This window comes from Halosubterraneus shenae, assembly GCF_050510935.1.
Classification (GTDB): Archaea; Halobacteriota; Halobacteria; order Halobacteriales; family Haloferacaceae; genus JBDGPU01.
In genome coordinates this window covers 114,870-169,274 of the sequence record NZ_JBNLVO010000006.1, presented here as the reverse complement: position 1 = coordinate 169,274, position 54,405 = coordinate 114,870, and the positions used below count along the sequence as shown (strand labels likewise).

The 54,405-nt window shown below is 60.1% G+C and carries 59 protein-coding genes and 2 pseudogenes; 14 read left to right on the top strand and 47 right to left on the bottom strand.

Translation table 11 applies throughout. The annotated features are described in order from the left end of the window. Window positions 1-1,949, bottom strand: a 1,949-nt coding sequence (locus ACQE3M_RS14275) for a heavy metal translocating P-type ATPase (protein ID WP_430506200.1), incomplete at its 3' end; no start/stop codon positions are given. Window positions 1,950-2,080: 131 nt separating this feature from the next. Here ACQE3M_RS14275 and ACQE3M_RS14270 point away from each other — a divergent pair. Further along, a complete protein-coding gene (locus ACQE3M_RS14270; protein ID WP_103993006.1) occupies window positions 2,081-2,680 on the top strand; it encodes an ArsR/SmtB family transcription factor in 600 nt (199 codons plus the stop codon). On the opposite strand, the gene ACQE3M_RS14265 is transcribed toward ACQE3M_RS14270, so the two are convergent. Beyond that, complete coding sequence (locus tag ACQE3M_RS14265) at window positions 2,627-3,448, bottom strand: sulfite exporter TauE/SafE family protein (protein ID WP_103992928.1); 822 nt, start codon at window positions 3,446-3,448, stop codon at window positions 2,627-2,629. The genes ACQE3M_RS14270 and ACQE3M_RS14265 overlap by 54 nt on opposite strands. A gap of 103 nt (window positions 3,449-3,551) precedes the next feature. Between ACQE3M_RS14265 and ACQE3M_RS14260 the strand changes: the two genes are divergently transcribed. Beyond that, window positions 3,552-3,959, top strand: a complete 408-nt coding sequence (locus ACQE3M_RS14260; protein ID WP_011222470.1) for a CopG family ribbon-helix-helix protein — start codon at window positions 3,552-3,554, stop codon at window positions 3,957-3,959. Window positions 3,960-3,962: 3 nt separating this feature from the next. On the opposite strand, the gene merA is transcribed toward ACQE3M_RS14260, so the two are convergent. Beyond that, window positions 3,963-5,417 carry a mercury(II) reductase gene (gene merA / locus ACQE3M_RS14255; RefSeq protein WP_103992927.1) on the bottom strand — a complete coding sequence of 485 codons (1,455 nt, stop codon included), beginning with the start codon at window positions 5,415-5,417 and terminating at the stop codon, window positions 3,963-3,965. A 78-nt stretch (window positions 5,418-5,495) separates the two neighbouring features. Between merA and ACQE3M_RS14250 the strand changes: the two genes are divergently transcribed. Both ACQE3M_RS14250 and ACQE3M_RS14245 read left to right on the top strand, forming a co-directional pair. Next, complete coding sequence (locus ACQE3M_RS14250) at window positions 5,496-5,840, top strand: winged helix-turn-helix transcriptional regulator (RefSeq protein WP_089649946.1); 345 nt, start codon at window positions 5,496-5,498, stop codon at window positions 5,838-5,840. Between the two features lie 101 nt (window positions 5,841-5,941). Next, complete coding sequence (locus ACQE3M_RS14245; protein WP_089649945.1) at window positions 5,942-6,496, top strand: peroxiredoxin; 555 nt, start codon at window positions 5,942-5,944, stop codon at window positions 6,494-6,496. Between the two features lie 42 nt (window positions 6,497-6,538). On the opposite strand, the gene ACQE3M_RS14240 is transcribed toward ACQE3M_RS14245, so the two are convergent. The 7 genes from ACQE3M_RS14240 to ACQE3M_RS14210 form a co-directional block, all read right to left on the bottom strand. Next, window positions 6,539-7,699: a hypothetical protein gene (locus tag ACQE3M_RS14240; protein ID WP_240728576.1), complete on the bottom strand. Its 1,161-nt coding sequence runs from the start codon at window positions 7,697-7,699 to the stop codon at window positions 6,539-6,541. Window positions 7,700-7,865: 166 nt separating this feature from the next. Continuing rightward, window positions 7,866-8,408: a hypothetical protein gene (locus ACQE3M_RS14235; protein WP_430506199.1), complete on the bottom strand. Its 543-nt coding sequence runs from the start codon at window positions 8,406-8,408 to the stop codon at window positions 7,866-7,868. Next, window positions 8,405-9,070, bottom strand: a complete 666-nt coding sequence (locus tag ACQE3M_RS14230) for a hypothetical protein (protein WP_103992925.1) — start codon at window positions 9,068-9,070, stop codon at window positions 8,405-8,407. Before ACQE3M_RS14230 ends, ACQE3M_RS14235 begins: the two co-directional genes overlap by 4 nt. Beyond that, window positions 9,067-9,198, bottom strand: a complete 132-nt coding sequence (locus ACQE3M_RS14225; protein ID WP_268806888.1) for a hypothetical protein — start codon at window positions 9,196-9,198, stop codon at window positions 9,067-9,069. The genes ACQE3M_RS14230 and ACQE3M_RS14225 overlap by 4 nt, the downstream gene beginning before the upstream one ends. Then, window positions 9,198-9,884: a DUF6166 domain-containing protein gene (locus ACQE3M_RS14220; RefSeq protein WP_103992924.1), complete on the bottom strand. Its 687-nt coding sequence runs from the start codon at window positions 9,882-9,884 to the stop codon at window positions 9,198-9,200. The genes ACQE3M_RS14225 and ACQE3M_RS14220 overlap by 1 nt, the downstream gene beginning before the upstream one ends. A 78-nt stretch (window positions 9,885-9,962) precedes the next feature. Then, entirely contained in the window at window positions 9,963-10,481 is a 519-nt protein-coding gene (locus tag ACQE3M_RS14215) for a DUF6166 domain-containing protein (protein WP_430506198.1), read from the bottom strand. A 32-nt stretch (window positions 10,482-10,513) separates the two neighbouring features. After that, a complete protein-coding gene (locus ACQE3M_RS14210; protein ID WP_011222459.1) occupies window positions 10,514-10,960 on the bottom strand; it encodes a hypothetical protein in 447 nt (148 codons plus the stop codon). A 137-nt stretch (window positions 10,961-11,097) separates the two neighbouring features. Between ACQE3M_RS14210 and ACQE3M_RS14205 the strand changes: the two genes are divergently transcribed. Further along, window positions 11,098-12,462 carry a restriction endonuclease gene (locus tag ACQE3M_RS14205; RefSeq protein ID WP_011222458.1) on the top strand — a complete coding sequence of 455 codons (1,365 nt, stop codon included), beginning with the start codon at window positions 11,098-11,100 and terminating at the stop codon, window positions 12,460-12,462. Window positions 12,463-12,498: 36 nt separating this feature from the next. Here the strand turns inward: ACQE3M_RS14205 and ACQE3M_RS14200 are convergent, their stop codons facing one another. From ACQE3M_RS14200 to ACQE3M_RS16360, 13 genes and pseudogenes are all read right to left on the bottom strand, one after another. Beyond that, complete coding sequence (locus tag ACQE3M_RS14200; protein WP_011222457.1) at window positions 12,499-13,449, bottom strand: hypothetical protein; 951 nt, start codon at window positions 13,447-13,449, stop codon at window positions 12,499-12,501. Between the two features lie 44 nt (window positions 13,450-13,493). Further along, window positions 13,494-14,078: a hypothetical protein gene (locus ACQE3M_RS14195; RefSeq protein WP_011222456.1), complete on the bottom strand. Its 585-nt coding sequence runs from the start codon at window positions 14,076-14,078 to the stop codon at window positions 13,494-13,496. Between the two features lie 82 nt (window positions 14,079-14,160). After that, entirely contained in the window at window positions 14,161-14,556 is a 396-nt protein-coding gene (locus ACQE3M_RS14190) for a DUF7567 family protein (RefSeq protein WP_011222455.1), read from the bottom strand. A gap of 72 nt (window positions 14,557-14,628) precedes the next feature. Next, window positions 14,629-14,994 (bottom strand): DUF7568 family protein, encoded by a 366-nt coding sequence (locus ACQE3M_RS14185; RefSeq protein WP_011222454.1) that lies wholly within the window; start codon window positions 14,992-14,994, stop codon window positions 14,629-14,631. Between the two features lie 6 nt (window positions 14,995-15,000). Further along, the gene (locus ACQE3M_RS14180) at window positions 15,001-15,501 is read right to left on the bottom strand and encodes a PX domain-containing protein (RefSeq protein ID WP_011222453.1); all 501 of its coding nucleotides are present in this window, start codon (window positions 15,499-15,501) and stop codon (window positions 15,001-15,003) included. Between the two features lie 108 nt (window positions 15,502-15,609). Beyond that, on the bottom strand, window positions 15,610-16,032 hold the full coding sequence (locus ACQE3M_RS14175; RefSeq protein WP_011222452.1) for a hypothetical protein: 423 nt from the start codon (window positions 16,030-16,032) through the stop codon (window positions 15,610-15,612). A gap of 120 nt (window positions 16,033-16,152) precedes the next feature. After that, a complete protein-coding gene (locus tag ACQE3M_RS14170) occupies window positions 16,153-18,516 on the bottom strand; it encodes a heavy metal translocating P-type ATPase (protein WP_011222451.1) in 2,364 nt (787 codons plus the stop codon). 59 nt (window positions 18,517-18,575) lie between these two features. Beyond that, the gene (locus ACQE3M_RS14165) at window positions 18,576-19,325 is read right to left on the bottom strand and encodes a helix-turn-helix domain-containing protein (RefSeq protein ID WP_004594502.1); all 750 of its coding nucleotides are present in this window, start codon (window positions 19,323-19,325) and stop codon (window positions 18,576-18,578) included. A gap of 61 nt (window positions 19,326-19,386) precedes the next feature. Further along, complete coding sequence (locus tag ACQE3M_RS14160; protein ID WP_004594503.1) at window positions 19,387-19,671, bottom strand: DUF7967 family protein; 285 nt, start codon at window positions 19,669-19,671, stop codon at window positions 19,387-19,389. 37 nt (window positions 19,672-19,708) lie between these two features. Beyond that, on the bottom strand, window positions 19,709-20,371 hold the full coding sequence (locus tag ACQE3M_RS14155) for a DUF6735 family protein (RefSeq protein ID WP_134671651.1): 663 nt from the start codon (window positions 20,369-20,371) through the stop codon (window positions 19,709-19,711). A gap of 67 nt (window positions 20,372-20,438) precedes the next feature. Further along, the gene (locus ACQE3M_RS14150) at window positions 20,439-20,819 is read right to left on the bottom strand and encodes a hypothetical protein (protein ID WP_004594505.1); all 381 of its coding nucleotides are present in this window, start codon (window positions 20,817-20,819) and stop codon (window positions 20,439-20,441) included. An 86-nt stretch (window positions 20,820-20,905) separates the two neighbouring features. After that, window positions 20,906-21,094, bottom strand: a complete 189-nt coding sequence (locus tag ACQE3M_RS14145; RefSeq protein WP_004594506.1) for a hypothetical protein — start codon at window positions 21,092-21,094, stop codon at window positions 20,906-20,908. Window positions 21,095-21,161: 67 nt separating this feature from the next. Then, window positions 21,162-21,294: pseudogene (locus tag ACQE3M_RS16360) on the bottom strand (biosurfactant protein 1); the annotation flags it as partial. Between the two features lie 135 nt (window positions 21,295-21,429). Here ACQE3M_RS16360 and ACQE3M_RS14140 point away from each other — a divergent pair. Further along, window positions 21,430-21,981: a DUF7342 family protein gene (locus ACQE3M_RS14140; RefSeq protein ID WP_049938513.1), complete on the top strand. Its 552-nt coding sequence runs from the start codon at window positions 21,430-21,432 to the stop codon at window positions 21,979-21,981. A 17-nt stretch (window positions 21,982-21,998) separates the two neighbouring features. Next, window positions 21,999-22,487 (top strand): hypothetical protein, encoded by a 489-nt coding sequence (locus ACQE3M_RS14135; protein ID WP_011222449.1) that lies wholly within the window; start codon window positions 21,999-22,001, stop codon window positions 22,485-22,487. Here the strand turns inward: ACQE3M_RS14135 and ACQE3M_RS14130 are convergent. From ACQE3M_RS14130 to ACQE3M_RS14120, 3 genes and pseudogenes are all read right to left on the bottom strand, one after another. After that, window positions 22,484-22,644 (bottom strand): annotated as a pseudogene (locus tag ACQE3M_RS14130) (transcription initiation factor IIB family protein); the annotation flags it as partial. The gene ACQE3M_RS14135 and the pseudogene ACQE3M_RS14130 overlap by 4 nt on opposite strands. 93 nt (window positions 22,645-22,737) lie before the next feature. Next, on the bottom strand, window positions 22,738-23,607 hold the full coding sequence (locus tag ACQE3M_RS14125; RefSeq protein WP_011222448.1) for a biosurfactant protein 1: 870 nt from the start codon (window positions 23,605-23,607) through the stop codon (window positions 22,738-22,740). A gap of 263 nt (window positions 23,608-23,870) precedes the next feature. Next, a complete protein-coding gene (locus ACQE3M_RS14120; RefSeq protein ID WP_049938512.1) occupies window positions 23,871-24,791 on the bottom strand; it encodes a transcription initiation factor IIB in 921 nt (306 codons plus the stop codon). A gap of 221 nt (window positions 24,792-25,012) precedes the next feature. Between ACQE3M_RS14120 and ACQE3M_RS14115 the strand changes: the two genes are divergently transcribed. After that, window positions 25,013-25,762 (top strand): hypothetical protein, encoded by a 750-nt coding sequence (locus ACQE3M_RS14115; RefSeq protein ID WP_011222446.1) that lies wholly within the window; start codon window positions 25,013-25,015, stop codon window positions 25,760-25,762. A gap of 5 nt (window positions 25,763-25,767) precedes the next feature. On the opposite strand, the gene ACQE3M_RS14110 is transcribed toward ACQE3M_RS14115, so the two are convergent. The 7 genes from ACQE3M_RS14110 to ACQE3M_RS14080 form a co-directional block, all read right to left on the bottom strand. Then, window positions 25,768-27,105, bottom strand: coding sequence for an AlbA family DNA-binding domain-containing protein (locus tag ACQE3M_RS14110; RefSeq protein WP_011222445.1), 1,338 nt, complete (start codon window positions 27,103-27,105; stop codon window positions 25,768-25,770). Window positions 27,106-27,336: 231 nt separating this feature from the next. Beyond that, window positions 27,337-28,197, bottom strand: a complete 861-nt coding sequence (locus ACQE3M_RS14105; RefSeq protein ID WP_004594516.1) for a hypothetical protein — start codon at window positions 28,195-28,197, stop codon at window positions 27,337-27,339. 587 nt (window positions 28,198-28,784) lie between these two features. Continuing rightward, window positions 28,785-29,042, bottom strand: a complete 258-nt coding sequence (locus tag ACQE3M_RS14100; protein ID WP_004594518.1) for a HalOD1 output domain-containing protein — start codon at window positions 29,040-29,042, stop codon at window positions 28,785-28,787. Between the two features lie 84 nt (window positions 29,043-29,126). Further along, window positions 29,127-29,456: a hypothetical protein gene (locus ACQE3M_RS14095; RefSeq protein WP_004594519.1), complete on the bottom strand. Its 330-nt coding sequence runs from the start codon at window positions 29,454-29,456 to the stop codon at window positions 29,127-29,129. Window positions 29,457-29,462: 6 nt separating this feature from the next. Beyond that, a complete protein-coding gene (locus tag ACQE3M_RS14090; protein ID WP_004594520.1) occupies window positions 29,463-29,813 on the bottom strand; it encodes a DUF8105 family protein in 351 nt (116 codons plus the stop codon). 156 nt (window positions 29,814-29,969) lie between these two features. Continuing rightward, window positions 29,970-30,296, bottom strand: a complete 327-nt coding sequence (locus tag ACQE3M_RS14085) for a DUF7558 family protein (RefSeq protein ID WP_011222441.1) — start codon at window positions 30,294-30,296, stop codon at window positions 29,970-29,972. Next, window positions 30,296-30,586 (bottom strand): hypothetical protein, encoded by a 291-nt coding sequence (locus tag ACQE3M_RS14080; RefSeq protein ID WP_004594521.1) that lies wholly within the window; start codon window positions 30,584-30,586, stop codon window positions 30,296-30,298. Before ACQE3M_RS14080 ends, ACQE3M_RS14085 begins: the two co-directional genes overlap by 1 nt. Window positions 30,587-31,111: 525 nt before the next feature. On the opposite strand from ACQE3M_RS14080, the gene ACQE3M_RS14075 reads away from it, so the two are divergent. Continuing rightward, window positions 31,112-33,091 carry a hypothetical protein gene (locus ACQE3M_RS14075; protein WP_004594522.1) on the top strand — a complete coding sequence of 660 codons (1,980 nt, stop codon included), beginning with the start codon at window positions 31,112-31,114 and terminating at the stop codon, window positions 33,089-33,091. Window positions 33,092-33,134: 43 nt separating this feature from the next. Here ACQE3M_RS14075 and ACQE3M_RS14070 read toward each other — a convergent pair whose 3' ends face one another. From ACQE3M_RS14070 to ACQE3M_RS14035, 8 genes are read right to left on the bottom strand one after another with little or no spacing between them, the layout of a single operon-like run. Next, window positions 33,135-35,150 carry a hypothetical protein gene (locus ACQE3M_RS14070; protein ID WP_134671650.1) on the bottom strand — a complete coding sequence of 672 codons (2,016 nt, stop codon included), beginning with the start codon at window positions 35,148-35,150 and terminating at the stop codon, window positions 33,135-33,137. A gap of 39 nt (window positions 35,151-35,189) precedes the next feature. Then, entirely contained in the window at window positions 35,190-39,560 is a 4,371-nt protein-coding gene (locus ACQE3M_RS14065) for a type IV secretory system conjugative DNA transfer family protein (RefSeq protein WP_004594534.1), read from the bottom strand. Beyond that, window positions 39,553-41,637: a VirB4 family type IV secretion system protein gene (locus ACQE3M_RS14060; protein ID WP_004594535.1), complete on the bottom strand. Its 2,085-nt coding sequence runs from the start codon at window positions 41,635-41,637 to the stop codon at window positions 39,553-39,555. The genes ACQE3M_RS14065 and ACQE3M_RS14060 overlap by 8 nt, the downstream gene beginning before the upstream one ends. Next, window positions 41,634-42,647, bottom strand: coding sequence for a hypothetical protein (locus tag ACQE3M_RS14055; protein WP_004594536.1), 1,014 nt, complete (start codon window positions 42,645-42,647; stop codon window positions 41,634-41,636). Before ACQE3M_RS14055 ends, ACQE3M_RS14060 begins: the two co-directional genes overlap by 4 nt. A gap of 6 nt (window positions 42,648-42,653) precedes the next feature. Continuing rightward, entirely contained in the window at window positions 42,654-44,027 is a 1,374-nt protein-coding gene (locus ACQE3M_RS14050) for a hypothetical protein (protein ID WP_004594537.1), read from the bottom strand. Further along, window positions 44,020-44,922: a hypothetical protein gene (locus tag ACQE3M_RS14045; protein WP_011222439.1), complete on the bottom strand. Its 903-nt coding sequence runs from the start codon at window positions 44,920-44,922 to the stop codon at window positions 44,020-44,022. Before ACQE3M_RS14045 ends, ACQE3M_RS14050 begins: the two co-directional genes overlap by 8 nt. After that, window positions 44,922-46,577 (bottom strand): DUF8186 domain-containing protein, encoded by a 1,656-nt coding sequence (locus tag ACQE3M_RS14040; protein ID WP_011222438.1) that lies wholly within the window; start codon window positions 46,575-46,577, stop codon window positions 44,922-44,924. Before ACQE3M_RS14040 ends, ACQE3M_RS14045 begins: the two co-directional genes overlap by 1 nt. Window positions 46,578-46,602: 25 nt before the next feature. Continuing rightward, on the bottom strand, window positions 46,603-47,025 hold the full coding sequence (locus ACQE3M_RS14035) for a hypothetical protein (RefSeq protein ID WP_004594540.1): 423 nt from the start codon (window positions 47,023-47,025) through the stop codon (window positions 46,603-46,605). 139 nt (window positions 47,026-47,164) lie between these two features. On the opposite strand from ACQE3M_RS14035, the gene ACQE3M_RS14030 reads away from it, so the two are divergent. Next, a complete protein-coding gene (locus ACQE3M_RS14030) occupies window positions 47,165-47,368 on the top strand; it encodes a hypothetical protein (RefSeq protein ID WP_004594541.1) in 204 nt (67 codons plus the stop codon). Window positions 47,369-47,388: 20 nt separating this feature from the next. On the opposite strand, the gene ACQE3M_RS14025 is transcribed toward ACQE3M_RS14030, so the two are convergent. The 4 genes from ACQE3M_RS14025 to ACQE3M_RS14010 all read right to left on the bottom strand — a co-directional run bounded on the left by ACQE3M_RS14025 (window position 47,389) and on the right by ACQE3M_RS14010 (window position 49,800). After that, window positions 47,389-47,673 (bottom strand): hypothetical protein, encoded by a 285-nt coding sequence (locus tag ACQE3M_RS14025; protein ID WP_049909612.1) that lies wholly within the window; start codon window positions 47,671-47,673, stop codon window positions 47,389-47,391. Between the two features lie 645 nt (window positions 47,674-48,318). Beyond that, window positions 48,319-48,501, bottom strand: a complete 183-nt coding sequence (gene xseB, locus ACQE3M_RS14020; protein ID WP_011222436.1) for an exodeoxyribonuclease VII small subunit — start codon at window positions 48,499-48,501, stop codon at window positions 48,319-48,321. A gap of 3 nt (window positions 48,502-48,504) precedes the next feature. After that, the gene (gene xseA, locus ACQE3M_RS14015; RefSeq protein WP_004594545.1) at window positions 48,505-49,557 is read right to left on the bottom strand and encodes an exodeoxyribonuclease VII large subunit; all 1,053 of its coding nucleotides are present in this window, start codon (window positions 49,555-49,557) and stop codon (window positions 48,505-48,507) included. A gap of 75 nt (window positions 49,558-49,632) precedes the next feature. Then, window positions 49,633-49,800: a DNA-binding protein gene (locus ACQE3M_RS14010; protein ID WP_004594546.1), complete on the bottom strand. Its 168-nt coding sequence runs from the start codon at window positions 49,798-49,800 to the stop codon at window positions 49,633-49,635. Between the two features lie 133 nt (window positions 49,801-49,933). Between ACQE3M_RS14010 and ACQE3M_RS14005 the strand changes: the two genes are divergently transcribed. Continuing rightward, the gene (locus ACQE3M_RS14005; RefSeq protein WP_004594547.1) at window positions 49,934-50,227 is read left to right on the top strand and encodes a PadR family transcriptional regulator; all 294 of its coding nucleotides are present in this window, start codon (window positions 49,934-49,936) and stop codon (window positions 50,225-50,227) included. Window positions 50,228-50,298: 71 nt separating this feature from the next. Here the strand turns inward: ACQE3M_RS14005 and ACQE3M_RS14000 are convergent, their stop codons facing one another. Both ACQE3M_RS14000 and ACQE3M_RS13995 read right to left on the bottom strand, forming a co-directional pair. Continuing rightward, on the bottom strand, window positions 50,299-50,817 hold the full coding sequence (locus ACQE3M_RS14000; protein WP_004594548.1) for a winged helix-turn-helix transcriptional regulator: 519 nt from the start codon (window positions 50,815-50,817) through the stop codon (window positions 50,299-50,301). Next, window positions 50,814-51,092 (bottom strand): DUF7471 family protein, encoded by a 279-nt coding sequence (locus ACQE3M_RS13995; RefSeq protein ID WP_225935279.1) that lies wholly within the window; start codon window positions 51,090-51,092, stop codon window positions 50,814-50,816. The genes ACQE3M_RS14000 and ACQE3M_RS13995 overlap by 4 nt, the downstream gene beginning before the upstream one ends. Before the next feature lie 230 nt (window positions 51,093-51,322). Between ACQE3M_RS13995 and ACQE3M_RS13990 the strand changes: the two genes are divergently transcribed. The 3 genes from ACQE3M_RS13990 (at window position 51,323) to ACQE3M_RS13980 (ending at window position 54,342) form a co-directional block, all read left to right on the top strand. Then, window positions 51,323-51,910: a methyltransferase family protein gene (locus ACQE3M_RS13990; RefSeq protein ID WP_004594550.1), complete on the top strand. Its 588-nt coding sequence runs from the start codon at window positions 51,323-51,325 to the stop codon at window positions 51,908-51,910. 76 nt (window positions 51,911-51,986) lie between these two features. Further along, complete coding sequence (locus ACQE3M_RS13985) at window positions 51,987-53,294, top strand: twin-arginine translocation signal domain-containing protein (RefSeq protein WP_011222434.1); 1,308 nt, start codon at window positions 51,987-51,989, stop codon at window positions 53,292-53,294. Continuing rightward, entirely contained in the window at window positions 53,281-54,342 is a 1,062-nt protein-coding gene (locus ACQE3M_RS13980; RefSeq protein ID WP_004594552.1) for an iron transporter, read from the top strand. Before ACQE3M_RS13985 ends, ACQE3M_RS13980 begins: the two co-directional genes overlap by 14 nt. The last annotated feature ends 63 nt before the right edge of the window (window positions 54,343-54,405 follow it).

The following is a 54,405-nucleotide window of genomic DNA, read 5'->3' as shown; positions in this document are numbered from 1 at the left end:
TCGGTCCCGGCGCCGATGGCGATCCCGATATCGGCCTGCGTGAGTGCGGGAGCGTCGTTGATGCCGTCGCCGACCATGGCTACGCGGTGGCCGGCTTCCTGTAGGCGACCGATCTCTTCGCGTTTCTCGTCGGGTAAGACGTCTGCCATAACGCGGTCGATGCCGACCTCGTCGGCGACCGCGTTGGCGGTGCGCTCGTTGTCCCCGGTGATCATCACGGGCGTGATGCCGGCGTCGCGAATCCGCCGGCTGGTCTCGGCGGCGTCTGCTTTGATTTCGTCGCCGATGCCGATCAGGCCGATGAGGTCACCATCACGAACAACTCCGGCAACGGTGAGGCCGCGGCCCTGAAGTCGCTCAATGTCGTCGCCCTCCTTCGACAGGTCGATCCCCTCGTCGCTAAGCCATCCCGGTTTCCCGATCAGCACGTCGTCGCTGGCCACGGTTGCCCGGACGCCCTTGCCGGTCACGGAGTCGAAATCATCGGGGTCAGCGTACTCGACATCTTGCTCGTCGGCGAACTCGAGGATCGCATCAGCGAGAGGATGCTCGGAGAACGCCTCTGCACTGGCCGCAGTCGTGAGTACATCCACCTCGTCGGCACCGAACGCGACGACCTCACTGACGGCGGGTTCGCCGACGGTGATGGTGCCGGTCTTGTCCAACACGATGTGGTCGACGTCGGGGAATATCTGGAAGGCGTCACCGGAGCGCATCAGGATGCCGTGGTTCGCCGCCTTCCCGCCACCCCGAATTAGGGCGAGCGGTGTCGCCATCCCGAGCGCACACGGATAGCCGAGCACGAGGACAGCCAGCGCTGCGAACGCGCCGCGCTGGACGTTGGGGTCTGCTCCCCACGCGAGCGGTGCGACCACCCAGAAGAGGAACGAGAGCGCGGCAATCGTCAAGACGCCTGGGACAAAGTACTTGAGGACGCGGTCGGCGAGCTGGATGATGCCGGGTTTCATCGCCCGCGCCTCCTCAATCTCGCGGGCCACTTGGTTCAGGAACGCGTCCTCGCCGGTTGCAGTTACCTCGATGAGCAGCGTCCCGGTCTCGTTGACGCTGCCGCCGATCACCTCGTCGCCTTCGGCCTTCTCCTCGGGGATGGACTCACCGGTGGCAACCGACTCGTCGACTGTGGATTTACCCTCGACGACCTCCCCGTCGACGGGGATGTTCTCGCCGGGCTTGACCCGGACGCGATCATCGACGTCGAGATCGTCGACAGGGACCTCTTCGACATCACCGTCATCACTGACGCGGCGTGCCGTGTCGGGCTGGAGGTCGAGAAGGCCTTGGACAGCTTGGGAAGCCCGCGTGCGGACGATGAGGCTGGTGTACTCCGAAAGGATGTGATAGGTGGTGATGAACACGGAGACGGCGAAGAAGTGGACGGTCGGGAAGCCAGGGAACACGAACAGGCCAAGCAGTCCACCAAGGAGCCCTGCGAACGCGCCCGCTTCCAGGAGGACGTGCTGGTTGAAGATCCCCCGGCGCAGGCTCTGGAACGCCTTCTGTTTGATATACCGTCCGGGGCCGAACATCGTCCCAAGCGCCAGCCCCAGAGTCACCAGATCCATCGCGAGCGATGCCGACTCGAAGCGTCCCATTACGAGAATCATCCATCCCATCAGGGCAGCGACAACGATAGATGCGCCGCCTGCGAGGAGGAGGCGACGCTTCCCGTCGGCGAGTTCGGCCTGCTGTTGTTCGTAACGCTTCGCTTTATCCGGGTCGCGGATGGTATATCCGAGGTCCCGGAGTGTGTCCTTCACTTCGACTTCGCTCAAGAGGTTGTCGTCGTACTGGACGAGTACCTCCTCGTGGGCAAGACTCACGTCGACGTCCTCAACGCCGTCGGTTCGACTGTAGGCCTTCTTGATGCTCTCGGCACAGAACGAGCAGGACATCCCCCCGACGTTGAATTGGTCGTGTGTCGTTCCCATCGTACCTGTTGGTTATCGTGCGACGCGGATAACCATTATGACGAGAGTTATAGCGGTCTCGATATCATACTACCACTGTCGTTGGAATGGCGTTACTCTTACTGTCGTTGTCCGTCTATGTCGTCACAAGAATGGCGCTCCTCGAATCTGACGTGCCGATCCGCGAAGTCGTGACGACGGACCCGGAGAAAGCGAAGGCACTGGAGAACGATGTCCGGGTGAAGATCCTCGACATGCTCGCAACCGAGGAAATGACGATCGAGGAGATCCACGACGAACTGCATCGTCGTGGCGAAGAAAAGGCGGAGACGACGGTGCGCCACCACGTGAACGTCCTGAAGGATGCGGGGATGGTCGAGATTGCCCGGCTCGAAGAAGCTGGTGGGGGGACGCGGAAGTACTACAAGTCGAACACGCGGATTTTTTCGTATGACCTACCAGAGGACGCTGAGCAGACGCTCGCTGGGGCGCAGGAAACCGCGGCAGCCGAATTAGCAGGGCTCGTTGAGACGCTCTATGGGGAGCACGGCGACGACATCGAAGCGGTGGCACGAGAAATGAAGCCGTGCGAGTACTGTGCAACACAGCATTACGAGGAGTTCGTCCTCCGTGAACTGCTAAATCGCGCGCTTATTGACCTTACTGAGAATGGGACGCTGGAGAGTGTTCGGCGTGATTCAGAAGACGCCGGCGATGAAGCCGAGTCCCATGACGATGAGGACGGTCGCTGAGAACAGCGGCAGGTACGGTGTATACCGCTCGACTGTTTCTTCGTACTCCTGATAGCCGGCGATGAGGAGCATCGTTAACCCGACAATGCCGACGATGACCGTCAGCGCATACGCAGTCATCAGCTCCAGACAGTACGTCGAACCGGCACAGAGGCCGATAATCTCGAATTCTTCTTCGTGAGCGAACCCGAGGACGAATGCGAACCAGGCGATTCCGAGGAGTCCGCGGTCGGCGTCAGGAGCCGGATCGGTCCCGTGCTCGTGGGAGTGCCCTCCGATTTTTCCAAGCCGAATTTTCACCCGTGTAAGGAGCCCATCCGGGGAGTGTTCGTGCGTGGGTGGCGTGCCGTGACTGTGGTGGCTCGACTGCTCCTCCGTATGCTCATCGTGGTCGTGTCCGTGGCTGTCCTCGTGCTGGTGAGAATGGCCGTGCGTGTACTCTCGAATCCCGAGTCCGATGAGTAAGACGCCTGCGACGATGCTGACTGGACCGCCGATGGAAACGCCGCCAAGAATCGAGATCGGCTCGTTCACTTGGGTCAGCTGAAAGTAGGATTTCGCGTAGAAGAACACGCCGACCATCGCCAGACTGCTAATGAGGTGGCCGATGCCGATCAGCGAGCTGGCGGCGAGTCCGTAGAGCCACTTATTGGATTGATCGAGTGCATAACTCGCGGCGACCGGCCATCCGTGTCCGGGCTCGATGCCGTGCACGAATCCGAGCGCAATCGCGCCGACCAACAGTGGAAACGCCTCGCCGTGGAGCATTCATATATTCCTCTATCCCTGCGCTGTATAGCGGTTGTTAAGACTGAAACGTGAATTCCGTAATAATCGAGGGGTCAAGACAGTAGGGGATCAATTGGGGAGTATGCGCACGAGCTTGAACGTGTCTGAGGACATTCTCGAGGAGTTCGACGAGACATGGCAGGCTGAGGGGTTGGACTCCCGCTCGCGGGCGATTCGTGAAGCGATGCAGGAATACATCGAGGGACATTCACAACTCGAGGAGGTTTCAGGCGAGGTCGTCGCTGTACTGGCATTCGATTACCAGCACCACGAGGTGATTCACGATCTCCATTCGGCCCAGCACCAGTTTCAGGACGTCATCGAAACGATGAGCCATACCCACCAGGGCGAGTGGTGTTTAGAGACCGTCTTCTGTCATGGCGATGCGGCGCGGGTGCGGGAACTCGTGTATCGGCTCCGTGATTTCGATGGGGTTGGTCGTGTGAAGACGATGCTCCTCCGCAGTACTGCGCCGGCCGACCCGGAGTGAGATTCACTCGATACAGCAGCTCATCGTCGATATGTCCCGTCGGAACGCCTGACAGGCCTGTTTGAACGCCTCGGAGAACGTCGGGAACGGGTGGACGGTGTCGATGATGTCGTCGACCGTGAGGCCGAACGTCACCGCAAGCGTGGCTTCCATAATTATGTCGGCGGCACGGGGGCCGACCATGTGGACGCCGACGATCTCGTCAGTCTCGTGGTGTTTGACGACTTGGACGAGGCCATCCGTGTTCTCGACGGCCTTCGCTCGCGGGACATCCGCCATCTGGACGGTTCGGCACGAGCAGGTGCCGTGCTCGTCCATATACTCGCGTTCTGTCGTCCCGACTGCGGCGACTTCCGGGCTGGTGAACACGACTGCTGGCACCGCGTCGTAGTCGATGCTGACGCCCTCGTTGCCGAACGCGTTCTTGACGGCGTGATTGCCCTCCTTGGCGGCGACGGTCTCCAGTTCGGGCTCGCCGATCACGTCGCCCGCCGCGTAGATGTCGGGATTCGTCGTCTGGAAGTACTCGTCGACACGAATCGTCCCGTCGGGGTTCGTTTCGATCCCAACCGTTTCGAGGCCGATGCCCTCGCTATTCGGCTGGACGCCGGTCGCGACGAACAGCGCGTCGCCGGTGACCGTTCGCTCGTCTCCGTCGATGGTCGTTTCGACGGCGACGCCTGACTGAATCGCTTCGGCGCCGCCGTCGGCTGCTAGCGTGCGGACGCGCTGGAAGTCGTTGCCGGTGATCACCTCGATGCCCTCCTCCTCGAATGCACGCTGCATCTCGCGACCAAGTTGGCCTTCCATGTCCGAGAGGACGCGGTCGGAGCGCTGGAGAACCGTCACGTCGATGCCGACACGGTGCAGGATCTGTCCCCACTCCAGCGCGATGTATCCCCCACCGAGCATTAGGATACTCTCGGGAAGGTCGCGCTCCTCGAGGATGGTCTCACTCGTGTAGTAGTCGACGTCGTAGAGGCCGTCGATGGGCGGCGCCCACGGTGAACTGCCGGTCGCGACGAGGGCCTTCTTCCCAGTAATGTGTGCGCCCTCGTCGGCGCCGTCGACGACCTCGATGGTAGTATCGTCGACCAGCTGGCCGTACCCCTCGTAGATGTCGATCTCGAAGTGCTCGGCGACGTCGACGTAGTTCTCCTGCCGGAACCGCTCGACGAGTTCGTCGGTGTCGTTGAGGGCGGCGGCCCAATCGACGGTCGGCTCCTCGGGGTATCGAACGGCGTCGAAGGGGTTCTCCGACGCTGCAGCTCCGCTCTCGGCGACGGCAAGGAGATGCTTACTCGGAACACAGCCGACGTTCACGCACGTCCCGCCGATGGGCAAGCCGGTATTCACCATCGCTGTCGAGAGATCGCGTCGACTCGCTTCGGTGATTGCGGCGAAGGCTGCGGCGCCGCCACCGAGAATCACGAGATCGTAGTCGGCTGTCTGAGTCATCTGTGCCTATACTTTACGACGGGAAGTTCTTGTACTCCAGAGTCCGAAGCTATGGAGTAGGTTGGAGGCCACGAAGCTATGGCAGACACTACGTCATCGGCGCCCGCGTGCGATGTCGAGGGGACGTGCTACTGTCCGCTCACGGGTGTCATCGACACGTTGAGCCGGAAATACGCGATGCAACTCGTCAGCATCATCGGCGCACACGATTCGCTGCGGTTCGCGGAGATTGAGGAGCACCTCCCGACGGCGAGTACCTCGACAATCTCGAAACGACTCGACGAGTTCGAGGAGGCAGGACTCGTCTCACGGACGCAGTACAACGAAATTCCACCACGCGTCGAATACGCGCTAACTGACGAGGGTGATGAGATTCGTTCGAGATTAGAACCGCTTCTTGAGTGGGCGACGGCGAACTCCTGACGTACGGACTTTAGTGAATTTCATCCCACATCAAGTGGTGAGCAATTCAGATCGGAGTGCTGACCCAATGACTATCCTGTCTTCGTGTGCTACTATGTCGTATGATAAACGAGGGAGCGTCTGCACCGTCATTTACTCTTCCGGGTCTCCGTGACGGAGAACAAACCGGGTACTGCTTGGATGAGTCAACAGCCAATGATCGGGCTGCGTTGCTGGTATTTTACCCGTTTGATTTCAGTCCTATTTGTACAAACGAACTGTGTGCGATTCGCGATGCAGAGTGGTTTCAGCTAACGCCCGCTCTCGATGTCTGGGCAATTTCTGGTGACAGCGTCTACGCCCATCGAGCATTCGCCGAGGAATACGGCCTCAATTTCCCGTTACTTAGTGATAGTTCCGGGCGGGTTGCCGAGTCATATGACATCTGTTATGATGAATGGGAGAACCACGAGCGCGTCCCGCAGCGTGCCGTGTTTCTCATTGATTCCGAGCAAACGATTCGATACGCCTGGGCGACAGAAGATGCACTCGAGAAGCCGGATTTCTTCCCGGTTAAAGACGCTCTTGATACGCTTGAAGCGGAACGTGATGAATTCGGTCCTGAGGATGTCGAATTAGTAGTCGAATATAACGAGGAACCGGAATCTCTAACGTAGACTGCTATTTTAGGATTGTATCAGTGAACGCCGCTCCGACAATCAGCTCATGGCATCTTGGAACCGCTCACGAAGCGCGTCCTCGCGCTCCTCGAACTGGTTGACCTTCTCTTGCAGATCGTCGCTGATGCGCTCGATGCTCGCGAGCGCGCGCTCGCCGGCGAGCGACGCCTGCGACCCGTCATCGCCGTCTGTCTCCAGCTCCTCCTCGTAAGCGCGTTCGACGCGCTCGATGGTGCCCTCCGGGTTGAACAGGATGTCGTTGGCCGTGCGAACGTAGCCGTCCAGCGACGCACCCTCCTTGCCTTGGAAGAAGTGGGTGAGCGCGTACGTGGCGCCGGAATGCAGCGTCCACATATCGATCTCGACGGGGGAGGTCGCGTTGGCCTCCGCATCACTCGCAGCGCGCTCGGCCAGGTAGTCCGGGAAGCCCAGAAGACTGTAAAACTCCGTGACGGTGAACGGGAGCTCCGAGAAGTCGAGGTCGATGTCCTGGGCGTCCCGGATGAACTCGAATAGGTCGTCGGCGACGAGTTCGACCTGTGCGAGAAGCTCCTCCCACCAGGTGCGGAAGTTCCGCACGTCGCCGACGTGTTTGATGACCTCCTTGTCGGTGAGCGAACGCATCGTATTTGAACAGTACCCGTCCTGGGCGAACCCCTCGACGTAGACGGCGTGCTCACCGAAGAAGTCGTAGCCCGACGTGACGCCCATCGTGATCGGGTCCGACCGGCCGGGAAGGCGCACTTCGAGGCCGTCGAACATGATGTCCATATGGACCTCGCCGCCGCCCCGGTAGCGACGAATCTCGCCGAACATCACGTCACCCAGCGGCGTTCGGTCGATAGTCTCCTCCCGAAGGACCTCCTCCAGAGGGCCGTAGACGTCGACCGGGTTGATGATCGAGTACGAGTCGGTCGGAATATGGAACAAAGAATCCGTTTCGGCGTCCTCCTCACGGGCCTGCTCTCGAGCGCGACTCGGCTCGACGAGCGCGTTGAACCGCTCCGTCTCGACCCACTCGTCGGTGTACGGATTCTGGTACGCCACGGTCGTCTCGACGGCCTGCGGGAGGTCGCGGATCGCCTCAGCGAAGCTCACGGTGTCTTTGCCGCCGTGACGCTGACGATACCACTCGGGTAGTTCGGTGTCGGTACGTCCATCGACGCCTGCGAAGATGGTTCTCGACTCTGGGTCTTTCATCGTAGTCACCTCGACGCAGGAACGCTCATCGACGGCTGCCTGCATCGTCTCGCGCCCTGCGCCCCTCTGCCGGGCGCAACAACAACACCACGTTAACCAACACTAACCTAGGAAGCGGCTGTCTGTTGGTTAATCGAACCACCGTCGGGAAACTGTCGCACTGTCGTTACTCGGTGCTGGAGCGGCGTAGCCGAACCTGCTCCGGGTTCGGAACCCAGGGATGGTCCTCCCAGCAGTGAAGGGCGTGAGCATGGGGCGACTCGAACTCGGCTCCGCAGGATCCACACTCGTAGACATCGTCGGACCAGGGCTCACTGACGTACATCGCTGTCACCGTCGTCCCAACCGGCTCGGGAGCTCCGCTTCGCTGAACGTACCGGTAGCCGCGAACCGTCCGTTGACGGATCGCTGTCCGGGCAATCTCGGCGGGTTTGCCGTCGGGGAGATACACCCAGCGAACGAAGTCGTCGACCGACTCCTTGGCCGAGGGCTGGAGGATGAACCACCGCTCGTGGGCATCCCGGAACAGGTAGCGTTCAGTTCCCCTGTTTTGGAGGTACACCGGGTCACCTTGGCCGGGGATGAGTCGCAGCCCCTGGGCCGGTGATATCGGGTCCAACAGTCGCTCGACTACAGATGGATCGCGCTCCGGCTGGTTGTCCGAGTCTTCCTCTGCTGCAAACTCATCGAGACGAGCATTCGTAGTCACGGAGCCCACCGTCCGAGTGAGGACTGTTCCCGCTCAGACTCATCAGGAACTTCACAGAGGAACCGCCACTTCGGCCGCTCTCGGATTTGCTTGTCGGGCCGGTTACCTGCCTGTCCGGGTTCCGTTTTCCCGGCGCAGTGCCAGCCCTTGTCTCTGAGCGCTTTAATCATCGAGCCGTCGAAGTCAGCTCGCACGAACGTCAGCAGAAGGCGAACGCCTCGCCGCCGACCGTGCCGACGCACGAATCGTTCCATCGACCGGGCGAGGGCGGCGGAGGCGAGATTCGGGAAGTCGACGCCGATGCAGATCCGTGCTGCCTCGACGATCTCGTCACCCTCGTATCGCGTGCCGTCGTAGTCCAGCGAGCGAATCAGTGGATAGCGCCACGTAATCGCACCCAGTAGCTGGTCCTGGTAACAGAGCCCGTGATGAACGAGGTTCGTCCGCGGGACACTGTCCATATAGGAATGATGGGCTTCGTAGATCGCGCCGGCGACGTGCCGTGGGATCGATTCGATATGGACGCGCTCTGCGAACCGCAGGCCGAGCGGCGCCGTGACCGGCTGGCCGTCGCGATGAATGGGACACGAGCACCCCTCGGGAGTGCGCGTGTACTGGAACCCGGTACTCCGCCGCTGGCCGGGAGAACGTGTCTGAGTCACGAGTCGGTGCCGTCAGTCTGCTCTTGCCAGTCGTTGTACCGCTCCAGTTCGCGACCGATTTTCTCGAGCGCCTCGACCCCGCGTTCGAGCAGCTGGTGGGTGGCTCGTGACAGCCGAATTGTCTCCATCAGCACTCCCCCTCCGGTGGCTCGATGAGGTTGTTGCTCTCGTCGACCAGGGCCCGGATGGCCTGCTCGACATCGGCATCGTCCGAAACCGTCCGGCTCGCCAGGGGTGCCGGATAGGCGCGATCGCCCTGATTACAGAGGACGGCCAGCCAGCCGTCGGTTCCCTCCCCAAGCACGATGTAGTGGTCGCGATCAGCCCGCTGGAAGACTCGCCGGTCAGGGCGAGTGACCGTTCGCCAGTTCTCGGGGAGTGTCGGTGACGGCCCCCCGCCGTCGGGAAGGGCGACGACGTCGTCGGCGATCGTCGCCATCGCCGCGTCGATTTCTTCGCCGGTGAGGTGCCAGCACGCCGCCGGGCCGTCACACTCGAGCTGGCTGATCACGCAATTCCGGAACCCAATGTAGTGTTCTCTCGCGATCTGGGCGTCGTTGTAGTAGTCGAGGAGGAGCCCACAGGCGAGCTGTGCGGGCCCGCTTCCAGCGTATCCCCACTCGAAGCCTGTCGGGCTGTGGTTGACCAGATCGAGACTTCGATCGGGAGTGAGACGCTGGTGTTCGGAGAGATTCAGAACGACGGCCTGGCCGTCGATGCGAAAGCCGACGTATTCGACGGAGTCGTCGCGACGGTTAGCGAGCGCTTCTGTCTGGACTACGTTCGACGTGGTGCGTCGGGCGTTCCCGTTCATCGGTACGTTGCGGGAGTGGTGACCCCCGCACCCCTCTCGGGGGTTCTACAAACAGAGCCGGAAACGCCCTCACCGTCCCTACTGGCTAGCTGCGGGGAACTCGAACCCGCCGGTGTCGGTCTGTGACTCCTCCGAGTCGGTAGTTTCTGATTGGACTGCCTGGCGGGCGTCTTCCAGTTCCTCGCGGCGGTCGTCGACGCTCTGGTGGATGCTAATGTCGTGCTGCTCGCAGAGCGCTCGCTCGACCGCGAAGGTCATCTCGTCGAAATCGACTGCCGTGATGTCGACGTCCTCCGGTGAGGGCGTCTCATCAGCCACGTCGATGTCTCGCGACCAGGTATCGGCCGAAATGTCGCTGGTCGGGAGCCGCCACTCGTCACCCTCGAGCTCTTCACGCAGGTACTGCGCGAACTCCTTGTAGTGGTCGAGTGCGATCTTCTTCGTCGCTGAATCGGCCAGCAGCGCGATCGCGAGTTGATCGATGCAGGCCTCGTCGGCCTCCGGTCCCCAGTCGAATCCACCAGGAGCGCGGCGCAAGACGTGGAGGTGCTTGTCCAGTACGTCGCCATCGGGCGTGTACACCAGCTGTCCACCCATACAGCGTTCACCGCGGTACGCTCGTCCGCCGGTCATCGGAACCCACCCTCCCAGTGACCCATACCTCGTGGTCGTTCTGGGGGCTGGCGGGGGAAGGAATCCGACGGCCGACGGGCGGTATCTGGACCAGGTCCGGCTCCCTGATTGCTCCCACTCGCGGCCTCGGTTGGTCGGGGCCCGACGTACATCGGTTTTCGCGCTTGACTTCGCTCCGTGACGACCTCCCGATGGAGCATCGTACAGAGCTCCATGACGCTCTTGGCGAGGTCGAACGCCGCTGCTCGCGACCGGAGGTCGTGCTGACTGAAGAGGATCGTCCCATCGGCTCGATCGATCCGGACCAGCCAGTCCGAGGGTTGCTGGACGTGGCAAAGGACGGATTTCGAGAACTCGTAGGCGAACACGAAATGGTCGTCATCTGTTCGGCGTTGCAACCACCAGTTGTCGGGGGCGCTCTCGCTGTTGCTCTCAGAACTCATCGGTAATCCGGGACGAATGTGTCGTCCCGCACCCCTTGCGGGACGAACAACAACACCAGCGCTCACGTCGTCGCGACTTCGTCGCCACCGTCGGCAACGTATATAGTCATAGCAAGATACTGTCCAATTACATTCGGATGGCTGTACTGGACGACCTCTCGGGATTCGAGTTCGAGGACTTGATGGAGGACGTCTTCCGGAACCTCGGCTACGAAAACGTCCGCCAGGCCGAGCGGACGGCCGACGAGGGGCGCGACGTCATCATGGAGGAGATCGTCGACGGCACGCGACGGGCGATCATCGTCGAGTGCAAGCACACCGGGACGGTCGGCCGGCCGGTCGTCCAGAAGCTGCACTCGGCCATCGCGACGTTCGACTTCGACGGCCCGAAGCGAGGGATGGTCGCCACCACAGGTCGATTTACGAACCCTGCCGAGGAGTACGCTGACCGGCTCCAGCGGAACGACGATCCCTATCCCATCGAGCTGATCGACGGCGAGGACCTTCGGGAGATCGCCGACGAAATCGGTCTCGATCTCTACAACGGGCGCATCGAGATCCTCTGTGACGAGACGCTCCGACCGTACGATCCGGCGGCGGATGTCGACGCACCTGTCCAGGAGGCGTTCCGCGACATTGAGAACATCGAGGCCGCGGATCTGCCGGTGCCGCACTCGCAAGTGACGTTCCGACCAGTGGTTGCGATCACCGCCGACACGAACTCTGTCTTCGAGACCTCAGTCGGTGTCATCCACCGGATCAACGACCGCACACAGTTCGTTGTCCACGCTGAGCGCGGCCATCCGAAGGTGGCCGACGACGAAGTCGCGACGCTGGTCACCGAGAACTTCCACGCGACGGTCCCCCTCGATACCGGGCAGTTTACCGAGGTATTCGACGACGTCGACGAACGACGGTTCGGCCAGACCCAAACGGAGTACAAGGAGTGGGCTGTTGACCGCCTCCAGGATTACCACACGACGACGGTGACCTACACCGGCGACAATAACGTCACGTACAACAAGACCTGTGAGCCGAATCTCTCGGACATCTCAGTGCAATCGATTGAGCCGGTGTATCTACCTGAGGTTCGGCAGACGACAGAGATACTGGAGTACTCGTATCCGTACGAATACTATGCTGCTGGCCCCTCACGGGTCACTCTGGAGGACGGGATTCATCGCTGCGTCCACTGCGAAACGAGCGGCGTCGACGAGACGTACACCTACTGTCCGAACTGCGGGGCGATCGCCTGCGACACCCACATCAAGACCGAACGGCTCGAAGGGGAGCCGGTCTGTACCGGCTGTGCGGTGACCGAACGGTTCGCGCTGAAGAGGAAGTACTTCTACGACGAGGAGAACCTCGACGCGTTCCGCAAGGAGTACGCCGAGATGCCCCTCCACGAGAAGGCGATGGAGAACAAGCTGCTTGCTGGAGGGAGCGTGGTTGCGACGCTGCTGCTCGTCGTCGGACTACTCGTGATCGGCGGCATCATCTAACCCATCGCAATTTTCCGCCAGACTGCGTGGTTGGTGTTACGCGACTCCGTACTGGTCTTTGAGTGCCATATATTCGTTCTTTTTTGGGAGGATGACTGGCAGATCATCTGTTCTGTCGAAGTCGCCCTGAAGTGGCCGATACAACGCTTTCACAGTGGGTTCCAGGTCGTACCACTGTGCGGTCTCGACGAGTGTCTCCTGATCGATATCCTCCGCCTCGATCAGCAGCATCGAATAGCTGACCCGCCTAGATCCGCTATCCAGAAGGAGCGTATGGCATACGACTTCAGCAGGCGTTAGGTCTTCGTCCGGAGCATACCAGAACGGAGGCTCGCCGGCGAGGAAAAACTGTAGACCATACGCTGTAAACCGACCCAGTCCGGTCATCTCCCAGTCCGGAGCTGCTTGGAGTGCGTCCGTATCCTCGTCGGTCTGCAGGCGAACGAGTGCTCGCTTCGGATCGCACCACGCGATCGTGGCACTGGGAGCGATTTCCCGGACTCGGGCTCGATGTTCGTGCTCTACAGTAGCCCGGGCGAACGCCAACAGCGGCGAGACTTCGTCATGAAGGGCGTACTTCGAATCAGATCTGGAGAGTAGTGCTCGGTGCTTGAGCGGTGATAACGCGCTGTGGACACCTTGTCGAGTGATTCCGAGCCGGTCTGCGATATCAGCGATGTGTCGTGGTCTATCGAGATACCAACACACGCGGAGTGTGGCTGGGGAGAGCAGTTCCGTCCAGTCTACGTGGCTGAACTCCGACTGCAGCGTTCGATACGCTTCGGTAACTGGATGTTCCGCGATGCGGACACGACGCTGATTGCTGGACCCACGGGTTTCTGTGAGCAATCCCGCTGCGAGCAATTCGTTGAGTACGTCGTACAGATGGTCTCGTGAATATCCGGTTTCGGCCGCGAGTTCCGCCGGTGTTGCTTCACGGCCGGTACTCAGCGCGTCAAGCACGGCGAGTCCGGCCTTCGAAATCATCTGGGTCTTTCTAAACCCTAACTGTATAAATACGATTTGGGATTTTACTTGACGACTGCTTCGTCCCGGACCAGTTCTGCGAGCGCGTCCTCGAGCGACCCGTGGAACTGCCAGCTCGCCTGCTCGAAGGCCTCGTCGGTCGGGCCGTCCCAGCGGGGGAACGCGGAGTGACCGCTCACTTTGACTGTCCACTCGGTCGGCTCGTCGAACGGGTTCTCCGTCGGGAGTTCGACGACGTAGAGGTACTCCTCGTCGCCGTGGATGCCGTCGGCCGGATTCTCGACGCCGTGGCCCAGCAGGAACAGCGGCTGGTCCAGGTGCTCCATATTGGACGGCTCGAGGAGATCCGCTGGCTGAGCCGCGTCGATCGTTCGCTCTGGGTCGCCATCCAGGTAGAGGTCGACCGTCGAGAGCTTGTCGAGGAACACGAAGGTCGCCGCCGTGTAGCCCGGGCCACGCTCTGCGCGGGTCGCATCGAGCAGCTCTTTCAGTTGTGCGAGATCCCGGAGGACGCTCCCGGGATACCCGTCCGAATGCCGGTACACCTGCGCGACGCGGTCGGCGCTGCCATCTGTCTCACCGGTCTGTTCGACTCGTTGGACGAATCGGAGTTGGCTCCGTGTCGACATCGGTACTCGCCGGCGCGTGTGCGCCGGCACCCATCGCCGGCGCTGAAACAACACCACACAGTCGTAGCGGGATTGCAATCCGCTACGCGAGATGTGACACCTCGTCTGGTTCCTCCACGTCGTCGAATTCACCACGCTCGACCGGCTCCCAATCCTCCCCAGGTGCTGGACTCCACCAGTCGATCTCATAGGCACCCGGTGCACCGAGGATTTTTGCCCGTGCCGAGCCGTCAGGCAGGTCGCGGCGGAGCTTCTCGTCGACGTGAAGGTTCCACGTTGAGTCGGTGTCGAAGCACGCGAGCACAGCCTCCTCGTAGCCACGGTCTTCTCGAGACTCTTGGAGGACGACCTGCGTGTTACAGTTCTTGCAGAACACTCCCTCGAAGGGAATGTGGGTGAACACTTCCTGCCCGCAGACGGGACACCAGAGGAACTCGAACAGTGCCTCGCTGTGTCGGTCGAGTACTTCGAGACTCATTGTTGGACCGACCCGGTTCGACCGGGTCACTCTCTCCGCCCCGGCCGAAAAACACCCTGCGTGTGTACGTCCTCAGCGTTCAGGGCCGTAGACGATGCGCGAGGGGGCTTCGTACCCACAGTCCGGACAGTCGTACCAGCGCTGTACCGTCGCTCCATCAGCTGTCTTCTCACCGACGAGGACGTCGTCGTTTGGACACTCCGGACAGTTCAGTTCGGGCGCTGGCCGCTCCCGAAGCGCATCCCGGAACGTTGTCGCCTCCTTCGTCTCGAAGCCTCGCGACCAGATCGGGTAGCCGTCGACGAGGATCGCTCCGCGCCACTTGTACCGGTATGAATCCGGCGCCCGGTGTAGAACAGCTCGCGCTCCAGTCTCGGTGTTTCGATACGCGAGTGTTGGTGAGCGACTCTCTCGTGACCAGTTGGTGATTCGTGGCATCGTTGGTCAGAAATGAACGTCTGCGGGGACGATCCAGAGCGTCTGGCTGTCCTCGTCTTCCTCGAGGACTCGGTCGAGCTGGCCTCGATGCCGAATCCCCTGGGCGTGCTGGTCGTACATCGGGATTGAGGGCCCTTCGTACGCGCCGACCTGGTGGAACGCGTGGCGGGCGAGGTCCTCGTCGCGCATGATCGCCTCGTCGCTGAGCTCGTCGAGCGCCTCCTTCACGCGGTCGAGATTCCGCTGAAACTCCTCTTTCGTGGCCTTCCAAGCCCGGTCGAGCAGTTCACCGCCCTCCTCTGAGTTGATGGGGGCCGCCGTCGGCAGGTCACCCCAGCGGGCCTTCCCGGCGACCGTCGTGTCGTCTTCATCGAACGTGACGTAGTAATCAAACACGGCGCAGCCGTGGGGATTCGCGCCGACGAGACGGTCGAAGACTGCTTTCCCCTCGACCAGGGCGTCGTGCTGTGTCGGTGCTTCCACCAGCGCGTAGATGACCATATGCATCTGGTTCACCTCGGAGTGCCGACTCACCGGGCGCCGCTCGGCGCTGTCTGCTCGGTGCGCCGGCACCCATCGCCGGCGCTCGAAAAACCTCGCTTCGGGAGACCGCGTTCAGGAATCGGCAGTCTGCTCGACGGTGATCGTCAGGTCGCCCGACTCGTAGTCGGCCTCGAAGTCGGTGCTGAACGCGTCGGAGTCGTAGGCGGCGTGGTAGGCACGGTGCAGTTCGAGCGACCCGGTCGCCTTGAAGTGGAAGAACGCGGCCGCCGTGTAGGGTTGGCTCTGGGTTTCGATCTGCGTCTCGACAGAGGCCGGGAGCGCGATTTGTGGTGTGTCCGTATCGATACTCGTAGCGAACGCCTTCGCTTCCTCGACGGTCGCCTGCGAATGTGCGGGTGTCTCGCCGGTGAGCACGTTTACCGGCGTCTCGGTATCGTCAGTGAACAGGACATCGTGGAAGGTGCGCGTCCCGAGGACTGCGTCGGGACTTAACTCGCAATCGTGGAGTGGATCGTCGTCTGGATTCTCGGGCATCAAATCAGAGCCTGCGGTGGGGCTCAGTCTCTACTGCCCCAGACAAACTGCAAATTGTCTCGATAGAGCGCAGGAAAGTCGCGAAAGAGGAGCGTCCTGCCCGCACTTCCCGCCGCAGAGTCAGGTGTCGGAGAACCGATCGGGCTCGATTCGCGACAACCGCATCGCGTTCCCGGTGACACCGAGGCTCATCCCCATATCACCGACAACGACCGCCAACGCAACGCTGACCAGCCCCAGTGGCACGCCCAGCGCGAGCAGGAACTTCACGCCGAGACTCGCCCAGATGTTCTGCCGGATCACCCCGTTGGCCGTATGCGACAGGTCGTACAGGTACGGGAGTTTCCCGACGTCGTCGCCCATCAACGCAATATCGGCCGTCTCGAGAGCGGTGTCGGTGCCGGCCGCGCCCATCGCGATGCCGACCTCCGCGGTGGCGAGCGCGGGCGCGTCGTTGATGCCGTCACCGACCATCGCGACATCACCGTACTCTGCCTGTAACTCCTCGACAGCGTCGACCTTCTCGTCGGGCAGGAGTTCTGCGCGATACTCGTCGACCCCGACCTGCTCGGCGATTGCGCGGGCGGTGCCCTCGTTGTCGCCGGTGAGCATCACCACGCGCTCGACGCCCAGCTCGTGCAGGCGTTCGACGGCCCGCTTCGAGGCCGGGCGAACCTCGTCGGCGATGGCGATCGCACCCAGCAGTTTCGACTCCGTCCCGACGATAACGACAGTCTTGCCCTCCCGCTCCAGCGCGGAGAGGGCATCCTCGGCGAACGCCCCGTTCTCGCCCTCGGTCGCCTCTTCCGTCATAACGCCGCCGTCCGTCTCGCGGCGTGCCCGAGCGAGGTCGAAGCCCAGTTCCTCGAAGAGCGCGGGCTTGCCCGCATAGTACGTCTCGCCGCCGATCTCGCCGCGGATGCCCTTCCCAGTGAGGCTCTCGAAACCCGTCGGGTCGGGCAGGTTGCCCACGCCCGCCTCCTCAGCACGGGCGAGAATCGCCGTAGCAATGGGATGCTCACTGCGCTGCTCCAGCCCAGCGGCGCGACGGAGCAGATCGTCCTCCGTAGTGTCACCCACCGGAACGACGTCGGTGACGGCGAGTTCGCCCTTGGTGAGCGTCCCGGTCTTGTCGACGGCGACGGCGTCGACCTCGCCCATCGCTTCCAGGTAATTTCCGCCCTTGATCAGGACGCCGTTCTTCGCGGCGCTCGTGATGCCCGACACCACCGAGACGGGTGTGGAGATGACGAACGCACACGGGCAGGCGATCACCAGCAGCGTGAGCCCACGGATGAACCACGTCTGCCAGTCGCCCGCGAAGGTGAACCCGTAACCGGCTAGGTCCACCGCCACCGGATCAGCGATAACCAGCGGCGGGATAGCGGCGGTCAGGATTGCCAGCACGACGACGAGGGGTGTGTAGTAGCCGGAGAAGCTGTCGACGAACTGCTCAGACTCGGTCTTCTTCGCCTGTGCGCCCTGTACCATTTCGATAATACGCGAGAGCGTCGAATCGCCAGCGGTCGAGGTGACCTCTACCTCGAGGTACCCCTCTTCGTTGATCGCGCCGGCGTACACCTCGTCGCCGGTGGTCTTGTCGACGGGGACGCTCTCGCCCGTGATCGGCGACTGGTCGACTGCACTCTCGCCTTCGATGACCGTCCCGTCGAGCGGAATCTTGTCGCCAGGGCGGACGACGACGGTCTCGCCAACGTCGACCTCCTCGACGGAAACGGTCACTTCCTCACCATCGCGACGGACGGTCGCCTCGTCGGGCGAGAGTTCCATCAGCTCGCGCAGAGAATCCCGTGCCCTGTCCATCGCATAGTCCTCGAGCAGTTCGGCGATGCTGAACAGGACGGCCAGCGTCGCGGCCTCGACGAAGTAGCCGATGCCGGTTGCGGCGATGATCGCTGTCCCCATCAGGAGGTCGATGTCGAGGCTTCGGTTCTTCGCGGAGTAGTACCCGCTGCGGACGACCGGGATGCCACTGGCCGCGACGGCACCGAGGAACAGGACATCTGCGATGTGTAGCGGGTAGTCGAGGATGCTCGCTATCGCGACGTTCTGGCCGGTGAGAAGGAACTCGAAGACTAGACCAAGGATGACGAACGCTGCGCCGAGCCACGTCTTCTTCGCGCGAGAACTCGTCCAGACCTCCGAAGGTGGCGCGATATCGACGCCGTCGGCAGACTCGTCGGTTTCGTCGTCTGCTCCGCCGATCACGTCATAGCCGGCGGCTTCGATCGCCGCGACGACGTCGGCTTTGGTAGTCCGGTCCGGATCGTACTTGATGGTAGCTGTCCCGGTGGTCGGCTGGAGCGTGGCCTCAACGACGCCGTCGACGCGCTGGAGGCTCTTGTCGACTTTTTGCGCACACGACGGACAGTCCATCTCGGGGACCGTGAGACGGGCAGTCAACTCCCGCTGCCCGCCGCCGTTCGGTGGTCCCGCTGTATCCACATCGGAATTCTCTGTCATCACCTCACGGTAGGAGCGGGAGTTCGATATGTCTTTGTTGGAATATTCCAACCGCGGTGTCAGTGCGATGCCAGCCGTTCTTCCGCTACCCGCTCGCCGGCGACGTGTTGCTTCGCCAAATGTTCTTCCGCCCGACGGAGCCGGTAGGTAAGTGTTGACCGAGGCACGTCGAGATGCTCGGCCAACTCGCCGACATCGACCTCGCGGGGCGACTCGTAGTAGCCGTGTTCGACGGCGGCTTGGAGGGCGGCTTCCTGCGCCGGGGGTAATCCGCTCGGTGTTTCGTCGCTTCCTCCAGCTGCTGTCGTCGTGTCCGCGGTGCGGAGCATCTCCATCTGAGCGCATTCTTCGACGGCAACCTCGAGGGAGTCGAAGAATGCCGCCACGTCGCCGTCGCCCGAGTGGATGAGTCGCCACGTGTAGTGGCGGCCCTCATGACGGGTCTCGAACAGCACGCCGTCCCCGAGATGGTCGCGGGCGATGTGGGGAACCGAGGCGCAGGTGGGGGTTCGCTCCCAGTCGGAGTAGAGGACGAGCGTGTCGTCCGTGCGGTCAAGGACGCGGGTGGTCTGGGTGGCGCCGCAGTCCTCGGTGGCGAGACAGTCGGCGTAGTAGTCGCTGTTTCGAAACGCGTCCTCGATGGCGTCGAGTGCGTCCGGAGTGCCGGTGGCATGGTCGACTCGCCAAAGTTGGTCGGCAGTCGCGTGCAACGAAAGCGAGCGGACACGGGCGTCGGGGTAGTCGGCAAGGGCATCCGCCACCCTATTGCACCCCGGCTCGTATTCGAGGGCGAAGACGAGTTCGCGCATACCCCGTCTACGGCCTCCTCCGACATAACCAATGGCACGGGACTACGTCTACTGGTGAGCATCAGATCACGTCGTTCGGGTCGTGGACCTCCTGCATTCGCTGCGCTTCGGCCGCGTATTGGTCCTGGAGATCGGGGTCATCAACCGTGCCGAGATTGCCGGGCCCCGCATCGACTGCCGCTGTCGTATCTCGAATATCGGTGAAGGACGTGAGTGCCCGCTCTTTCCGATAATACTGTTTGCCGTCGGGTGTCGCGTAGGTGAGGATGATTAGGTTCTGTTCATCATCGGAGTAGGTACGTTCGACGAGCCATACTCGCACCTCGTCATCAGCCCGATCTGACATATCCAGACGTTCGTGGGGACTCAGAAAGGGATTGGCGTTATAATCGGTCGACTGACGCAGTTTTCGACGGTGATTCACCACCAGGGATGCGCAGTTCCTGGCGCTCGCCGACCCACTCGCCGAGTTTCTGTGTGAGGTACTGGCGAGCCGTCGACGGCGTGAACACCCCCTTGTCGACCATATCGCCGACGACGTCCTTCAGCGCCCGGAACTGCCCCTTCAGATGGCCGTCGCCGACCGGCTCGCCGTCGTGCCACCGAACGGTCGCGAGCGCCCCGTTCCCGACCGTCTCACCGTTGTCGATTGTCTCTGAATCGTACTGCAGGCCGAACCACAGCGTCCGGTAGGCGGTCACCTCGAAGGTCGGTGACACCACGTAGAACGCCTCGTGGTGGAGGTAGTCGAGATGGTCAGCGATGATCTCGTCGAGGGTGAGCCCGGTGGCGCGGGGCTTCGGCTCGACGACCGTCGACGGTCGATCCTCGTCAGCGAGGTAGCCGTCGACCGCATCTGCCTCGAGGCCATCGGCCAGTTCAGCCAGCAGCTGTTTCGCCCACTTGGAGTTGGTGTCGTCGCCACCGAACGGCGACTCAGCCGAAATTCGGTGCTTGAGCTTGAGGTTCGCTGCGCCCCAATGGCTGTAGTGGAGCGTGTACTGTCCGTCTGTGCGTTCGTACGCAACGAGTGCGCGGTGGCCCATCGAGCAATCACCTCACGGGGCGACCGCTACTGGATCGCCCCGCACCCCTCTCGGGGGACGAACAACGCTACTCCTCGATTGGTTCGGGGGAACTGAGATCCGCGTAGAGGACTTCGCCGTCGCGAACGACGTACCGCTTCGCCAGCACTGGGAAGCGACACTTCGTGAACCCCGCTGTCTGGATGTCGAGTTCCTCGTCAGCTTCGAGGTGGTCGGCAAGTTCTCGCAAGAATTCGTGGGTCACGATGCCGCCCTCGTAGTCCGGGAGGCCGTTCTCCCGCGCCTCGTACACTTCGAAGTCATCGTACCCCCAGATGGTGAGTTCGCCCTTGTCGGTGACCTCCCAGTCGAGCGTCCCGAAGCAGTAGCTCTCACAGAGTTCGCGGACAGCCTGTGGATCCGATACGATCGCGCCGGTTGACGTCGTCGCAGCTTGTAGTGTCGCCATGTCTGGACTCGCGGGAAGCCCCGCACCCCTCTTGGGGGGCGATAAACCGACACTGGAAGTGCCCCTGGCGTCGACGGCGATGACGATCAGTCGTCTGTTGGGGCGTCTGGTCCGCTCCCGTCCTCTGGTCCCGTGAGTAGGCTCACTTCTTCCAGGAGGTCTCTTGCAGTCTCGACTCGCTCTCGATCCGCGTCGTCCAACCGCTCGACGTCGAGGCGGCTGAGATTGCTGAGTACACGATGCATCCAGTAGCCCTGTTCGACTTGCTGATTCATCGGTAGCGCCTCACCACTCGCCGGCGCGGATAGACACTCCACGTGACTGTCGTCGTCGCATCAGGTCGCCACCAGTGCTCGTCGCGACGCGTTGCCGCCAGGAGGTCACTCTCACACCCGTCGTCCAACATTGTGTCCGGGCTGTGGGATGCCTCGCCGGTCGGCCGTAGTTCCTCAACGTCAGAATATCGGTCGTACATCGGTTGGCCATACCTTCTGTCGGTATCGCATTTCAACGTCCGGACGCCTTCGCCCGCAAGGCATTCTTGATTATGCGAGACAGTACAAACATATATGGGAGTAGGGCGCGAACACTGTCCCAAGAGGTGCCAACCATGACCGAATCCTCGCGAGATGGGGTCCAATCGTGGACTGAGTCGATGAGCGCCCGCGACCGCATTCGGGCGGTCGCCGAGTCACTTCGCGAACCCCGCTCAGTTAACTGGATCAGCGAGCAGGCCGACGCCGCCTGGAGCACGACCAACGAGGAACTTCAGGACCTCGTCGACCAGGGCCAGTTGCGTCGCGTCGAGGCCGGCGAGACGACGCGCTACCAACCGGACTACACGCGACTGCTCTTCGAGGAGATCCGCACGCTCATCGAGGAAAATACCCGCGAGGAGCTGCGGAGTGAATTGGCCGCGATTACCGAGGAGATCGAGGAGTGGCAGGCGACCTACGACGTCGAGACGTGGGAAGAGCTTGAACAGTCGCTCGCCGACGGCGACCTCACAAGTGCGGAGCTCCGGGACCGCCGCGACGTCATCGCGTTCTGGCGTGAGAACGAGGAGGATCGCCGCCTCATCAAGCACGCACTGGAACTCTACTCCGACGTCGAAGCTGCCCGCGAGCAGATGACCGACGTGGCTGACCGCGCCACGAGCTAACCCTCCTCTCTCACAGAATGATCTTTCTTGCCGGTCGCGACCGCTATACACAGCGGACCCTCCTCCGCGACGTTCACGACCGATTGACGAACCAGCCAGGGTGTGAAGAGGTCCGCTATCGCCCGTCTCGACGCCGACCCCGGTACGTCATCGCGGGTGTCGATCCGACGACGTTCCTGAGTGACTCGTACGACGCGGCGACAGCACGACTGGAGATTCGCTTCTGGTACCCCGCCGGCGTCGACCACGAATACTACCGCATAAACTGGGTCGAACCGGACCGAAATCTGATGCTCGGATTCCACCAAGATGCCGACCATCCGGACCTTGGGCCCTGTCATATCCAACTCAATCACGAAGACACGCCGGTTGATCGGCACAAGGCGACGTTTCTCGATGCGCACCCACTCGCCGTCCTCGATGACCGACTACAGCAGTTCCCGCCCGCGCTAGATGCGATCCACTGGAAGAATGGAGCGCCCTCGCTCCCTACCTGGCCCGTCTAGACAGCGAGTTCATCGAACCTCTGGTGATGCGTCCAGGCCGTGGTCGGCGTGACGTTTCCGGACTTGGCGATGTCACGGTGCGTTACCCACACCCCCTGTTCCCGCCCCGCTTTGTAGAGACAGGCCGCTGCGAACCTGCCGAATGAACGCCCGCTATGACTGACGTCGGACTTGCGGGTACTCACCGTGTTAACCAACAGAAGCCATCTCCATCGGAGACTGTTGGTTAAACGGTGAGATTCCTACTGCCCTATTCGGGAGCAGGCCCGTAGCGACCTGTGCCACACACTTGGCACTCCCAGATTGGTTGGCCCGTCCAGGTCTCGTCAGGGAGCGACTCGCGTGTACTGAAGCGATGTTCTGTTTCTTTCGTACAGTGCTGGCACTCGAGGGCTGTTACGGTCGGGATTTCAGCTCTGGTACTGGAGGATTTCGTTTCGCGGGGTACTGTTTCCACAGCGATTGCTGGGACGATCCACAGCTGATCGCTGTCGTCGAGCGTGTGCTCGAGGGACGACTCATCGCGAATTCCCTGGCCACGCTCGTCATAGACGCGTGGAATCTCCGTCTGAGAACGATCGCTCCTCTCGTTCCACGCTGTCCGCTCACGGGCCGCTGTTAGTAACGCGTCGCCAGCCGCTGCGGTCACCTCAGTAGCAGCGGGGAGCGTAGGCCAGCGCTCGGTTAGCTGGGGTGCGGGCTCGTCGTCGAGATCGTAGATGAGCGTACAGTCGTCGATGGGCTGGTCGTGACCTGACGAGAGAAGTGTCGCTGCTGCTGCTCCCCTTGCCACGGCGCCGTAGAACGTCCCCGATTCGACGAGGAAGTGGATCACACCACGCAGTGTCTGCTCGGAACTCGCAGCACCCGACTCCGACGCGCCGTCAAGTTCGTGTTCGAGACAGAACCGGCATTTTCGTTGCGACGCCGGGATCGATGCGCCACAGGAGACACAGGATCGGTCTGTGTCGGTTGTTCCGTCCGGATACCCACCCGAATGCGAGGCTTCACGCTGGCGGCTTGGCTGGCCGTCTGCTGGCTGATCCAGCGCTGGGTCCGGCACCAGAGCGCCCTCCCCGACAGGTTGGAACGCCTCTCGGTCTGAGTTGTGGTCAGTCATCGATTCGCTCCGCGTTTCCCCCGGTTTGGTATTTAAACTCAGGGGTGAGAAAATGCGGGGACGGATTCGGCGACGACGGGATAAATCTGACCGCCTGAGACCGATTCAGTCACGGAGCTCGGCGACCGCTCGACCGACCTCGCGAACGTGCTCACTCCGCTCGATATCGAGTTCTGTCGACAGATACTCGACAGTCTCGTCCAGATCCATACCCCCTTGTAGACTCTCTGCCTGTATGTAGGTATTCCTCTACCGGAGGCGTCTCAGATCGCTTGGAGTTCGTCTCGCCGGCTTCGGAGCGTCACGACTGACACCTCTGCTGCCGACGCGACGGTGGATTGGGTAATCAACGCGCCCTGCTCTTGGGCAGCCAGATAGACACAGGCGGCCGCGACGCCCGATGGCTGACAGCCGTTCGTGAGGGTTGTCCCCTCGGCGCGTTCTGCGAGTTCGTTCGCGCGCCGACGAATGTCGTGGTCTAACTCCAGCGCCGAGATCAGGCGTGGAATGAACGACGTCGGGCGCATTGGTGGTGCTGGGAGCTCTAATTCGCGATTCAGTGTTCGGTAGGCGTTGGTGACACGAGCGGACTCGACTCGGGCGGCGTCGACGACATCCTCGAGGAGAAGCGGGTGTTGGTTACATCGACAGGTACCGTAGATACTCGCTGCACCGATGGCTTCGATGGATCTGCCTCGAAGCAGATCCTCGCTCTGAGCGCTCCGGAAGAGCTGGCACGCCTGGTCACGAATCGACTCAGAGAGCTCGAGCGCACTCGCCAGCCGGCGTACCTCGCCCAACCCGTGTGCGAGATTCCGTTCCGCTTTGGACCGCCAGCGACCACGGGTCTGCTCACGTCGCATCCGGGCCAGCTGCCGGCGTTTCTGACCAGAGAGTTCGTTCCCGTGTGCGTCGGTTCCGTGGCCGATCTCGGTCGAGATGCCTCGATCGTGACGGGCTGTAGTGAGTGGTGCGCCTGTTCGCTCGCGCTCGTCTGCATCGTACGCCCGCCACTCCGGCCCGTGATCGATACGTTGTTCCTCGATAACAAGTCCACAGTCCTCGCAGATCGTTTCGACCGCATTCGTAGTGACCCGGCCGTCACACTCTGGACACTGGGTAGCGCTCGACTCTGTTTGGACGTCTTCGTCGAAGCCAGTTTCGTAGATGTCTCTGGTAGTCATCGTTCTCACCATGTTCAGGAACTCGCCAGTACAGCGAATCCTTCACCCATTATGGGTGGAATAAACCTCTACAAGACGGTTCAGATATCTCGGAACCGATGGCGTACAGCGACCGAGTCTGATTCTTATACCAATGAACTGGCTATGCAGGAACTGGGGCGGCACTCAAGGCCACAACAGGGGACCGAATACATATTTATCTAAGGTGAGAGGGGGAGCATATGAGTGATTCACATCTTCGGCGTCTCCATGAACTCAACCGTGAATATCCGGCGGTTGATCGGTCGACATTATATCGCGAATACCACCTTCAGCGCTTCGATATGCTTAATTCAGAGGATGCAATTCCACAGCTCTTGTTCCATATTGTTCCTGAAAGTGCTCTTGATGGATCGCGTCTTGTCGATATCACAGAACTTGAGGAACTGCCTGTTCCCGCGACGTGTCGACCATCGTTTCGGCCCGATAGACTGTTTGAACACGCGGATCCGACATGGAACCATATTGTCGCTCGCTACGAGAATCGAAAAGACCTGAGTTCAGTGGCAACTCTGTATGATACTGGCATATATGAGGCCCGGGGGAGCGGGCTCTGCTATCCAACCGGTCATTCATACGACTGTGACTATGCAGTCAGTTCACAGGATCTTGAATTAAGTCTCGTCACCGTCCTCCAGTTCTATCGTGACGTCCTTCCTGATGAACACAGCGAGAAGGTGTATGCAATCCTCAGTGGGACAAATCTCACGAACGCGACAATAGACCAACATCGGCAGGTTGACCGGGTTGAAGCATTTCCTGAACCTAACCGCACCTCGCGCCTCACACCTCTCAGTCTGTCCGATGAAGACGGTATCCGTGACCAACTCACACCGCTTTTCCGACCATTATCAAACTCTCAGTTCGGATATCATCCCGGTTTCTATTACGATGATGAAGGTGCGTGGGAATTGGATGAACATCTAGAGTAGCGTTGTTACTGGCTTTGCATCCGGTCCAGCTCATTCTGGATTAGATCGGATGGCGGCTCGTAGAAATCAAAGATCTGGTATAGCGGTTGGGTCAAGGTCTCAACCACTTCCGGTAGAGCGTCTTCAAAATCTTGAACAGTGAAGCGTTGACTGGCCGTAACTGTCGCTTGATGTGATTCTCTTTCAATCGGAGGGAAAAGTCCACGGCGATTTTCAATTGAGCCCAGTGTTCGTCCCTCTAGTCCCGTCCATCGGGCTTGCACGGTGACCGACGTGTTTTCCTCACCGAGTTCTCGCCCCAACCGCTTCGCATGTAGCAAGCATTCACCGACTCGCCAGATTGGGAGAATATAATCCAAAACTGTACCTGGCTCAAGTTCATCTTTGCTGTCTTCCTGATAGCCACGAAGCAAGAACAGCATCCCGTCTGGGGATGCACGCCAGTAGTCTGCGTGCGCTGGGTCATCGAATGTTCCGCCGGTATACCACCCTTCGATTGTCTCATCGCGGGGATGTACCTGATCCTCGCTGATCAGCCACGCCGGCCACCCCGTTTCATGACCTTTCACCTCCCGTAGTAGATCTAAGAACTCAGAGAGAGATGGCTGATCAAACTCAGAATCCAGACTGTAAGCAAATGACCAGTACCCGTGACGATAGGGTGAATTATCCATATTTCCGTACTCGTCCATCACGTTGGCTTCCCAGTCTTCCCGCATAGCCTCAGTCCACGAAGCAAGCTGATCCAGCGGATCAATCTCTTCTTCACTTGCTCCTTTTTCGAACCCCGTCAGTACGGTTCGCATTCGATCTAACAGATCATCACGTGAGGCAGTGACACACCGCCGAATCAATTCGTCCCACTCACGTCCTGTCTTCGGTGCTGCACTTTCTGGCCCTGGCCGCCTAATATAATATGTGTTGTAGGTAACGTGTTGGTCTTCAGGGCCAGCACTGTCTGATCGAATCGGCACCCGATGGTCTCCCGGTACATCGATAATTGGAAAGACTTCACCAGATTCTGGATGTTCAATATGGTATACTTCACAGTGAAACTGGGGCTCAGCAAACTTCTCAACGATCCCATTAATCGTATCTTGATCGTAGTGGTCAATCGGATGTGGTCGAGATGGATCCGGTTCCCATGATTCACCGACCTCCTCATATCCAATCAAAATCTGACCCCCACCAGAATTCGCTAATGCGAGCATCGCTTTTGCTACGTTTGCCTTGTCCACATTATCAGACAGATCAAGCCAGCTTTTGATTTCACGATGGACCTCTTCTCGTGGATTACGCAATAGATCCTGCCACCGCTGATCCACGTCTCCCGATTTAACCATATTCCCTCTATGTTTCTAGTCAGCCTAAAAACCTCTCTAGGCGGTAGTTGCTTTTTATTTCGGACGGATACACGCGGTTAGCGAATTCCCGAATTCTGACATACATCTCAGCTCGGTTCTTGAGGTTGTGGCTGCGCGCGCAGCGACCAGCGGGAGCGAGCACGGAGCGGTGGGTGGGGCGGTGGGGCCTGGGCCGGTCCGGCACTCACGAAAAAAGAAAGGGCGTTGCCCCTACTCCTCCCACCAGCGGCGGTCGCGTTCTGGGAAGACGATCATACTGTCGTAGGTCACGGCGAGTGAACATCGTCCCTCGTACCAGTTCTTCTTAACCGCCCGCATTCGGACGGTGTCCCCTTCTTGGACGAAGGCAGGCTCCGATTTTCGCCACGAGGTGAACTTGATTTTCCCGGTGTCGTCCGCGACCAAGCCCACTTGAGCGATCTTCCGGCTGGAAGCATCCCAGAGCTGAACGACTTCTCCTTCGATGCTCACCTCATCCGTCTGCACGTCCGGGACGTCCTCGATCGGGCAGATGGCGCCGGGGGCCGCCTTGAGTGCATCCATCGTGTCGAACACTGCTTTGGTGATGTCTTGCCCCTTGGCGACCCGCTTTGCGAGCGCCCGCGAGACGGCCGCCCGACTGTGACCGGTGCGAAGCCGCTGTGCCATCCGGTCTGCTTCCTGGTTCACCTTCGCCAGCTCCATCCGGGAGAGACGCTCTCGCGGATCCGTCCGGTCCGGGGTGCGTTCCGCCCGCTTACGCTGTCGCCGTTCGGTGACGACCTTGCGAGTTCGCTTCGCCCGCCCGTCTTGGGTGCCGAGTTCCGCCTGGGCGCTGATGTGGTCCAGTTCGGCCTCCCGGGCGCGAATCTTCTCTTCCTGCGCGAGGGGCAGGTGCGAGAAGTCCTGGACGATGCCGTCTGGGTGGTTGGAATCCACCTTCGCCTGCTTTTCCTGCTGAACCGTCGCTCGGAACTCCGGTTTGTCGTCGACGACCTTGAAGCCGTCCTCGTCGACGCCGGCGTCTTCGGTTCGTTCGAATGCCTGTTCATCCACCGTAACGACCTTGCGACTCGAGTTGTTACTTGACATTGGTATCCTCCAGATACCACTGAAGGCGCTCGTGCGCCGCCACCGCGATGCCCCTAACATCGCGGTTTTCCGACGACGTCGACGACCGATAGCACCGACTGCGCGCTCTCGCTCGCGCCTTCGCGAGCGCCCTACCGGGCGCGAGCGAGAGCGCGCCCGAGTGCGGCGACCCCAACCAGCACCGCGCGCCGACCCGCCCGGAGCGAGCGGCCAGCGGAGAAAGCGTGGGGGGTGAGCAGCCACGCCGCGCAACCCCCCGCGCTTTCCCGCTGGCGCCGAGGGCACATTCACTTTAGCCCGGCAGCCCGCCCGCTACCGCAGGCAGGCAGCCCGGAATGGTCGGTCGCGAGCGACGCGGAGGGCGGCAGCGGCGAGCGGGGCGGGCCGGTACGGACACACCTGTCCACCCGGCTGCGCCGCTCGGATGGTCATTCACCGTCCTGGCGGACTCAGAAAGGGCGAGGCCGCCTCGGTCGTCCCCCGACCCCGCAAGCACCGCAGGGACGAGGAGCGCAGCGGTGGTCGCGGGATGCCGAGCGGCCGAGGGCTTTCAGGGAGTGTCGCTGTCGACGAATTCGATCGCGCTACTAATCCGGTGCCCCGGCTGGCTCGTCGAGAAGGACATCGACGCCGTCGTGGGTGACGGCGAGTTGGATCCCCTCCACGGTGAACCGGACTTCCACGTCCCCGGCTGAGGATGCGAGAAGCTGCTCGAGTGCCTCGACGTCAACAGCGTCGTGGAGCTGATACGAGTCGGTGGGGAGCCCGTGGGCTTCCAGTGTCTCGACGATTTCAACGAGTAGATCGGGGGATGGATCTGAGTCTCTCGGGGTGGAGGGTGCCATTATGGCCTCGACGGGTAGATAGGACGAACAGGAGTTAAAAATGGGGGCTCGACGGCCTGTCGCTGCGGCCTTTCAACCGGTCCCTCAGTGGTCGTCCTGTGCGTTTAGCTCCTCGAGAAACCAGCTGGCTGCGGTTCCGATCCGAACGCCGTCGACGTTGCGCATCTCAAGGCCGTTCGTGGCGGTCCGGAACGGCTCGTCGTCGACGAGGATGCGGTTGATGACTGTCCGGACCGACTCCGTTCCGTATCTGTCGACGAGAGCCGCGACCGCCGTATCGAAATGTGCATCCTCGTGCTCGGTTCGCGGGTTCTGCGCCCGGTAGATCACGAGGTCAACCACATCGTCGACCGATGCGTGCTCGGGATTCCCGGTTTGCTCACGAACATTATAGTTGGCCTCTGTATCAGGCATTGCGAGTCACTCCGCCGCGTCGTCCGTATCGGTCGTCGCCGAGTCGGTTTCTCGTTGCTCACGGATTGCAGCCAGCGTCTCCTCAAGCGTACCCACACAGCCGATCGCTGCGAGCTCATCGGCAATCTCGTCGATGAGTGCGGCTCGCTCGACGGCAGTCTCGTCGCCGGCGGTCCTGTCGATCGATGCGACGCGAAGCGCCCGCGTTTCGTGCCAGCCACAGTCCCAACAATCGCGGGTCACCTCGATCTGCTCGTCCTCTTCCGCTGCGAGGACGGCGTCGGACAGCGACGTCGACAGGGGCCGGTCTGGTCCGACCTCGAGGGTGACGGGGGACCCGCACGCGGGGCAGTCCATAGTCATCCCGAGGAGCGCCCGTCTGTTGAAGATAGCGGAGCAACGAGACAGCGACACAACCAGCGCTGCTGAGTTCGCGGGGTGGGACAGCTACGGACAACTGTGACCCTCCCGCAGTGGTCGCCGTACCACTCGCGTCGACGACCGCTCGGCGGGTCAGTCAGAGACGATGTGTGCCTCGAGGTCGCGTGTCCAGTACGTTGCTGGCCCGCCTGGACTACACCGCGCACAGACCTGTATCGGGCCTTCGAGATGGCCGAGTTCGATTCGAAACCGTGTGAGCGCTGCGAGCGCGTTGACGACGAGGCCACAGCTGTCACAGGCGTAGTGATCACGATCATCGGGATCCGGCGTCTCTTGGATCGCACAGTCGACGCAAATCGGGTGGTTGACCCGCTCTTCCTTCCCCCACGTGTAGGCGATCCCAGTCTCTATCCCGGATGGAGCCTCGCAGAAGGCACAGCCGGCCAGCGTCTGCTGCATCACCCATCACCCTCGCCGGCGTCCCGGGCGGCCGTCCAGCCTGTGTGGAAGACGGCGAGCTGCTGCATCGATTCGAACGCTGTGTTGCTGGGCTCGTGAACGAGGAGCCGCTGGTCGACGACCGGTGTGACTGTCCCGGCATCGAGTAGCTCTCGAACCAGCTGGCGGGCCGTCTCGTCGTCAAGATCCGCCGTCGATGGTGACCGCGCATCCCGATCCTGAGCGAGCAATTCCGCTTCGAACCGTTCGTGATCGTCTGCCGTATCGTCGTATCTATCCGGACCAGACATACAAATCAGGGGCAGCACAGGAACCGCCCCGCACCCACTCGGGGGCACAATAAACAGTCGCCACAGTCACCATTCTCAGTCACGATGTCGATCTGCTCCTTCACCCTCCACGCCCCACGCCATCGTCCGGGTGGCAGCCTACTCTCGCTTGGCCAGCGGCCTGGCATCTCGGCCCTGGTGGCCGCGAACATAACTTTGGGCCGCCACCCCCACCACATATCGGTTGATTTTCCTGCTGTCTAGTGGCACAATTCGCCTCCAAATCGCAAGACAGCAATACCTGACACCAGATTTCGGGGGCTGTCCGGGAACTCCCTCGTCGGTGAGTCTGGTGTCTAGTGCTGCCGTCCTACGATTTGTTGACTCAGCACGACTCTCAGCATACCTGGTGTCTAGGGGAGGTCGTCGCTGGTGTCAGGTTAACTGTTCGGACGATTTAACCGAAATGGCCCTGTCGAACTCTGAAGAAAGTGAAAGAAATTCTGGTGACAAACGCTTTTCACCCTCTTTTATATACTGTATAGTATGTCTGAAAATGAGAAAAGCTTCTTCGAGTATACCGAGTTTTATTCTGACTCAGAGACTCAGGATCCCGAAGAGGTTATTCAGGATCGTCAAGACCCGGAGATAGCGTACGCTCACATATGTAAAATCGCAGGGACAATCAACGCAGGGTTGGATGCGGTACCTGAGGACCAGCGGGATACTGTAAAGGTGTACTCGGTCGTGGATCTTTTCCGAGCAACGATGCAGTATATCGAGGAGTTTGGATCCTATTTCAGATATCTCATTTTGAATAAGGAATCCTATATTAATGAGATTATCCGGACTTCAAGCGGAGATATACGGCCACTCTTTGAGGCTATTCTGGAGGAGGAACTTGATGGGTATCTTGATAAACGAGATGTTGAGGCTGACTCGAATGAGGTTCTGAGTTTGATCTTTGGGTATCAGGCGGTGCGAGAGGGAGCGATTAGTTTCTCAGAGGAAGAACTGGAAGATGTTCCAGTTGATGTTGGGTTGGCTGATATAGAGATTCACGAAGGTGAGGGTGAGGATATCCCTGAGTCGATGGAGATGGAGTTGTTAGTCGAGGATTCGATTGAGAATCTGAGAAATAAACTCAAGAATATTGCTGTCTTCTATTTGAATTTCCGAGAGGCGTACAACGCCGTTAAACACGGCAATCGGGTTACGGTTGGTGACAGTACTGGGTTTGAGCTCGGGAATGACGAGTTACTCGATGATCGAATTGTTCTCGATGATGAAGTCATTCAGTTCCTGTGTAAGTACTCTGCTGATTCACAGGATGGTGAGCCGTATCTGCTGACTATTCCTCGATCGATTCTGGAAGAGAAGACTCTGAATGTCGTCGAAGATGTGTATACTCTCTATACCCAGGCATATGATGTGGCGACTTTAGATGAGGGTGAAGAGATTAATCTCAGCTTCTGGAAGTCCACCGGTGGTGGTGGCCAGGATGAGAATGATTTGATACATATCGCTAATCCTGATTCTCGGATTCTATTGCCGAGAAATGTAATGCCGGATGTAATTGAGGATTTGCAGGTTCCAGAAAAGTCAACAGTAGAGTGGATCGGTAATTGGTCTCTTGCCGGCGACACGCTGGAGTTTGAGGTAGAGTTTGGTTCGGAGCCTACACCTGAGCATCCAATCCACGTTGAGATTAATTGGGAGAAGACTGCCGATGATATCCACGAATTCGGAGAAGGCCAGTTCAATTTTAATGTTGATCCTGATGATCTGAGTGTTGAGCAATACTTTGAGATGCTCAAAATCCAGGATAAGGATGATATCCGGAGGGTAGAATTTGAATTCCCAGATTCGGATAAGACGTATCAGCAGCGGCTTGAGGAGCCTTTCGAAGGTATCGATTTACCTGAGCCCGAGGATCGTGATATCCTCGAGTTTGTGAAACGTGTGGGGTTGGCGACGGATACTCGGATTCCTCTTCCGGAGTTTATCACGGAGAAGCATCGGGAGGTGTACGATGACTACAAGGATTCCGATTTGGACTCTGATACAGCAGAGGAGATTCTTTCTGAGCTTCAGGAGCGAGGTGAAAAGGTTCGGCGGTCATTAGTGGGTGTTGCTGTCTGGGAGGGTGATTTCTCGGATGTAGATGTTGATGAGGATGAGCCGGCACACGCTGAGGATTTAGGCGAGCTCCGTGCTATAATGGGTTTGAGCGAATCTCAGGATGCGGATGATATGGAACGTTTTCCTGGGGAAGTACGCTGGACACACCCTGAGTCGACGAAGTATACACCTGATGAGTTACTTGATAAGCTGCGAGAAGGGTATGGGGAGACGGTCGGTGAGCTCCAGCGTTCGGAGGTTGATAGGGAGGAGGCTGAATCGGAGTTTAGTCATCGGATTCGTTTCGGGCACGAGACTATGTGGGGAACCTTTGATAAGCACGTTATCGATATCTTCCCAGTGTCTGAGGGGGCGTTTGATAGAGAGGATTCGCCGGAGACGTGACTGTTGAGGTAGTTTAAGATTTGATGCTGAGTGAGTGAGATGTCTACCGATTGGATGAAATGAACCTTCTCGCCCTGTCAAGTGGGGATCGATTCTCGTCCTGGTTTCCCTGATTTGGCTCTTGCTCGAACTCACGTTCTTCGAGAGCAGCCTCTAGCCGATCACGTTCAGAGCGGACGGTAGCGAGCTCCGATTGGAGATGGTTGACCTTTGTTTCCAGCCCCTCGATTTGCTCCGATTTCTCCTCCAGTTCAGATTCGAGACGCTTGATTTTCGCTGTCAACAGACGGTTCTTTTCGCGAAGGTGAGCCCGGTCCAAGTCACCAGGTCGATCGTCACTCGTAGGAGATTCGGGGGGTGACTTCGATTCATCGTCAGCTGCGTTCTCCTCGGGCGTGACCCGCTCGCGCCCGTGGTTCAGGTCCGTGTCTTCGATGGCTTCTAGCGTCTCGTTGTAGGTTTCGTACCCGGGGAATCCCTCGTAGGTTCCTTCCTCGCCCTCACGATCGACGAACGCATTCTCCGGACAAATCTCGAGCGCGACAGCCGCTTTCCGAACGGCCCAGAACGGCATCTGGTCGTAGGTCCCGCCGTCGACGCGGTCCGATCCGGCCTCTGGAACCCACACCGGAATGTCGTAGCCGGCGCTCCGCAGTTCGTCGACGGCAGCCCAGTAGTCCTCCCCGTCGAGGTCCGCATCGGCGGCGGAGATAATCCCCGTCGCGAGCGCCATCAGCTTCGCCGGCCCGCCCCCGGCGTTAACCTTCGAATCGCCGAAGGTATTGGCCTGCTCGTCGACGAAACAGGATTGCCCGCTCTCACTGTGGCGCCAGCACGGGTCGAACTGCGGCCGCGGCTGGTTCGGATCCGTATCGTAGGCATCGCTCGCGTAGTGACGGGCAATCTCGGTGATGTCGATATCCTCGACAGCCTCGTAGACGTCCTCTTTGAACGGCGTAACGGGACGGCCTTCGAGGGTACCGTCGAGTTCTGCCATTCGCTCTTCGCGTCGCTGGAGCGCTGCCTCACGCTGTCGCTGGCGCTCCCGTTCCCGCTCACGCTCCGCTTCCACCCATTCCTCCAGCGTGGCCTGCCACCCCCCGTGGTCCTCGTACAGGTCCGGCCAGAGCGTCGCGACAAGCGAGTCGACGCAGTCCGTGTGCTCGACTCGCGTGAGGTCATCGGCCCAACTGACCGCCTGCTCGAGGAGTGCGTCGTCGACACCCTCGAACGGACGGAGTTCGTAGCGGACGTTGTCGGTCGCGATGGGCGTGACGACGGCATCGTGGTCGGCGTGGATCGAGAGTGGCGGCTTGTACTGGCGGTTCTTGTTGTTCACCCAATCGGGCTGAATGACGTCGCCGGCGCCGTCGACGCGCTCGTTCACGCGGGCCTCTGCCTTCTGGAGCCATGCGTTCGAGCGGTCGAGGAACTCGTTGAACACCCGTTCGAGCGCATCCGGATCGTCATTGAAGTGGTCCGCAATTGGTAGTGTGGCCTCCGGGGCCCCAAAGACGTACGCGCCCCCGACGGAGTCCAGCGCATACACCGCCTTCCGCGTGCCGTAGAGCGTTGCATACTCGTCGATGTAGGCGTCGAGGGTACGCTCGACGAGGGCACGCGTCTCGCCATCCAGGTCGCCTCGCTGCGGCTTGATGTCGTCGGCGAGGTCAATATCGCCCCAGGTGGGAACTGCCCGGAGGTCGGCATACCCGGGGGTTGGGGGCTCATCCTGCCAAACGGTCGTCCCCTCAGACTCGTCGTAGCGACAGGGTTCCCACTGTTGGAAGGCGGTCGGTGTCTTGTAGGTGGTGACGGCATAGAGGGTCCGGTTGAGGCGGTCGTGAATCTCGTCGTAGTCACGATCGAGGCGGGCAACCCGTCCGCGCTGCGGATACCCGGCCTTAATCGCCTCGACGTCGTCGTGGTCGCGTTTGATGTACCATCCGACGAAGTCGTTCAACCCGATGGTTGGATAGTTCTTGACAGTCGCCAGCGCCTCGTAGATGGGTTTGGCACGACGGTAGTGCTCGCGGATGGCTGCCTCGGAGAGCGTCATTTCGTGTGCTCCTGCACCTCCTGAGCGGGAGCGAAACGACTACGCACTGGCATCATTCGGTTCCTCCTGGTCGCCGGCGTCGTCCAGCTCGATTCCGACGTAACAGCGTCGCGTCTGACCGTCCAACCACTTCTTGTCACGCTCGAACGCAACGTGGTCGCGAAGCGTACGTGTGAACCGGTTTTTTGGCTTCACCTCGTACTCCTCGGCCGTCGCATATTGCTCGTACGCATCGTAGACCTCAGCGACCGCGACGACCCCGTCGCCGGATTTAACGATGCTATCGCGGACGAATGCTTGGATGCCGAACGGATCGTTCTCGTGGTCTTCCTGCTTCATAGATTGCTTATCGGCAGGTTCGTCTGGCTCCACACCTGCCAGATGGAGTTCATTGTTTTCGATCGCCTCAATGAGCCCAGCAAGGTCTTTGGTCGCGTCAGAGTCTCGAGTGTAGAGCTCGAGATTCTGCTCATCCTCGATGACACCTATCGCATACGAATCATCCGTGTACTCCGGAACGGGTAGGTCGGTACTGGGCACGAACGGGCGCTTGACAGGTACCCAATCCGCTTCGAACGCCTCACGTGACTCGTAGGACTCGGGAAGTTCTCCCGGCCTAAAGACGGTGTATGACTCGCTCTCGGCGTCGTAGCTGTACGTCGCCGGGAACTGATCTTTCGACACAGCGTCGAAGGAGTCGATCCGGGCGTGCTGGTCTCCGGCACTATCCTCGAGGACGAACGCACCGTCCCGCTCGAACCAGCGGGTGTGGCGACTACCACCAGTGGCCGGTCGGACGGCCGTCACTCCATCCGCGGCTCGCGCACCACCGTTGAATGTGACGTTGTGGTTCATCGTATACAGCCGTGTTTCCCCGGAGGAGAGCTGATTTCGCGGCTCGCTGAGGATTTTCGCAAGCCGGTCGGCAATCTCGTCAGCCGGCTGATCGTCGTGGTCTGCGACGACGAACAGCGGGATTCGCTCCTGTTCCTGGGCCTTCCGGAGGTTCGTGAGGACCTTCGCCGGCCGGACGTGGGTGGTGGTTTCGACCTCCACCTGGAGCTCCCGGTCGAGATCCGGATGCGTCGCGATGGCATCGGGGCGGGACTCCCCGTTCTGATCGAGGACCTCCACGGAGAACCCCGCAGTTGCGAGGGATTGCTCGACCGTTTCAAGGACTGCATCGTGGTGCTCGCCCCCGCCGGTCGGTGATGTCGACGTGTCGGGCGCGGCTGCTTGCTCACCCTCGTCTGTGAGCCGACACTGCACCGACGAACCACCGTCCGGGAGATCGACCTCGATGAGCGAGGACGCCTCCCTCACTTCTGGTAGTGTCTCGTAGCCCTGCGCCTCGATGGTGTCTTCCTCGATGCGCGAGAGCAGTTCCTCATCGACGTCCTCGACGGAGACCCAGCCGTTCGTCTCACGTACGTCGTTCGACAGCTGGACGGCGCGAATCGCACGGGCCATCGCGACTTCCAACGGTAGGTCATCCGCGTTCTCCAGAGCGACGTCAGTCGCAGCGTCACGGCTCTCCACGGTCGTCCCGCCGGCGACCCCGTACTCCTCGCGGGTATGCTCGTGGACGGCGTCCAAGGCGTCTTGGAATCGCTCTTCTTGCGTCCCGGTCAGTGGCTGCTCGCTATCGGGATGACCGGGTGGAATCGGAAGGGGTTCGATACTGAACGGGTCGGGGCCGGTTTCGCCGAACTCTGGGCTCGGGAGCTGTGCGATCCACTCGCCACGCGGGAGGGAACTGATCCGATTCTTGAACTCGACGGGATCCATTGCCTCGTGTGAGAGTGCCTCGGCGATGTCGGCGTCGACGGCGATCTTCCCGACGAGCGGACTGCCGATGTTGTTCAGGACGTTCAGGTAGACCTCGCGGTTGCCGGCCTCCTTCATCTGCTCAGGGAACTGCGTCACGAGTTCGATGGATAGCCGGAACTCCCGCCCCTTTTCGAGCAGCGTCGTCAGCGTATCAGAGACGACGACCGACGACGCTTCGTCGATGAGCAGGTTCGCCACGTAGTCGTCTGGCTTGCGGGCCAGCTCGTCGCCGTCGCGACGCTTGACAGCATCGTAGAGCTGCGTCAGAATGACGCCGGTCATCACACGGGCGGCCTCGTCGCGGAGATCGCCGAGGTCGAAGATGACTACTTTGTCCTCGTCGAGGAGGTCGCGGAAGTCGAACTGTGACTCGGTATTGTTGAAGATCCGCCGGAGATGGGCGTCCTGCGTGATGTAGTCCATCCGGTTGCTGATGCCGCTCACGACGTTCGAGAACGTCGCCGGGTTCGAGCGCAGGTGTCGCTCCAGTTTCTCGGCGACCTGCGGGTCGCTGGCTCGCGGTGCATCTTCGGGTGTCGAATCTGGTGGCCCGGCGGCGTGGAACTGGGTCACCGCCTGCTCAAACTGGTCGTGGGTGAAGTAGTTTGTATCCTGCCGGAAGTGTCCGTTTTCGAGGCCGTACTCCTCGTCGTACATCGCCTTGATGAGGTACTTGATGAGCGTCGGCGAGGCGATGGCGTCCTCGTACCGCTCCGGCCCCATCACGAGCTTGATGAGCTCCTCGTAGTGGTCGGCCTTGTCCTGAATCGCGTCGACGCGTCGGACGCCGTCCTCCAATGCCGGCGTGATGTCGAAGAACGCGAAGCCAGGCAGGATGTCGGGCACCGAGAAGTGGAGGACGTTCTCCTCGAGGTCGTCGGTGCCGAAGCGCTTCGCGTGAGCCCGCATATAGTTCTCGGGGAAATTCCCGCCCTTGGAGTCGATGATGAACACTGGCCCGTTCGTCTGGTCGTACAGCGAGAGGGCGTCGTTTTCAAGCGCGACCGATTTGCCGGCGCCGCTCTTCGCGAACCGGCCGACGTGGAACGGAAGTAGATGCGGGGGAATCCGCATCGGCTCCGACGTGGGCGTACCGTCTTCCCCAAGACCGCGGCCGATCGCCATCCCGGCGTCCGTGAACGCATCCATGTGGTCCTGCGCCGGGAGTGGCAGGGGCGTCCGGCTCTCGGGTTCGGCGTCGGACCCCCGCCCGCCCTCGGTCGTGAGGTCAGTTGCCGGCGGAACGACCACGAAGTTCGCCAACTCAGCCGGCCCGAGGACGAGATCGGGGCGGGTCTTCCGCCAGTCGCTCTTGGTAGCCAACGTAGCGTTGAGTACCCGGTCGGCGTGCTTCTTGGCTCGCCGCCCCTTTCGAAGCCCACGGCGGATGCGCTTCGGTCGGAGCCGATAGTGCGGCCCGTTCAGGTGATCGAATACCGACCCGATATCATCGAGACGATGGTCAACCCGCTCTCGTTGTCGGTCGGAGGTCACGAGCGAAAGTGCCCGCATATTCACCGTGAACGTGTGCTGTGGCTCCTTCTCGTCGATAGCCTCGACCCGCTCTCGCCCACCGATGTCGAGATACCGACGCTGTCGCCCGGTGTTCGACGGACTCTGTGGTTCGTTCTCTGTGTTTCCGAGGAGTTCTCCGAAGAACCAGTCGACGACCCGGTCTTCGCCTTCACGGAGCTTCCGCTGGCGCTCTCGTGCCTCGTGCGTCCAGTCCGATTTCCGCTGAAAGAGTACCTGGAACGCGATCGGGTGTTCGGCCCGGGTCAGCTGATCGATGAGTGACGCGAGCGGGGCCCGAGCGTGATCGTCATCGTCGTCTTCCGTATTCGTGAATTGGGGTAGTGTCGTCATCCAGTCTTCCCGCCGGGTAGCCTGCCCGTGCCAACTGATTCCGAGTGGGGTCGTCTCATCGACGGTCGGTTGCGTATGAGCCGGCTGGTGATCGGCATCGAGTTCGGAGTCGGACGGACCAGCCGCTGTGGACTCGTCACTCGAATCGGCCTCGAACAAGACTTCGTCCTCGTCCTGCGACATAGTGCTCTCCGACAGCACACTTCCGCCATCACCGACCGGTTCCTGCCCCGTCGAATCGAAGAGAGTCACGGGCTCTGAATCCGAATTCGGGTCTCCGGAGAATTCCTCAGCTGTCCTGGGGTTCATTCCGTGGCTATCGTCACCTCCGGCACTGTGGTCCTGAGACGGGTCTGCTGTCGATGGGAGTAGCTTCGTTTCCAAGTCAAGGGTGACCCGCTCGAACGTGACGGTCGGAGGATACAGCGTCCGGAGGCGTTCTTCGAAGGCATCTAACCGGCGGTCGGCCCCGTAATAGAACTCGACCGGCTCGTCTGCCCCCTCACTCACTGCGAGGAACTCGAACACCGGTGGCGGATCGCCGAAGGGACCGATACTTGCGAGAAGTCCGTCGTTGCCAGCGTCAAGGCCGTGGAGGCCGGCCAGTTGACGGACTACGGTCTCCGGCGCGAGATCGCTCCGGGAGGGAGTGATCCGGATGTACTCGTCGCCGTTAGCCACTGACGGGATTTCTGACGGGGTCTGTTCAGTCATCCTCCTGAGTGGTAGTGCTAGTTGGTTCACCGCCGTCGGCACGCGTTCCGGCGGGTCGGCTATCTGGATTCGTCACGCTCGTCGTCGGCTCGGGTTCAAGCTCGGCCACGTCCGCAGCGCCGCCGTCGATAACGTGAGCCTCGTAGTCACTTGCCCGAATTCGGAGTGGGAACCATCCCTCCTGGTCGATACCGACGAGCGCCTCAGAGTAGCCGTCCTCGTCTTCCCCGGCCTTCGCGGAGGTAACCCAGTTCACCTGCCGCTCGCTGAGGTCGAACCACTTGGCGATCTTCTCTTTCTCCTCATTGACGCGGTGGAGGACGGTCAACGAACAGAGGTTCGCGATGGTGCGTGCCTCCGGCGTCAGCGCGAATTCACCCCCCGTTTGCGTGATGAATTCGAGGCTCAGATCGAAGTGGCGGCTGTGCCGGACGGCTGTCTCCAGGAAGTCCAACGAGACGGCGTCGTTCATCAGGTAGTGCGCCTCGTCGATACAGAAGACGACGCGCTTGTCGGTCTGTTTGACCCGCTCGTAGACGCTGTTGAACAGCACCTGCATCATCAGGCTGGTCTCCGCCCGGCCACGGGTCCCCTCCTCCTGGTGGAGATCGAGGTAGATGACCTTCGAATCGAGGTCGAACTCGGAGGGGCGAGCCAGATTCTCGAGTTCACCGCCCTCGCGGAATGACGGTCGGAGGTCCTTGAGTAGCGACTGAGCATCGGACTGGACGGCTTCCTGCTCCCCATCCGTGACGTAGCCGTACTCCTCGGGGTCTTCGACCATCTCTTCGAGGACCGTGATGACGTCGTGGATGGTGGGCGAGTCCCGGGTGTGCGTCTCTGGATCGCGGGTGATCCCGCGCTTCTCGTAGGCTTCTTGGACGGCCCGCCGGAGCGTCTGGTTGCGCTCGCCGAGTGGATGGTCTGCGACGTGCTCGAAGAACGTCGCGAAGAAGGTCATCACCCAGTTGATCTGCTCGCCCCACGGGTCGATGTCGTCGACCTCCTGCAGGACGTGGTCGGGCGTCGGTTTGATTTCCAGCGGGTTCAGCCCCCGCCGGCCACCGACCGTGATCCGCTCGCCATCGAGCGCCTCGTTGACGCCGGCGAACCCCCGCATCGGGTCGAGCATAATGACGACCGTATCCTCGTCGAACATCGCCCGCCGCACGAGCCGGAGCTTCGTCGCGAAGGATTTGCCTGCGCCGAGCCGGCCGATAACCATCATACAGTAGCCGGTTTGCCGTTTGAATCGGTCGAGGATGAGTGGACTCGAATTCAGCGCGTACGTCCCGTATTCGATACCGGGTTCCGCAAACGCACCGGAAACGAAGGGGAACATCGCGCCGACTGCCCCGCCGAGCATCGGCGTCTTGCTGTCGAGCGTCTCGTTGAACTGATCCAGGGCGATCGGGCTCGCTGAGGTGAACGTCTTCAGCTGTGACCACCGGGGCGTCACCGGCGTCAGATTCGCAGGCGCTTGTCGGGCTGTCGTCGACACCGACTCGGCGTCGATGTTCTCGCGATCGTTGCCCCTGACCGTGAGATACATCGAGACGTCGAACGCCTGCATCGTCGTGTTCCGAAGGACGTCGTACATCTCCTGGTGGTCCTCGAGGTCTTTCTCGACGCCCCGGGCGCTCGCACGATGCTTCTCGGTCAGGTACTCGTAGTCGGCTTCGAGGTCCTCGATCTTGTTCTCCAGCGAATCCAACGTCTCTCGCGTATCACGAGGATCGATGTGGATGCTGACATCTGTCTGTTGGGTCTCGGCGGCCGCGTACAGTTTTTCGAGGAAGCCATCCATCGGAGCATCGGGATACTCACCGACCCACAGACTCTGCGCCCACTGGGTGTCAGTCCGGAGGGCGCTGGGCGTTCGCTCGATACTCGACGGCGAGACGACGGTCTGATGGATCTCGGGGATGCCGTCGACTGCCTCACCGTCGGCCTCGTAGTCCACGGTAAACTGTGATTCAGCATCTTCCCCCTCTTCGTCGGGGGCCTCGTCTGCGGTCGCCTCGTCGTCAGTTTCTGAACTATCCGAGCCGGTGAAGGGCAGCAGGTTTCCAATCATGACTTGTTGATGACGGGGGACGTTCGAAGCACCTGTTCGGGGTCGCCGTACTCGATTTCCGTGCCGGTCCAGTATTCCGCGATGAGGCGGGTGAGTTCGGCCGCATCAACGGGGCGCGTGTCACACCCCTCGATGCCGCGGAGGCCGCGCTCGACCCGCCGGCGCCGCTCGTCCAGTTCCTCGAGCATCGCGGCTCGCTCTTCCTCCTCCGGCGGCGCCGTGACAATCTGGATGAGGATGCCCAGTACGGGGATCCTAGCGAGCTTTTCGAGGAGGCTGGCCCGTTCGTATCGGACCTCCTCAGGTCGTACCGGAATCAGGACGTAGTGGTCGCGAATGGTCATCTGACGCTGCGCCAGCTCCCGGTCGTACCAGTCGACGTAGTGTTCGATGAGCGCCTGGAGTTTCTCGTTCGATTTGACGTCCGGGTCGCTCAACCGGTCTTCGTACCGCCCGACGTACTCGTCGGCGGGGAACGCCTGCGTCGTCGAGTAAATCTGGATCGGGAACTCGACGGTCGTATTGACGAAGTCCTGGAAGGCCTCCGCCTTCTGGGCCCACTCCTCGTCGGTCGCGAGCGCCATCGTCGGTGGCGACACCTGAACGGCTCCGACAAGAGCCCGGTCCGTCCGCTCGATGGCGTCTTGTCGCGGGTAGACGCGCTCGACGTGAGTGTACTCCTTCGCCTCCTCGTGGGCGATCTCCGTCTCGCTGCGGTGGAAGTTCACGAACAGACCGAGCCAGTCGAGACTGTTGGTGTAGCCGGGCGTGAGGTAGACGAACAGCCCACCGAAGGCGATCGCAATCGCTGCGAGGGGGATCGTGAGGGCGGACACCGGAATGCCACGAACGGTGAGTGACGGTGGGATAACGACCTGCGTCACCAGGACTACCAGTACACCGGGAAGACCGGCGACGGCGAGGTCCGTCAGCGAGTACTTCCCGAGGAACTGGGTGTCGGTACCGAGTGACTTCGGAATTCGTTTCGCGGGGTCAGTTGCGGAGCTCATGGGTTGTTAGTGGATATAGCGTGGCGGGTCATCTGCTGAATCTGGATTCCGGTTCCGAGTCTGGGGGTCCCGGAACGCATCGTCTCGATCGAATTCCTCGCCTCCGTCGTTCCCACTACTATCCTCGCTGGTGGTGGAGCCGGCCGTAGAATCATCATTTCCGCCGCCGAGGTTTCCGCCTCCGCTGTTTCCTCCCCCTCCACCGCTGCCGTCGGTGATCGCTTCACGGAGGCGAGAGCCAGTCGTATTGAGTCGTTGGCCGGTAGAGTGGGCTCTCGAATCACCAGAGTTCAAGACGTATTGGCCACCGCTCTTGACTGCGGGCTCATCGCGCACTCCTCGAACGAAGTTTCTCCCACCCTGTTTGGCCGATTGGACTTGTTCACGCCCTCTAGACAACCGACTACGGGCCTTCTCAGCAGACATATGCCTGGCCGCCCTGTCGGCGATGAAGAACAACGCCCCGGCCTGCCAGAACAAAACAAACGGAGAGGCAACGGCGAGAAGCGGGATAACGAGTGCCGTCAACCAAGCCCCGAACTCACCGGCTGAGGGGCCGAAGCTCGTCCCCAAGATGTCCCCGAGACGGAACAGGAGAGCAACTGGAACCGTCATAAACAGGAAAGGGACGTAGAACCCGGCCAACTTCTTCATGAATTTCGAGACTAGGGCGAACGGCCCGACGCCAGGGATCCAGAATACAATGAGTAGTGGCATCAGGAACACAAATAGGTAGAGTGCCAGTTGTCTCGCTAGGTAAATCAGGCCGATCAACACGAATAGGAGCAAATTCGTTGAGAGAGCGACGACCGTGCCGAGCACGCCCATCCCAGTGAACGACAGCGTCTGGAATAGCGAGATTTCTGACACCGAGGGGACGAGGAACCCAGCCAATGCATCCATAAACCGCAACGATAGCGCTGAGATCCACCACCACGACAAGATACCGAGCAGTCCAGCGAAGGCGCGTTTCTTGAGCTTCGAGCGATGGTATCCGTTGAACAAGTGGCTCGTCGATTCAAGGAAAATGACGATTCCAATCGAGAGGCCGTACAGCGATAGCGAAAGCGGGATAATCATCTCCCAGTAGTAGTCATAAATTCCGGGCCACGCTGCGTTCGTCGGCTGATTGAACACCGAATCTGGATGGGGAGTACCCACCACTGTCCGCAAGACTGCATCACCGTGATTCTCTATGACGGTCTCTATAGGGCTGAAGAGTATCTCAAGGAGTTCTTGGATAGCGCTGATGATAATGTCTCCAAGAGCACCTCCATCGCTGCCTCCGTCACTTTGAGCTAAAACCGGAGCAGTGCCCGTAGTCAGTAGCCCGAAAAAGACGAAGATAGAGCGAACTAGGAATCGGACGGGACTACGCATTGTCTCCACCCCCGTCCAGTAGTTCAATCTGGACGTCTTTACACGGGTGTTGGATTGCGCCTTGATCGTCGATGTGGTATCCACCGGACAGTTCCGCCCGAATCGGTTGCTCAATATCTCCGTGTGGGGTCTGAACAACAACGGTTAATTCTGCAGTATCACTCTCACATGAGACATCGTCGTTGTCATCGATGACGAGAACACCCCGTTGTTTCAGGAATTCCCGTTCAGTACCGGGGCTGAGGAATTCTTCGCTCGCCTCCGGACGCTCGAACGTGGTATCAGCAACGCCGTCTCCTTCGATTACCTCAGGTGCGTTCCGATACGGCGCATTCCGGAAGCCAATATTATACACCCAAGAGGGACCAGTACCGACGTTCTCGACCGTCACAAAGAGCCGACCGCTACTGTAGCCATCATCTTCATCGAACTCCGGTTCGACATCGACGATCTGGATATCGGGCCGAAGCTCCAGGGACATCGACTCAGATGTCTCGCCCGAAACGGCGACTAACTCGTACTCGCCGGCAGAGTACGTCCCACCAGTCTTGAAGACAATCTGTATTTCGACTCTTGTAGCTCCCTGTGCAACGGTTGACTGTTCGAACGTAGTACCATCTGGACCAATCAGATTGAGTTGGTCGACATCGTGATCATCAGCCAGCGTCACCACAAGGTTGGGTCCCGCGAAGCTGATTTCCTCAAATACCGAATCTGTAGACGGCGACGTAGAGGACGAACCTGTTGGGGATTCAGTCTGGTTGCCGGGACCATCGGTTCCGGAACACCCTGCTACTCCTGCAAGCAGGGCTGTTCCAGACGAAGCCAAAAGACGGCGTCGACTAATCCACCGTTCCGAATTCCGGTCATGGGATTCTGAATGTTCTCTGATCATTATAGTGACCTCCACGGGGGCCAGATACGCCACCCTGTAATCCGATCGATGAAGAACACTGCAAGGAGGAACAGCGAGACGGGAACGCCGATCCGGAACAGCGTCGACACCAACTGGAGCACTGAGCCTTGCAGCAGGACAGTATCCGAGTCGCCGGTATAGCCGGGAGGATTGAGCCACCAGTGGCCGGGTTCGTATCGGGCCGACACACCGCCAGGGGAACGTTCAATCGTCGTCGTGACGGTTCCGTTCCCGGTCGTGTTCACCCGCTGCCCGTTGACGACGACGTAGCCGTCCCGTTCGTCGGTATTGATTGGTGCGCCGGTGTTCGCGTTCTGGAGGGTCACCCGGACGGTGACCGTATCTTCGGTCTGGTTCACCACCTCCAGAGAGAGGTTGCTCTCGTCGATCTGGATTCGAGCGAACTCATCGGCGGGCCGTTCTGCCTCAACCCCTCTGACGAGCCCCCACGCACGGACAGTCTCGGGCTGTTCGTCGGTCGTGGCCCGCGTCGCGATGCCGTAGCTGGCCGTGTACGACTCCGTGAGAACATCCAGGTGAACGTTCGACGGGAGCGTCGGCGGCGACGTCGACGTCCCGTACACATCCAGTATCGTCACGTTCCGGCGGGGCGACGGCGTCGGCCCCGTCTCGATGGGGTACGCGTTCACCTGGAGTGGATGGAGCGGTGAGTGGGCGGTCCGCTGTCCGTCGTCCGAGCTGTAGACCAGCGTATCCCAGTCCTTGTCTCGGGCTGAGTAGAACCGCCAGACACCTCGGACATCACCGTTGGGCAACTGGTAGCCGAGCCACGGCTGGTTCTTGTAAACGACGAGGCCGAGATCACCGTTCGGATACTCCGCGATGAACCCTGATACCGCGAGGTCATACTTCGTGACCTCGATGGAATCGGTTACCGTGACGGTCTCGGTCGGGTATGAAACGGAACTCTCCCAGTTGGTACAATCGCCTTCGTCGTTGTGAGCGGTACAAACTTCGACCTCCTTCCGAAGTCGGACCGAGATATTCGCCTGGAGCGTGAGCTGGTGGTCCTCGCCGGCGTATCCATCCAAGGAGTACGACAGTGCCGGCGTGTGGGAACCACCAGCCGTCGTCTCCTCGTCGCCGTCGACGAGGAGTCTCGTCTCCTCAACCTGATGGCTCTCCAGACTCCAGTAGACACGTCGATCGCCGGAGGTGTCGTCAGGCGGCACCGCCACCCGGTAATCGACGGTCCCGCGGAGCGTCCCGTCTGGAGCGACGTAAAGCGGCTGTCTAGACGACGAGAGGCGCGCTCGGGTGGACGGCTGAACGGCGAACACCTCAGTATAGGCTTCCTTGATGAACTGGTCGCTGGTGAGGTCCGCATCTGGTGGATGGATCGACACGGAGCTGTTGGTCGCCGGGAACTCCGAGTGGTCGCCACGGTTCCATCGCTCAACTGCACGCGGGGGCGAATCGAACGGGACATCGGTCCCCTCGCCAAGCTGCTCGACCGCCGACCCGTTACTCAGATTCGCACCGTCGGTCGCACCGTCTTGATCCCCCGACCACAGTTTGTGAAAGGTCTCCTCCGGAACGCCGTGGTCAGTACTATTCGGGGGATGGGCGCCCACTGGAACGGCGGCTGTCGATGCGACGAGGACGGCGGACATGACGAGTGCGAATCCTGGTGCGTGGTTAGAATCCACAACTCGTGCCACCGACCACGATGTTGTTCAGGATGAACTGGACGATCTCCGTCCCGAGGGGGGCGACGATCACGCCCCAGAGCAGGCCCTGATTCCGGACAGATTTCATCTCCTTCTTCCAGTCCGAGCGACGGGTGAACGGGATCGCCACCGTCGCGCCGAGCGCGAGGACGCCGCCGATGAGCGGCCCACCGAACTGGATGATGGTGAAGATGTTCTGGATGGTGTCGGCCATGTTCGAGTCGCAGAATGCGCTCCCCGGATCCGACTGTGCGGCCGCCGTCCCCACGAACAGGATCAGCGGGAGGAGCGCCAGCAGAATCGGGCCGATGGACCTGTGGATGATCCGAATGACGGACGTCGATTCCTCAGTACTGGCCGGCGTCTCGCCGGAGGGGACCTTAGCACACATCGTTTGTGGGAAAGGATAGCACGACCAAAAGAGGTCAGAAAATTTGAATGAATTTGTAGATCTTCAAAGTTCTCCAAGTTCTCTAGAGAAGTTCTCATTCTACTGGGATATATGCGACCGCATAGCCTGGGTCGAACTAATGTCAGACGCGGACACAGCAACCAGCGCCAGCAACTCCGACTCGGATGTTAGCGACGATGTGGCCCGAATCAATATGCGAATCCCGCAGGACAAATACGAGTGGTTACAGGAAGAACTCGACTCATTCACGAGTGATACAGGCCGATTCCAGTACCTCATCCAGTTCTATTCCGACCACAAAGAAGATGACACCGACTGCTGATCTGCGACCCACAGGGCGACTTAGACCTGCAGCGGAGCAACGATGAGAAGCGGGCAATCCTCGCCCTCGAAATAGTACTGCTTTACCGTCGTCGCGTCCTCGAACTCGTCCGCATCCTCAGGAAGGGTGATCGTGCGGGCGCTGCTGTGTTCGTGGATCGAGTAGATGCCGAGTTCGGAGAGGTCCTCACACTCGGCGGGATCCAGTTCTCTACTGACCGCCTCCAACCACGCTTCAACTGACACGGAGGACCGCTCGTCCGTATCAGTTTCACGGGGGGTACTGCGGGGACTGGCTTGTGCCATGATACATTTGCACATACTTGCGTCTTATCTACTAAATACTGACGGCCAATGACTTTCTTAAAATCTGACTATGTAACTAATGAAGTGTTTGTCTGACGCCGACCGAATACACGTTAAGAAACGCTATTCTGAGGCGTTGAGACACGCTTGGATATCAGCACCAGTCGGAAAAGTCAAAATCACGAGAGGAACGGCGACAAGCGACCACCCGACTGGATCCAACTGTGGAACCGGATTCGACGAGAGATAGGCTCCAATTCCGAGTACGACAATAGGGGTATAGAGGAGAGTCGGCGCGATCGAACCGAGTCGGATAGCGACCGTCGGAGCAGACGGGGCGTAAACGGCGTCAACGTATGGGCCACGTCGATTGACACCGAACGAGACTGATTCCGCATAGAGCCTGTGGACGGCGTAGTGTGCGGACTCATGGAGGATCCACGCTACACCACACGCGAGTAGGTAGACGCCGAATATCAGAACCGTCTCATGGAACATTGGAACTACCGTCGAACGGTTCGAAATGGGAGGACATCGCAGATAAGCCTGAAGGGTAACCGTGGCTAGCGACCTTAACCAACAAGCTCGTGAACAACGGCAGGCTGTTGGTTAACGCGGAGAGACAGTCGATACCGCTGCCGTTCCTCATTTGATCTCGATGACCTCGCCCTGGCCTTCGTGGAGTCGCTCGCGGATTTCAGTTAGTAACTCCTGCCCTTCCTCGTACAGCTCACTCCCTTCATCAAGTGACACCTCATCCGCGTCGAGTTGGTCGATAATCTCTTCGATTCGGTTCATCCGACTCCTGATGTCCGTGTCTTTTGCCATCGATTAGATCACCCCCAGCCAGAGTGCAGTAATGAGCAGCAACAGCACTAGGAGCACGACAATTGCAACCTTGTAGTAAACTGGCGACAGGCCCTCAGGCGCGGTCGCCTCTTCGACTGCCTCGGCCAGTTCCTGTTCGTGTTCGTGCTCCTGTTCAAAGGTCTCGTACGCGGCCTCAAGCTGTTGCTCAAGCGGGCCAATGTCGCTAGCCAGGAAGTCATTCCGAGACTTCGCGATGTACTCGCCGGCCGCTGTCGGTGTGATCGCGGCCATATCCGCTACCCGATCCGCGATTAGCCGGTCGTCAGTATGGCCAATTGCCGTGACGATCGGGGTGTTCGCGGTGAAGATCGCTTCCGCGACCCGCTCGGTGTTGAACGCCTGAAGGTTCGAATCGCTCCCACCGCCGCGGCCGACGATAATTGAATCGACGTCCTCGGAGCGGTCCAGATGGTGAATCCCGTTCGCGATAGACGTCGGTGCCTCTGACCCTTGGACGGTCGCATCCTTCACCAGGATGTCGACTGTAGGGTCTTGCTCGTGGATCGCGCTCTGGATGTCGTACCGAGCATCCCCTCGGAGTGAGGTCACAACACCGACCCGTTCCGGAAACGCTGGCGGGCGCTGTTTCTGCTCGTCGTCGAACCAGCCACGCTCTTCGAGCTCGCTGCGCAGTCGCTCGACCGCGGCCGCTTGGTCGCCGTCGCCGACGACGATCACTTCCCACGGCTTGAGGTCGATTTTCCCGCCTTCAGTCCAGTAGTCGATATCGCCTTCCAGGATGACCTCAGTCCCGTCCTCGAGCTCGGCGTCCATCTTCCGATAGCGGTTTGCCCAGATCATACAGGGGAGCTCGGCGTCGCCATCGGTAAGCGTGAAGTAGAGCGCTGTACTGTTCTGATGGAGATCCGTGACTTCGCCAATACAGCGGACACCGTCGAGGGCAGGCGCATCCTCGACGACCGAGGCGATTCGGTCGTTCAGCTGTGACACGCTGAGGACGTCTCCTGCCTCAGGCTCGACCGCCTGCCGTTCAGTATCCGGTGCGTCCGCCATCTTCGTTTCCTAACTTCTGTACAGGAACCTCAAAAAGCTACGTTCGAGTGACGGGCTTGGCTGCGTTACGCAGGCCTACAGGTCGCGGGGCTGGACCGTCTTCCGGTCGTTGGACTCGGCACGCTCTGCGGCGTCGTCGAGCAGTTCGGCGACCTCCTCGTTGAGCGTGTCGTAGAAATCTGCCGAGACGTTGTTGTCCGAGAGTGCGTCCTTCACGGCTGCTTTGACGATTAGGTCAGACATTCCATCGCGGAATTCACCTGTCCACTATATAAAGGTTCGAAGTTTTCACGCGATATCCCGACCCAGTCAAGCCAAAATCGCCTCGGGGTACCAGAGAGAACATATGCCACCCCTCAAAATAGAGAACAGACGGATGCACGATCTAACTGGGTTCCAGCGGGACATCTTGTATGTAACGGCCGGGCTCAAGGAACCACACGGGCTCGCAATCAAAGACGAACTCGACGACTACTACGAACAGGAGATCAACCACGGGCGCCTCTATCCGAATCTCGACGACCTCGTCGACAAAGGACTGCTCGAGAAGGGTGAACTCGACAGGCGGACGAACGTATACACAGTTACACAGCGCGGTCAGCGTGAAATAGAGGCACGTCGTGAGTGGGAAACCCAGTATCTGGGAACCGTGGACTCAGGGACTGCATAGCGTTCTATCCAAGTGGGTGCAGTAATCGAACAATCAAGTTCTCGTTTCAACGAAATACATCCGAGGGCTCGTTACGATCCATCCGCCAATAGGTTATCGACGAGGCGGGTGAACCGGTCGATCATCCGATCGGACAGCGAGGGGGAGATCTCTTCGAGGAGGCGAGCGGTCTCAGTCCGCTCGGCTGCGACCAGCGTCACGTGATTATTGACATCTCGGTGTTTCTCGATGAGATTCTGTTCCGTCAAATGATCCAAGTGCCACTCAAGGGTTCCCCGAGCAATCCCGAGGGACTCTGTGACAGCGTTCGGGCTGGATGTTCCCTGTTCGAGAACACAGAATAAGATGTCGCGTGCTGTTTCCCGGCGAAGGACAGCGATTGCTCCCCGCTCCCACGCATCATATTCCGGTGTGTAATAGTGGGTCCGGCCATAGAGAGGTAGGTTGACCACTCTCTCTTGATTCTGGAGTTTCCTGAGATGGTACTGTACCTGTCCTGGTGCGAGGTCGAGTCTCCGCGTGAGCGCGTTGAAGTGTTCTCCAGGGTGGGTGGCAATATACTCGTGAATTCGGTCACGTTGGTGTGTCATGTATCGAAGTTGGTCTCGTTCGAAATGGTTCGGGAGTGATAGACTGCAGCAATAACGAGCGCTACAAGAATGACATCAAGCCCGTGTTCGAGGAGGTGATGCTCGGCTTGTGAAAACAGGCCTACGATGGAGATCCCCGCAACCGCAGAGCGTCCAAGAAGGGCAGCCAATGCAGCGACGATTAACAGATATGGACGGGATTGGCGTTGAACGAACGCGCCGATCGCAAGTCCCAGAAGTACCGCTGTACCCGCAGCCGCGGCGGTGATCACCACGAGCAACGGAAGGGACTGCGAACCGGTAAACCCGCTATGGAGTGGGACAAATCCCGCCATGTGGGCTGAATTTGAAACGCAGTTACCTGAGAACGTCGATTCGAGTTACTCCGGATGTTAGAATTGTAGAGAGTGGTTGGTGGTTCCAAACCTCTTCAGAGGGAGCAGTACCCAGATGCGAACCCAAGATTGTCTCACTTTTTTGTCCTTCACTATCACGACATACACGTATGTCCTCGTTCTCAGATCGTGCGCTCCTGACGGCGGTCGTCGCGGATGTCACGCTGATTCTCGGGTACGCCATCAGTGCGGTTCATCCTGACCGTCGAGTGTGGCCCATCGGTGACAGCTCTTGGCGGTGGTGGTTCAATTGGTCAGCGCTCTCCGTCGTGTTCGCTGGGTTTCCCGTGCTGGGCGCGCTCGATCGGGACTCCTTCATTTTCACCGAACGTTGGAGCAAACTCACGGGTAGCGGTATCGCCGCACTCGGGATGGGATTTGCCCTCTCAGCACTCTTCGAACTTGGGTGGATGGAAAGCAGTGGAAGAGAAGGGGAACTTCGGACGAACGGTATCTACCAGTACACGCGCAACCCTCAGAGCGTGGGATTCATTACGTTCATCGTCGGCGCGATCATTGCAGTGAACTCCCGGAAACTGGCTGTACACGGCATCTTGACCATCCTCGTGTACGCACTGTTCCCGTTTGCCGAAGAACCGTGGCTGCGAGAGCAGTATGGCCAGGAATACGAGCAATACCGCAAGCGGGCCCCCCGATTTATCGGGTGGAACTTGGTGAAGAAGCTCATCACCAGATAGTCTACTACCGACCTTGAGCGGGGATTCAAGAACTCTACCAGAACCGCCTTTTCCGTTGGCTTCCTAACTGTCGTCAATGACTGATGAGAGAGGTATCCCTCGCAGAGAATTCCTCAAGTCGGCCGTCGCTATCGGAGGCGCAGCGGCATTCAGTGCCTGTTTAGGCCGTGAAGATGTTGACGTCCCAACAGGGCCGGATGATCTCTCGTCGTATCCACAACGTCAGCACGCTTGGAATGAGGCCCTCCCACGGGACGACCACGGGAACGTCGTCGCTCCGAGCCATCGTGTGCTCCTCTATCTAAATTACCGACGAGACGGGCCCCCGAACGAAGACGACCGTGACCAAGTTGAAACAGCTCTCCGTGGGATCGAACACGCCTACGAGCGAAGCGGGGGCGGGTTATTGCTCACGGTGAGTTATTCTCCGGCATACTTCGACCGATTCGACGAATCGCTTCCCGAAGACGTTGACCTCCCTGATCCAGAAGCACTTGCGCCGTTTGAGGATCCCGAGTTCGATACGCCCGATGCAGTCGTCCATCTCGCGAGTAACACGGCACAGGTGGTGCTCGGTGCCGAAGAAGCCCTCAAAGGGAACAAATCAACCCTCAACGGTGTCGATCAGCCTGACGCTACACTGACCGATGTTTTCTCAATCGCCGACCGGCGGACGGGCTTTATTGGGGACGGGTTGCCGGCGGAGAATGCTGACGATGCAGAGGGTGTTCCGGCAGATAAGGTCCCAGAGGACGCGCCGCTGTTTATGGGATTCAAATCGGGATTCAAAAAGAACCAGGCCAGTGAAGATCGCGTGACAATCCAGTCGGGGCCGTTCGCCGGTGGAACGACCCAGCACATCTCCAAGCTCCAGCTCAATCTCAATCAGTGGTACAATCAGGACGATCGCTGGCAGCGTGAGGCGAAGATGTTCTGTCCGTACCACGCCGAGAACGACGTAATCGAGGGCGCTGGAGACAATCTCGGAACCAGCAGCAAAATCGACGACTGTCAGCCAACGGATGAGACGGCCCGCGAGATGGGCGTCGTCGGTCACTCCCAGAAATCCGCCCGCGCTCGCGATGACGATGACTCGCCTCTCATCCTTCGGCGCGACTTCGATTCTACCGACGGTGAAACCGCCAGCCTCCACTTCCTTGCGCTCCAGCGACGGATCACCGACTTCGTCGACACGAGAGAAGCGATGAATGGCACTGACGTCACCGAGCAGTCGGCCGTCGGTCAGCGAAACAACAACGGCATCCTGCAGTACATCCGAACGGAGCGTCGCGGTAATTTCCTCGTCCCCCCACGGTCGTTGCGTTCGCTGCCGCCTGCGCGACCGGTCGAGAACGCACAGGAGGTGACGCATGAATCGTCGTGACGTGCTTCGGGCGGTCGGGGGCACGTCACTCGTGGGGCTCGCGGGGTGTACCGGCCTGTTTGAGACGCGGTCAGCGCGGGCACCACCGCTCCCCGAGAACCGCCCGGACGCAGTCTACTATCCGACCCACTACGAGGGCATGAAAATGCCCGGAATGAAGGAACAGGGCGGGTACAGTTGTGCGCTCACGTACTCGTATGCGCACCGGTTCTGGCTGATGAAGCCGAATGGGATCACGAAGGTCGAGATTCAATCCGAAGATTCGATTCACCTGATGCCGGTCGTTTGGGAGACACAGACGGGGATCATCCCACCCGATATCAATCCACAGCTCACGATTACACAGGACGGCGAGCAGGTCGACCAGTTCGCACCGTGGCCGATGCTCTCCCAGCCGATGGGGTTTCACTTCGGCGATAACGCACAGCTCCAGGGCGACGGCACATACACTGTCGAGGTCAGCATCGGCGGGCCGTCGACGCGACGGACGGGGTCGCTGGCCGAGAATCAGGGGAACGCCTCGTTCACGTTCGAGTTCGAATTCAGCGAATCGACGCTCAACGAGATCTCGTATACGGACATTCCCGACGACAGAGAAGGCACGAAGGGTGCTGTCGACCTGATGGACATGGAGATGTTACCGAGTTCGCAAGTGCCGACACCGGACGCGCTCCCGGGGGACGTTCGTGGCTCGGGGACGAGTGGGGACGCGAAGTTCGTGGTTACGATCCTCGAAGACGCGTCACGTTTCGGTGGGGACGAGGAGCAGAGGTATCTCGCTGTTTCTCCGCGCACACCCTACAATCGAACGATGCTGCCGATGATGTCGCTTTCGGGAACACTGCACCGTGACGGGATGTCAGTGTTCGACGGAATTCTACAGGCAACCATCGATCCAGAGCTCCGCTATCACTACGGAGCGACGGTCGCAGATGTACAGACGGGAGATGAGCTGACGATCACGGTCGATTCGCCCCCACAAACAGCTCGCCATGAAGGATACGAGACAGCCTTCGTTGATATGCCAGATGTGCAGGTGACGTTGTAGTTCCAAAGGTGTCTTTAGAATTCCAACCGAAGCCAAATCTATGGAAGAGAAGCACCTCCTACT

Excerpts from the sequence above, each read along its gene's own strand:
- ACQE3M_RS14270 (WP_103993006.1), top strand. The coding sequence starts at position 2,081 with ATGGCGCTCCTCGAATCTGACGTGCCGATCCGCGAAGTCGTGACGACG.
- ACQE3M_RS14265 (WP_103992928.1), bottom strand. The coding sequence starts at position 3,448 with ATGCTCCACGGCGAGGCGTTTCCACTGTTGGTCGGCGCGATTGCGCTC.
- ACQE3M_RS14260 (WP_011222470.1), top strand. The coding sequence starts at position 3,552 with ATGCGCACGAGCTTGAACGTGTCTGAGGACATTCTCGAGGAGTTCGAC.
- merA (WP_103992927.1), bottom strand. The coding sequence starts at position 5,417 with ATGACTCAGACAGCCGACTACGATCTCGTGATTCTCGGTGGCGGCGCC.
- ACQE3M_RS14250 (WP_089649946.1), top strand. The coding sequence starts at position 5,496 with ATGGCAGACACTACGTCATCGGCGCCCGCGTGCGATGTCGAGGGGACG.
- ACQE3M_RS14245 (WP_089649945.1), top strand. The coding sequence starts at position 5,942 with ATGATAAACGAGGGAGCGTCTGCACCGTCATTTACTCTTCCGGGTCTC.
- ACQE3M_RS14240 (WP_240728576.1), bottom strand. The coding sequence starts at position 7,699 with ATGAAAGACCCAGAGTCGAGAACCATCTTCGCAGGCGTCGATGGACGT.
- ACQE3M_RS14225 (WP_268806888.1), bottom strand. The coding sequence starts at position 9,198 with ATGGAGACAATTCGGCTGTCACGAGCCACCCACCAGCTGCTCGAACGC.
- ACQE3M_RS14220 (WP_103992924.1), bottom strand. The coding sequence starts at position 9,884 with ATGAACGGGAACGCCCGACGCACCACGTCGAACGTAGTCCAGACAGAA.
- ACQE3M_RS14215 (WP_430506198.1), bottom strand. The coding sequence starts at position 10,481 with ATGGGTGGACAGCTGGTGTACACGCCCGATGGCGACGTACTGGACAAG.
- ACQE3M_RS14210 (WP_011222459.1), bottom strand. The coding sequence starts at position 10,960 with ATGAGTTCTGAGAGCAACAGCGAGAGCGCCCCCGACAACTGGTGGTTG.
- ACQE3M_RS14205 (WP_011222458.1), top strand. The coding sequence starts at position 11,098 with ATGGCTGTACTGGACGACCTCTCGGGATTCGAGTTCGAGGACTTGATG.
- ACQE3M_RS14200 (WP_011222457.1), bottom strand. The coding sequence starts at position 13,449 with ATGATTTCGAAGGCCGGACTCGCCGTGCTTGACGCGCTGAGTACCGGC.
- ACQE3M_RS14195 (WP_011222456.1), bottom strand. The coding sequence starts at position 14,078 with ATGTCGACACGGAGCCAACTCCGATTCGTCCAACGAGTCGAACAGACC.
- ACQE3M_RS14190 (WP_011222455.1), bottom strand. The coding sequence starts at position 14,556 with ATGAGTCTCGAAGTACTCGACCGACACAGCGAGGCACTGTTCGAGTTC.
- ACQE3M_RS14185 (WP_011222454.1), bottom strand. The coding sequence starts at position 14,994 with ATGCCACGAATCACCAACTGGTCACGAGAGAGTCGCTCACCAACACTC.
- ACQE3M_RS14180 (WP_011222453.1), bottom strand. The coding sequence starts at position 15,501 with ATGCATATGGTCATCTACGCGCTGGTGGAAGCACCGACACAGCACGAC.
- ACQE3M_RS14175 (WP_011222452.1), bottom strand. The coding sequence starts at position 16,032 with ATGCCCGAGAATCCAGACGACGATCCACTCCACGATTGCGAGTTAAGT.
- ACQE3M_RS14170 (WP_011222451.1), bottom strand. The coding sequence starts at position 18,516 with ATGACAGAGAATTCCGATGTGGATACAGCGGGACCACCGAACGGCGGC.
- ACQE3M_RS14165 (WP_004594502.1), bottom strand. The coding sequence starts at position 19,325 with ATGCGCGAACTCGTCTTCGCCCTCGAATACGAGCCGGGGTGCAATAGG.
- ACQE3M_RS14160 (WP_004594503.1), bottom strand. The coding sequence starts at position 19,671 with ATGTCAGATCGGGCTGATGACGAGGTGCGAGTATGGCTCGTCGAACGT.
- ACQE3M_RS14155 (WP_134671651.1), bottom strand. The coding sequence starts at position 20,371 with ATGGGCCACCGCGCACTCGTTGCGTACGAACGCACAGACGGACAGTAC.
- ACQE3M_RS14150 (WP_004594505.1), bottom strand. The coding sequence starts at position 20,819 with ATGGCGACACTACAAGCTGCGACGACGTCAACCGGCGCGATCGTATCG.
- ACQE3M_RS14145 (WP_004594506.1), bottom strand. The coding sequence starts at position 21,094 with ATGAATCAGCAAGTCGAACAGGGCTACTGGATGCATCGTGTACTCAGC.
- ACQE3M_RS14140 (WP_049938513.1), top strand. The coding sequence starts at position 21,430 with ATGACCGAATCCTCGCGAGATGGGGTCCAATCGTGGACTGAGTCGATG.
- ACQE3M_RS14135 (WP_011222449.1), top strand. The coding sequence starts at position 21,999 with ATGATCTTTCTTGCCGGTCGCGACCGCTATACACAGCGGACCCTCCTC.
- ACQE3M_RS14125 (WP_011222448.1), bottom strand. The coding sequence starts at position 23,607 with ATGACTGACCACAACTCAGACCGAGAGGCGTTCCAACCTGTCGGGGAG.
- ACQE3M_RS14120 (WP_049938512.1), bottom strand. The coding sequence starts at position 24,791 with ATGACTACCAGAGACATCTACGAAACTGGCTTCGACGAAGACGTCCAA.
- ACQE3M_RS14115 (WP_011222446.1), top strand. The coding sequence starts at position 25,013 with ATGAGTGATTCACATCTTCGGCGTCTCCATGAACTCAACCGTGAATAT.
- ACQE3M_RS14110 (WP_011222445.1), bottom strand. The coding sequence starts at position 27,105 with ATGGTTAAATCGGGAGACGTGGATCAGCGGTGGCAGGATCTATTGCGT.
- ACQE3M_RS14105 (WP_004594516.1), bottom strand. The coding sequence starts at position 28,197 with ATGTCAAGTAACAACTCGAGTCGCAAGGTCGTTACGGTGGATGAACAG.
- ACQE3M_RS14100 (WP_004594518.1), bottom strand. The coding sequence starts at position 29,042 with ATGGCACCCTCCACCCCGAGAGACTCAGATCCATCCCCCGATCTACTC.
- ACQE3M_RS14095 (WP_004594519.1), bottom strand. The coding sequence starts at position 29,456 with ATGCCTGATACAGAGGCCAACTATAATGTTCGTGAGCAAACCGGGAAT.
- ACQE3M_RS14090 (WP_004594520.1), bottom strand. The coding sequence starts at position 29,813 with ATGGACTGCCCCGCGTGCGGGTCCCCCGTCACCCTCGAGGTCGGACCA.
- ACQE3M_RS14085 (WP_011222441.1), bottom strand. The coding sequence starts at position 30,296 with ATGCAGCAGACGCTGGCCGGCTGTGCCTTCTGCGAGGCTCCATCCGGG.
- ACQE3M_RS14080 (WP_004594521.1), bottom strand. The coding sequence starts at position 30,586 with ATGTCTGGTCCGGATAGATACGACGATACGGCAGACGATCACGAACGG.
- ACQE3M_RS14075 (WP_004594522.1), top strand. The coding sequence starts at position 31,112 with ATGTCTGAAAATGAGAAAAGCTTCTTCGAGTATACCGAGTTTTATTCT.
- ACQE3M_RS14070 (WP_134671650.1), bottom strand. The coding sequence starts at position 35,150 with ATGACGCTCTCCGAGGCAGCCATCCGCGAGCACTACCGTCGTGCCAAA.
- ACQE3M_RS14065 (WP_004594534.1), bottom strand. The coding sequence starts at position 39,560 with ATGACTGAACAGACCCCGTCAGAAATCCCGTCAGTGGCTAACGGCGAC.
- ACQE3M_RS14060 (WP_004594535.1), bottom strand. The coding sequence starts at position 41,637 with ATGATTGGAAACCTGCTGCCCTTCACCGGCTCGGATAGTTCAGAAACT.
- ACQE3M_RS14055 (WP_004594536.1), bottom strand. The coding sequence starts at position 42,647 with ATGAGCTCCGCAACTGACCCCGCGAAACGAATTCCGAAGTCACTCGGT.
- ACQE3M_RS14050 (WP_004594537.1), bottom strand. The coding sequence starts at position 44,027 with ATGCGTAGTCCCGTCCGATTCCTAGTTCGCTCTATCTTCGTCTTTTTC.
- ACQE3M_RS14045 (WP_011222439.1), bottom strand. The coding sequence starts at position 44,922 with ATGATCAGAGAACATTCAGAATCCCATGACCGGAATTCGGAACGGTGG.
- ACQE3M_RS14040 (WP_011222438.1), bottom strand. The coding sequence starts at position 46,577 with ATGTCCGCCGTCCTCGTCGCATCGACAGCCGCCGTTCCAGTGGGCGCC.
- ACQE3M_RS14035 (WP_004594540.1), bottom strand. The coding sequence starts at position 47,025 with ATGTGTGCTAAGGTCCCCTCCGGCGAGACGCCGGCCAGTACTGAGGAA.
- ACQE3M_RS14030 (WP_004594541.1), top strand. The coding sequence starts at position 47,165 with ATGTCAGACGCGGACACAGCAACCAGCGCCAGCAACTCCGACTCGGAT.
- ACQE3M_RS14025 (WP_049909612.1), bottom strand. The coding sequence starts at position 47,673 with ATGGCACAAGCCAGTCCCCGCAGTACCCCCCGTGAAACTGATACGGAC.
- xseB (WP_011222436.1), bottom strand. The coding sequence starts at position 48,501 with ATGGCAAAAGACACGGACATCAGGAGTCGGATGAACCGAATCGAAGAG.
- xseA (WP_004594545.1), bottom strand. The coding sequence starts at position 49,557 with ATGGCGGACGCACCGGATACTGAACGGCAGGCGGTCGAGCCTGAGGCA.
- ACQE3M_RS14010 (WP_004594546.1), bottom strand. The coding sequence starts at position 49,800 with ATGTCTGACCTAATCGTCAAAGCAGCCGTGAAGGACGCACTCTCGGAC.
- ACQE3M_RS14005 (WP_004594547.1), top strand. The coding sequence starts at position 49,934 with ATGCACGATCTAACTGGGTTCCAGCGGGACATCTTGTATGTAACGGCC.
- ACQE3M_RS14000 (WP_004594548.1), bottom strand. The coding sequence starts at position 50,817 with ATGACACACCAACGTGACCGAATTCACGAGTATATTGCCACCCACCCT.
- ACQE3M_RS13990 (WP_004594550.1), top strand. The coding sequence starts at position 51,323 with ATGTCCTCGTTCTCAGATCGTGCGCTCCTGACGGCGGTCGTCGCGGAT.
- ACQE3M_RS13985 (WP_011222434.1), top strand. The coding sequence starts at position 51,987 with ATGACTGATGAGAGAGGTATCCCTCGCAGAGAATTCCTCAAGTCGGCC.
- ACQE3M_RS13980 (WP_004594552.1), top strand. The coding sequence starts at position 53,281 with ATGAATCGTCGTGACGTGCTTCGGGCGGTCGGGGGCACGTCACTCGTG.